General features: G+C 51.9%; 51 protein-coding genes (2 of these 51 only partly in view). 41 read left to right on the forward strand and 10 right to left on the reverse strand.

Going from position 1 to position 57,671, the window contains the following annotated elements; genetic code table 11:
• Positions 1-38, reverse strand: partial view of a Na+/H+ antiporter NhaC gene (nhaC, locus tag JNE38_RS07200; protein ID WP_203355918.1) — the 5' portion only. The gene continues 1,315 nt to the left of window position 1, outside the view; 38 of the gene's 1,353 nt are visible here — the first part of the coding sequence; the start codon lies at positions 36-38; the stop codon falls past the left edge of the window.
• Between the two features lie 343 nt (positions 39-381).
• Here nhaC and JNE38_RS07205 point away from each other — a divergent pair, with 343 nt between their 5' ends.
• From JNE38_RS07205 to JNE38_RS07270, 14 genes are all read left to right on the forward strand, one after another.
• Positions 382-1,305, forward strand: a complete 924-nt coding sequence (locus JNE38_RS07205; RefSeq protein ID WP_203355919.1) for an NAD(P)/FAD-dependent oxidoreductase — start codon at positions 382-384, stop codon at positions 1,303-1,305.
• Positions 1,306-1,336: 31 nt separating this feature from the next.
• A complete protein-coding gene (locus JNE38_RS07210; RefSeq protein ID WP_203355920.1) occupies positions 1,337-1,585 on the forward strand; it encodes a glutaredoxin family protein in 249 nt (82 codons plus the stop codon).
• 55 nt (positions 1,586-1,640) lie between these two features.
• Positions 1,641-2,138 carry a peroxiredoxin gene (locus JNE38_RS07215; protein WP_203355921.1) on the forward strand — a complete coding sequence of 166 codons (498 nt, stop codon included), beginning with the start codon at positions 1,641-1,643 and terminating at the stop codon, positions 2,136-2,138.
• Between the two features lie 489 nt (positions 2,139-2,627).
• On the forward strand, positions 2,628-4,802 hold the full coding sequence (locus JNE38_RS07220; RefSeq protein ID WP_203357447.1) for a hypothetical protein: 2,175 nt from the start codon (positions 2,628-2,630) through the stop codon (positions 4,800-4,802).
• A 30-nt stretch (positions 4,803-4,832) separates the two neighbouring features.
• The gene (locus JNE38_RS07225; protein ID WP_203355922.1) at positions 4,833-5,999 is read left to right on the forward strand and encodes a HEAT repeat domain-containing protein; all 1,167 of its coding nucleotides are present in this window, start codon (positions 4,833-4,835) and stop codon (positions 5,997-5,999) included.
• 27 nt (positions 6,000-6,026) lie between these two features.
• Positions 6,027-7,469, forward strand: coding sequence for a glycosyltransferase family 2 protein (locus JNE38_RS07230; RefSeq protein ID WP_203355923.1), 1,443 nt, complete (start codon positions 6,027-6,029; stop codon positions 7,467-7,469).
• Positions 7,466-8,272, forward strand: a complete 807-nt coding sequence (locus JNE38_RS07235) for a response regulator transcription factor (protein ID WP_203355924.1) — start codon at positions 7,466-7,468, stop codon at positions 8,270-8,272. Before JNE38_RS07230 ends, JNE38_RS07235 begins: the two co-directional genes overlap by 4 nt.
• 22 nt (positions 8,273-8,294) lie before the next feature.
• Positions 8,295-9,656: a nucleotide sugar dehydrogenase gene (locus tag JNE38_RS07240; RefSeq protein ID WP_203355925.1), complete on the forward strand. Its 1,362-nt coding sequence runs from the start codon at positions 8,295-8,297 to the stop codon at positions 9,654-9,656.
• Positions 9,657-9,691: 35 nt separating this feature from the next.
• The gene (gene glmS / locus JNE38_RS07245) at positions 9,692-11,524 is read left to right on the forward strand and encodes a glutamine--fructose-6-phosphate transaminase (isomerizing) (RefSeq protein ID WP_203355926.1); all 1,833 of its coding nucleotides are present in this window, start codon (positions 9,692-9,694) and stop codon (positions 11,522-11,524) included.
• A gap of 52 nt (positions 11,525-11,576) precedes the next feature.
• A complete protein-coding gene (locus JNE38_RS07250) occupies positions 11,577-11,783 on the forward strand; it encodes a hypothetical protein (protein ID WP_203355927.1) in 207 nt (68 codons plus the stop codon).
• On the forward strand, positions 11,780-12,871 hold the full coding sequence (gene glmU, locus JNE38_RS07255) for a bifunctional UDP-N-acetylglucosamine diphosphorylase/glucosamine-1-phosphate N-acetyltransferase GlmU (RefSeq protein ID WP_203355928.1): 1,092 nt from the start codon (positions 11,780-11,782) through the stop codon (positions 12,869-12,871). The genes JNE38_RS07250 and glmU overlap by 4 nt, the downstream gene beginning before the upstream one ends.
• Positions 12,865-13,791: a hypothetical protein gene (locus tag JNE38_RS07260; RefSeq protein ID WP_203355929.1), complete on the forward strand. Its 927-nt coding sequence runs from the start codon at positions 12,865-12,867 to the stop codon at positions 13,789-13,791. Before glmU ends, JNE38_RS07260 begins: the two co-directional genes overlap by 7 nt.
• A gap of 6 nt (positions 13,792-13,797) precedes the next feature.
• Positions 13,798-15,480, forward strand: a complete 1,683-nt coding sequence (locus JNE38_RS07265) for a hypothetical protein (protein WP_203355930.1) — start codon at positions 13,798-13,800, stop codon at positions 15,478-15,480.
• 77 nt (positions 15,481-15,557) lie between these two features.
• Entirely contained in the window at positions 15,558-16,085 is a 528-nt protein-coding gene (locus JNE38_RS07270; RefSeq protein ID WP_203355931.1) for a hypothetical protein, read from the forward strand.
• Positions 16,086-16,130: 45 nt separating this feature from the next.
• Here the strand turns inward: JNE38_RS07270 and JNE38_RS07275 are convergent, their stop codons facing one another.
• From JNE38_RS07275 to JNE38_RS07300, 6 genes are all read right to left on the reverse strand, one after another.
• Positions 16,131-17,090 (reverse strand): hypothetical protein, encoded by a 960-nt coding sequence (locus JNE38_RS07275; RefSeq protein WP_203355932.1) that lies wholly within the window; start codon positions 17,088-17,090, stop codon positions 16,131-16,133.
• Between the two features lie 115 nt (positions 17,091-17,205).
• A complete protein-coding gene (locus JNE38_RS07280) occupies positions 17,206-17,682 on the reverse strand; it encodes a GNAT family N-acetyltransferase (RefSeq protein WP_203355933.1) in 477 nt (158 codons plus the stop codon).
• Between the two features lie 5 nt (positions 17,683-17,687).
• A complete protein-coding gene (locus JNE38_RS07285; RefSeq protein ID WP_203355934.1) occupies positions 17,688-18,995 on the reverse strand; it encodes a YheC/YheD family endospore coat-associated protein in 1,308 nt (435 codons plus the stop codon).
• 41 nt (positions 18,996-19,036) lie between these two features.
• On the reverse strand, positions 19,037-20,410 hold the full coding sequence (locus tag JNE38_RS07290; protein WP_203355935.1) for a YheC/YheD family endospore coat-associated protein: 1,374 nt from the start codon (positions 20,408-20,410) through the stop codon (positions 19,037-19,039).
• A 2-nt stretch (positions 20,411-20,412) separates the two neighbouring features.
• Positions 20,413-21,504, reverse strand: coding sequence for a YheC/YheD family endospore coat-associated protein (locus tag JNE38_RS07295; RefSeq protein WP_203355936.1), 1,092 nt, complete (start codon positions 21,502-21,504; stop codon positions 20,413-20,415).
• Positions 21,505-21,509: 5 nt separating this feature from the next.
• Positions 21,510-22,922 carry a YheC/YheD family endospore coat-associated protein gene (locus JNE38_RS07300; RefSeq protein WP_203355937.1) on the reverse strand — a complete coding sequence of 471 codons (1,413 nt, stop codon included), beginning with the start codon at positions 22,920-22,922 and terminating at the stop codon, positions 21,510-21,512.
• A 93-nt stretch (positions 22,923-23,015) separates the two neighbouring features.
• On the opposite strand from JNE38_RS07300, the gene JNE38_RS07305 reads away from it, so the two are divergent.
• Positions 23,016-24,173 carry a DUF445 domain-containing protein gene (locus JNE38_RS07305; protein ID WP_203355938.1) on the forward strand — a complete coding sequence of 386 codons (1,158 nt, stop codon included), beginning with the start codon at positions 23,016-23,018 and terminating at the stop codon, positions 24,171-24,173.
• Positions 24,174-24,382: 209 nt separating this feature from the next.
• On the forward strand, positions 24,383-25,693 hold the full coding sequence (locus JNE38_RS07310) for a DRTGG domain-containing protein (RefSeq protein ID WP_203355939.1): 1,311 nt from the start codon (positions 24,383-24,385) through the stop codon (positions 25,691-25,693).
• Between the two features lie 263 nt (positions 25,694-25,956).
• On the opposite strand, the gene JNE38_RS07315 is transcribed toward JNE38_RS07310, so the two are convergent.
• Complete coding sequence (locus JNE38_RS07315) at positions 25,957-27,192, reverse strand: aminopeptidase (RefSeq protein WP_203355940.1); 1,236 nt, start codon at positions 27,190-27,192, stop codon at positions 25,957-25,959.
• A 169-nt stretch (positions 27,193-27,361) separates the two neighbouring features.
• Here JNE38_RS07315 and JNE38_RS07320 point away from each other — a divergent pair, with 169 nt between their 5' ends.
• The gene (locus JNE38_RS07320) at positions 27,362-27,979 is read left to right on the forward strand and encodes a DUF2087 domain-containing protein (RefSeq protein ID WP_203355941.1); all 618 of its coding nucleotides are present in this window, start codon (positions 27,362-27,364) and stop codon (positions 27,977-27,979) included.
• Between the two features lie 173 nt (positions 27,980-28,152).
• Here JNE38_RS07320 and JNE38_RS07325 read toward each other — a convergent pair whose 3' ends face one another.
• Complete coding sequence (locus JNE38_RS07325; RefSeq protein WP_203355942.1) at positions 28,153-28,464, reverse strand: YtpI family protein; 312 nt, start codon at positions 28,462-28,464, stop codon at positions 28,153-28,155.
• 170 nt (positions 28,465-28,634) lie between these two features.
• Between JNE38_RS07325 and JNE38_RS07330 the strand changes: the two genes are divergently transcribed.
• From JNE38_RS07330 to JNE38_RS07385, 12 genes are all read left to right on the forward strand, one after another.
• The gene (locus JNE38_RS07330; RefSeq protein WP_203355943.1) at positions 28,635-32,063 is read left to right on the forward strand and encodes a DNA polymerase III subunit alpha; all 3,429 of its coding nucleotides are present in this window, start codon (positions 28,635-28,637) and stop codon (positions 32,061-32,063) included.
• Positions 32,064-32,232: 169 nt separating this feature from the next.
• Positions 32,233-33,477 (forward strand): NADP-dependent malic enzyme, encoded by a 1,245-nt coding sequence (locus tag JNE38_RS07335; RefSeq protein WP_203357448.1) that lies wholly within the window; start codon positions 32,233-32,235, stop codon positions 33,475-33,477.
• Between the two features lie 98 nt (positions 33,478-33,575).
• On the forward strand, positions 33,576-34,247 hold the full coding sequence (locus JNE38_RS07340) for a FadR/GntR family transcriptional regulator (RefSeq protein WP_203357449.1): 672 nt from the start codon (positions 33,576-33,578) through the stop codon (positions 34,245-34,247).
• An 80-nt stretch (positions 34,248-34,327) separates the two neighbouring features.
• Entirely contained in the window at positions 34,328-34,510 is a 183-nt protein-coding gene (locus JNE38_RS07345) for a glutamate decarboxylase (RefSeq protein WP_092266119.1), read from the forward strand.
• A gap of 21 nt (positions 34,511-34,531) precedes the next feature.
• A complete protein-coding gene (gene accD, locus JNE38_RS07350) occupies positions 34,532-35,476 on the forward strand; it encodes an acetyl-CoA carboxylase, carboxyltransferase subunit beta (RefSeq protein WP_203355944.1) in 945 nt (314 codons plus the stop codon).
• Positions 35,443-36,399: an acetyl-CoA carboxylase carboxyl transferase subunit alpha gene (gene accA / locus JNE38_RS07355; protein WP_203355945.1), complete on the forward strand. Its 957-nt coding sequence runs from the start codon at positions 35,443-35,445 to the stop codon at positions 36,397-36,399. The genes accD and accA overlap by 34 nt, the downstream gene beginning before the upstream one ends.
• Positions 36,400-36,620: 221 nt before the next feature.
• Positions 36,621-37,580: a 6-phosphofructokinase gene (gene pfkA, locus JNE38_RS07360; RefSeq protein WP_203355946.1), complete on the forward strand. Its 960-nt coding sequence runs from the start codon at positions 36,621-36,623 to the stop codon at positions 37,578-37,580.
• Positions 37,581-37,619: 39 nt separating this feature from the next.
• A complete protein-coding gene (pyk, locus tag JNE38_RS07365) occupies positions 37,620-39,374 on the forward strand; it encodes a pyruvate kinase (RefSeq protein ID WP_203355947.1) in 1,755 nt (584 codons plus the stop codon).
• Between the two features lie 477 nt (positions 39,375-39,851).
• On the forward strand, positions 39,852-42,113 hold the full coding sequence (gene nrdJ, locus JNE38_RS07370) for a ribonucleoside-triphosphate reductase, adenosylcobalamin-dependent (protein WP_203355948.1): 2,262 nt from the start codon (positions 39,852-39,854) through the stop codon (positions 42,111-42,113).
• Between the two features lie 198 nt (positions 42,114-42,311).
• Entirely contained in the window at positions 42,312-43,436 is a 1,125-nt protein-coding gene (locus JNE38_RS07375) for a hypothetical protein (RefSeq protein WP_203355949.1), read from the forward strand.
• A gap of 110 nt (positions 43,437-43,546) precedes the next feature.
• On the forward strand, positions 43,547-43,978 hold the full coding sequence (locus JNE38_RS07380; RefSeq protein WP_203355950.1) for an acyl-CoA thioesterase: 432 nt from the start codon (positions 43,547-43,549) through the stop codon (positions 43,976-43,978).
• 2 nt (positions 43,979-43,980) lie between these two features.
• Positions 43,981-44,379 carry an FxsA family protein gene (locus JNE38_RS07385; protein ID WP_203355951.1) on the forward strand — a complete coding sequence of 133 codons (399 nt, stop codon included), beginning with the start codon at positions 43,981-43,983 and terminating at the stop codon, positions 44,377-44,379.
• 63 nt (positions 44,380-44,442) lie between these two features.
• Here JNE38_RS07385 and ytvI read toward each other — a convergent pair whose 3' ends face one another.
• Positions 44,443-45,573 carry a sporulation integral membrane protein YtvI gene (ytvI, locus tag JNE38_RS07390; protein ID WP_203355952.1) on the reverse strand — a complete coding sequence of 377 codons (1,131 nt, stop codon included), beginning with the start codon at positions 45,571-45,573 and terminating at the stop codon, positions 44,443-44,445.
• A 394-nt stretch (positions 45,574-45,967) separates the two neighbouring features.
• Here ytvI and citZ point away from each other — a divergent pair, with 394 nt between their 5' ends.
• The 12 genes from citZ to JNE38_RS07450 all read left to right on the forward strand — a co-directional run.
• Positions 45,968-47,080, forward strand: coding sequence for a citrate synthase (gene citZ, locus JNE38_RS07395; RefSeq protein WP_203355953.1), 1,113 nt, complete (start codon positions 45,968-45,970; stop codon positions 47,078-47,080).
• A gap of 210 nt (positions 47,081-47,290) precedes the next feature.
• Entirely contained in the window at positions 47,291-48,574 is a 1,284-nt protein-coding gene (gene icd, locus JNE38_RS07400) for an NADP-dependent isocitrate dehydrogenase (protein ID WP_203355954.1), read from the forward strand.
• A gap of 54 nt (positions 48,575-48,628) precedes the next feature.
• Positions 48,629-49,567 (forward strand): malate dehydrogenase, encoded by a 939-nt coding sequence (gene mdh / locus JNE38_RS07405; RefSeq protein WP_203355955.1) that lies wholly within the window; start codon positions 48,629-48,631, stop codon positions 49,565-49,567.
• A gap of 114 nt (positions 49,568-49,681) precedes the next feature.
• The gene (locus JNE38_RS07410; RefSeq protein ID WP_203355956.1) at positions 49,682-50,458 is read left to right on the forward strand and encodes an enoyl-CoA hydratase/isomerase family protein; all 777 of its coding nucleotides are present in this window, start codon (positions 49,682-49,684) and stop codon (positions 50,456-50,458) included.
• Positions 50,459-50,608: 150 nt separating this feature from the next.
• Positions 50,609-51,304, forward strand: a complete 696-nt coding sequence (locus JNE38_RS07415) for a response regulator transcription factor (protein ID WP_203355957.1) — start codon at positions 50,609-50,611, stop codon at positions 51,302-51,304.
• A 15-nt stretch (positions 51,305-51,319) separates the two neighbouring features.
• A complete protein-coding gene (pnpS, locus tag JNE38_RS07420; RefSeq protein ID WP_203355958.1) occupies positions 51,320-53,089 on the forward strand; it encodes a two-component system histidine kinase PnpS in 1,770 nt (589 codons plus the stop codon).
• A 121-nt stretch (positions 53,090-53,210) separates the two neighbouring features.
• Positions 53,211-53,867, forward strand: coding sequence for a phosphate signaling complex protein PhoU (gene phoU / locus JNE38_RS07425; RefSeq protein WP_203355959.1), 657 nt, complete (start codon positions 53,211-53,213; stop codon positions 53,865-53,867).
• A gap of 176 nt (positions 53,868-54,043) precedes the next feature.
• Positions 54,044-55,129, forward strand: coding sequence for a hypothetical protein (locus JNE38_RS07430; protein ID WP_203355960.1), 1,086 nt, complete (start codon positions 54,044-54,046; stop codon positions 55,127-55,129).
• Between the two features lie 81 nt (positions 55,130-55,210).
• Entirely contained in the window at positions 55,211-56,164 is a 954-nt protein-coding gene (locus JNE38_RS07435) for a VanW family protein (protein WP_203355961.1), read from the forward strand.
• A gap of 239 nt (positions 56,165-56,403) precedes the next feature.
• On the forward strand, positions 56,404-56,832 hold the full coding sequence (locus tag JNE38_RS07440) for a MarR family winged helix-turn-helix transcriptional regulator (RefSeq protein WP_203355962.1): 429 nt from the start codon (positions 56,404-56,406) through the stop codon (positions 56,830-56,832).
• Between the two features lie 9 nt (positions 56,833-56,841).
• A complete protein-coding gene (locus tag JNE38_RS07445) occupies positions 56,842-57,501 on the forward strand; it encodes an HlyD family efflux transporter periplasmic adaptor subunit (protein ID WP_203355963.1) in 660 nt (219 codons plus the stop codon).
• Positions 57,502-57,506: 5 nt separating this feature from the next.
• On the forward strand, positions 57,507-57,671 hold the 5' portion of the coding sequence (locus tag JNE38_RS07450) for an efflux RND transporter periplasmic adaptor subunit (protein ID WP_203355964.1). The gene runs 1,059 nt beyond the window's last position; 165 of the gene's 1,224 nt are visible here — the first part of the coding sequence; its start codon is at positions 57,507-57,509; its stop codon lies beyond the right edge, outside the window.

Here is a 57,671-nt window from a genome sequence, read left to right on the forward strand (position 1 = left end):
ACCCAGATGCTTTGAGAAAATGATAAAGGCTTGTTCATGTAGGCAACTCCTTGATGTTGGTGTACCACTCACGAGTCGACCGCATTTTCGTGCTTTTATGCTTTTGTGCGTTCAAGTGAGATAGGGGTACTTTATCTTGATTCATTTGATCCGTCAATGAATTCAGTAGAATTTTGAATCGCAAAATAATGGAGAGTAGTGAGTAAGTTCGCTCAACTTTATCTCACTCGAAAATAATGATTGATTTATCAATGAAAACAAGAGTTATTTAAAATGATTATAAAAAGATATTGACTTTCAACTGATATCTAGTAAAATGAGAAATGTTCCTAGTTGATAATAATTTTAATTTGATAATGAGAGAGAGAGGGGGAGCCTGTTATGTATGATGTGATCATTATCGGCGGAGGTCCCGCAGGCGCGTCCGCTGCCATCTATACAGCCCGTGGAAACTTGAAGACACTGGTAATCGACAAGGCACCAGGTACTGGAGCACTTGCCCTGACCCATAAAATTGCAAACTATCCCGGCGTGGAAGGCGAACTCTCGGGGAAAGAATTACTCGAGAAGATGCGCAGACAAGCGGAGGGCTTTGGTGCCCAGTTCATTCAGACTACCATTTCTGCGGTCGATGTGGAGGATGAGGTAAAAGCCATCTTCACTGCGAACGGTACTTTTGAAGCCAAGACGGTGATCGTCGCTACCGGTTCGAAAGGACGCAACCGCATGCTTCCGGGTGAAGAAGATCTGCTGGGCCGCGGAGTCAGCACATGTGCGACCTGCGACGGCGCTTTTTACGAAGGCAAGCACGTTGCTGTCATCGGCGACACGGAAGAGGCGGTAGAAGAAGCGCACGCTCTGACCAAATTTGCGGATCGAATCACCTTCCTGGTGCCTCGCGCGGATTTGCAAGGGGTAGATGGTGTCCCAGAGCTGCCAAATACGGAGATTTTGTTCCGTGCACGCCCGCTCGAGATCGTCGGAAAGAATTCGGTGGAAGGGCTGCGCATTCGCTCTGCGGAAGGAAATGAAGAAATGCTGAACGTGGATGGCGTCTTTGTATTCCTCTCAGGCAGCAAGCCAGGCACCGATTTCCTGGATGGACAGGTTCCCCTGGATGACGAAGGGTTCATGATTTTGGATGAGTTTATGCAATCTTCCGTTCCCGGCGTATTCGGTGCCGGAGAAGTGCGCAAGACTCCTGTCAAGCAAGCGGTTGTAGCTGCAGCCGACGGAGCTATTGCAGCGATGGCGGTAGACCGATATATTAATAAGCGTTCCAAAATCGTACCTCAATACAAATAATCCCTCTAACAGAAAAAGGAGAGAAACACTCATGGCACAAGCAATCGTATACTCCAGCACAAACTGCGCATTTTGCAAACAGCTGAAAACCTACCTGACTGAACAAAACATCTCTTTCGAAGAGCGCAATATCGATGAAAACGATGCATACGGTGAAGAATTGAGCCGTCTGGGCATTATGTCCGTTCCGCTTACCCTCATTGGGGACAAGCAGATCCTGGGCTTCAATCCAAACCGCATCAAAAAGGCACTCGCTGCTTTGGAAGAATCCGCTCAATAATGATCTGAATCGACACTCCTGAACCGATCAATCAGACACCGAGACCGATTTTTCCATGCTCACCACGAAAAACCTGGAGACGCTGGAAGAGCGCGCCACTCTCGCTGATTACAAAGGAAAATGGCTGATCCTGTTCTTCTGGCCATTTGATTTCACTTATGTATGCCCGACAGAGGTTACGTCCTTCAGCGACCATGCAGAGGAATTCCGCGATCTGGATTGCGAAGTTTTGGGTGTATCTACTGACAGCGTGCATACACACCGCGCATGGATCAATACGCCACGCGACCAAAATGGGATTGGTGCTGTAAACTTCCCGCTGGCGAGTGATTTCAATAAAGAAACGGCTCGTGCCTACGGCGTCCTCGACGAAGAGGCAGGGGCAGCTTACCGGGGCTTGTTCATCATCGATCCAGAAGGAATCCTGCGTTACCAGGTCGTGACCGACATGAACGTAGGACGCAGCGTAGACGAAACCTCACGGGTCCTCCAAGCGCTTCAGGCAGGCGGACTGTGCCCTGCGAACTGGAAGCCAGGGATGAAAACTCTGTAATATAGGCAAGAGGTACAAGTAAATCTCGCATACTAAAAAAATCCGTTGCCCTGGTTGGCAGCGGATTTTTTGTATTGGAATAAAAAAGTTCAAAGACATCGTACATATATGATCATCAATTCTTTACATAGCTTTTTCCAGTTGGTAGCAACCTACCATTTTCGTCTCATGAAAGGAATTAATAGCGACGTGAATATGTACCTACTTACAAACAAGATTGGTTCGGATGGCATGTAAGGTTGCAGGACTTACAGCCAAAAAACGTAGGACAATCCGATTTATTGTGCCGGATTATTACATTTCGGTTACAGCCGTCAAAAAAGCATAATAGTGATTTCAGTCTATGGGAAGGCTTTTGTCCCTATGTTTACAATGACTATGTCGGTAGGCCCGCTGAAATTGTTCAGAAGCTCTAGGCGATATATCGGAGGTTGACGGGAATTGAAACAGAAAAAGAGTCGCGTGAAATGGGTGAGCCTCACATTGCTGATGGTGGCAGGAATCAGCTCTTTCTGGTGGTTTTGGGATAGCAGCCGCGTAGAGAGCATGGAAACCACGAGCGGCTTCCAGATGAAATTCCGCACCGCCGGTGACCACATTGAAGTTTATCAAAATCAAAAATGGCAGCCGTTCTTTGTAAAAGGAGTGAACTTGGGAGCCTCGCTGCCCGGTCATTATCCCGGCGAGCTGCCGATCAAAAAAGAAGATTACCTGCGATGGTTTGCCATGATTGATGAAATGGGTGCAAACGTCATCCGGGTGTATACGATCCATCCCCCGGAATTTTACGAAGCGCTGGTTGCCTACAATCGGCAAAAAGAGGGGGACCCCCTTTATTTGATGCAAGGAATCTGGAGTCCCGAGGAAATGCTGATTGAAAAGAAGGACGCCTACTTGCCACAGATTCGGGAAGAGTTTCGTCATGAGATTCAGGATGCCGTAGGGGCTGTTTACGGGGACATCACCATTCCAGAGAGACAGGGAAAAGCTAGCGGAAAGTACCGGGCCAACGCCGGACCGTATCTGATCGGCTGGCATACGGGGACAGAATGGGACCCCGTGATGGTGCAGAATACCAATAAGCTGCATGCAAAATCCGCTTCCTATCAGGGAGAGCACTTTCAGACGACCGGCAAGTCGACAGCATTTGAAGCGTGGCTGGCCGAGATGGTAGACACCGTCGCGAAAGAGGAAAGCAAGCAGGGGTGGCAGCATCCGATGACGTTCACGAACTGGGTGACGACGGATCCGCTGTCCCATCCGGGTGAACCGATCTATCAGGAGGATTTGGTCAGCGTAGACCCTACCCATATTCAACCCGCTTCGTGGGATGCCGGCTATTTCGCCTCCTATCACGTCTATCCGTACTATCCGGACTTTTTCCGGTACGATCCTGCCCTGCAGCAAGTGAAGAATGGCGAGGGTGAGATCGACACGTACAAAGCGTACCTGCGCCAGCTGAAGGCCTATCATAAAGATTTGCCGATTCTGGTGACGGAATTTGGGGTGCCGGCTTCCTGGGGAACCGCGCATCTGGGCAATCTCGGACGGGACCAAGGCGGACACACGGAAAAAGAGCAAGGAGAAATCAACGCAGAGCTCATGCGCGAGATCGGCGAGGAGGGCTACGCTGGCGGGATTGTATTCGCTTGGCAGGATGAATGGTTCAAGAAGACCTGGAACACCATGCGATTTGAATTGCCGGAAGATCGACGCTCATTTTGGATCAACGTGCTGACGAACGAATCTCTGTTTGGCATCTTGGGAATGTATCCGAACAAAGATGGAGTCCTAAATATGGACGGCGATCGTTCGGACTGGGACAAGATGCAGCCGGAGGAGAAGAAAAAGCTGAATGTGACAGTACCCGGATATGAAGAAATCTGGATGGCGCACGATGAAGGGTATGTCTATCTCATGGCGCAGCTGGAACATTCTTTTGATCCGCAAAAAGAAGTGCTCTATCTCGGCTTCGACACGACGCCGGGAGGAAACCGACACGCGAAGCAGCTGGGCGGCGTCACACTCGATGAGGGACTGGAGACGCTTATTACGCTCGGCAAAGACGAGGAGAGCGACATTCGCATCGCGTCCAACTACGACTTCCATGCGAGACTGTATGGAAAAGCGTACGGGATGATCCCGACCAAAGATCAAGAGTTACGCGATGATTCTGGAGTTTTCAATCCGTGGAAGCTCGCGGTTGGGCTGGAAATGGAGCCTCCGGACAGCAAAAAATACTACCCGATGGAAGAAGTGGAGGTAGGCAAGCTGCTGCGGGGAACTACCAATCCGGCAGATGCGAATTACAACTCACTGGCTGCATGGCAAGTGAAGGACAAGGTTGTGGAGATACGGGTGCCGTGGATGCTGCTCGGCTTTACAGATCCAAGCTCGCTTACCGTCATGAGCTATCAGGGAGAAGGAAAGACGTTTAAAACGGCAACGACAAAAGGGATCCGGGTGCTGCCATGGATCGGGGATCGAGCGAAGCCAGATTCGACGAGTCTATCCAAAACGACTGCGCCCTTCCACGTGACTCAGCTTCCTGCCTATACATGGCCAACGTGGGAGCAGGTGCGCTACCACGAGAGAATGAAACAAAGCTACTCGATCTTGCAAAAGACCTATCGAGAAATCCAGCCGTCCATTTTGCAAAAGTGAAGAGGTAGCATCCAGAGGAGTGTGAGAGAAGTGCAAACACCATTGGCGACGGCATTCCTTTTTCTGTACGTGCTATGCGGTGTGACCATCCTTGGTCTTTTGATCCTGTTCGGATTGAAGCTGCGTAATATCGCGGTAGAAAAACGAACCAAAGACTGCTTGGAAAAATACCAGGATTACTTTGTCTACCTGCAGGCGCATGGGGAAGAGGAAGAACGTTTGAAAGTGCCTTATGGGAACGTCACGATTGGGGAAAAGCAAATCATTCAGAAAAAGCTGTTCGAGCTGATGGAGCGGTTCACAGGCGTGCATCGCCAAAAGCTGGGCTGGCTCTGCGAGGATCTGGGATTGGTAGATCTCGACTTGCAACGGCTGAACAGTGCTTGGAAGTGGACGAGGGTAGATGCGGCCTACAATCTGGGAGTGATGCGCTCCCGGAGGGCGGTACCAGGTTTGCTGCAGCTGCTGGAAAAGCTCGACTACGACCCGAGTCTGTTTATCGTAGCCCGTGCGGTCGCCAAGTGCGCGCGCAACGGAAACGATCTCGGTGAGATGGTGCGGCAGCTCGTCCGGCATCGCAAAAACTGCCATCCCTTGATCGTGGACATCATCAGTGAGACAGAGGTGGAAACGGAGCCGCTGTACGTCGCACTCTTGCAGGAAGCCGACCGGGATCTGGTCGAGATCGGATTGATCGGACTTTCCGTCCATCATCAATCCAATCTGGAGCCGTATCTGCACAAGCTGGTCAACGCAAAGGAAAAAGAGGTGCGAATCAAGGCTGTCAAGCTGCTGTGCAAGGATTCCCGTCTGCTCACGGACAAGCGCGTGCGAGAGTTTATTATCCATAACGATTGGGAGATTCGAGCAGCGGTAGCCAAAGCGATCGGTTCACTTGGTCTTGCGGTGTACATCCCGATTTTGAAAAAAGCGGTCAGCGATCCGAACTGGTGGGTCTGCCACCACAGCGCCCGCAGTTTGGCACAGCTGGGTATCGAGGGCTTCCAGGCACTCTGCGAAATTTTGCAGGAAAATCGATACGGAAGCAATGTGCAGCTGGCCCATCAAGTGGTGCAAGAGGAGCTTGAGAAAGGGAAAAAGCAGCAGGACGACCAGGAAATGCAGCTTCACTACAATCAAAAGCTGTATCTCTATCAAAGCTCGCGAAGAAAAGCGATCTCAACTGTGCAAGCTTAAAAATAACAAGCAGGAGGGGAGGAAGCTATGCGTGATTTTTTGCTCTACTACGGAATGTTCGCCGTCTACTATGTGATTGCGATTAATTCGTTGTATTTCGTCATCATGATGTTCTCCTTCAAGAACATCATCGGGATCTTGAAAAGCTCCATCTACTCCAGATTTCAGGCGTTGTCCGGATCGGAGCAGGTCCCACCGATTTCGATTCTGGTTCCTGCCTACAATGAGGAGCTGACGATTATCGAGAATGTGCGGTCACTCCTTTCGCTCAACTATCCGCGCTATGAGGTGATCGTGGTCAATGACGGCTCCAAGGACGATACCCTGCAGGTCCTCACTCGCGAGTTCAAGCTGGAGGAATCGGGGCACATGCCTATTCAGCCGCTCTTGCAGACGTCGGATATCCGCGGAATCTACCATAACCCGGCTTACCCGAATCTGTATTTGATCGATAAAGAGAATGGCGGAAAGGCCGACTCGCTGAACGCGGGGATCAACCTCGCGCACTACCCGCTGATCGCTTCGATCGACGCCGACTCGCTGTTGGAAAAAGATGCGTTGATCCGGATCGCAAAAGTCTACATGGAAAATCCGGAAGAGACAGTCGCAATCGGCGGGGATATTCGCATCGCAAACGGCTGCAAGATCGAGGATGGCGTCGTCAGTGACATCCGCCTGCCAGACAAGTTCTTGCCGATGATGCAGTCAGTGGAATACCTGAAGGCATTTCTCGGAGGGCGGATCGGTTGGAGCGCGATCAACGGTTTGATTATCGTGTCAGGCGCGTTCGGTGTCTTCCGCAAAGATTATGTGATCAAAGTCGGCGGCTATCGCGAAGGCTATCCAGGCGAAGATATGAACATCATCATCAAGCTGCACAAGTACATGCTGGAAAACAAACTTCCTTATCGTGTCGCTTTCTGCCCGGATGCGGTCTGCTGGACACAAGCCCCGGACTCCTTCCGAATCCTGGGCAGCCAACGTCGCAGATGGGGGCGCGGCAATCTGAAAAACATGATCGAGTACGGACAGCATATGGTCCTTCGCCCGAAATACAAAATATTCGGGATGCTTACTCTGCCTTTCAACATCCTGTTCGAGACGCTCAATCCGTACTTCCGTATCACTGGGCTGCTGGCTCTGATTGGCTACACGCTCATGAACATGACGAATGCGAACGTTCTGCTCTTGTATGGACTGCTCAACATCATTTACGGCGTACTGCTGGGAGTCGGTGCGCTGCTGCTGGAGGAAATCGCGTTTCGCCGTTATCCTCGTATCCGGGATATCGTCAAAATGCTTTTCTATACAATCTTGATGTTCTTTGGCTATCGCCAAATCGGTGTCATCTGGAGATTCCTCGGACACATCGAATACCTGCGCAACAACAACTCGTGGGGAACCATGACACGCAAGAGCTGGCAAGCTGACGGCAACAAAAACATTTCGAGTTTGGAGGCAAGAGGATGAGTAATCTCGTACCGGCATTTCAGCAGCTACTCGGTGAAATGGAAGCGAGCCAAACTTCGTGTGGGGTTATTTTGGTGGCTTGCAAAGATCTCGCGAATGATGGAGTGGAAGCGATCAGAAATGCATTTGAAAAGGATACGCCTGACGTGACCGCCCACTATGCGTACGACAAGACCAAACGTGTGCTGGGTGTGCTCGTGGTAGGGCAAAAGCTGGGCGAAACTCACTTTCACGCCCTGCGAGTGAAGGAATATTTATTGGAGAGACAACTTTTGTCAGGCAGCATGCTCATCACCAGCCTTTCCGGAGGCCCTCGCTCATCTGGACAGATGCAAATGTCTCGCCAGACGCTCATGAAAATGATGCAGGATATCAGAGGAATGGAAGGATTGGGAGAGATTCACATCTACGATCCTGTGGCGGAAGACAGCGTTGAGGACCAGGCGAGCATCCTGCTCATCAATTCAGACCAGACAGTGAATGAATTTTTGACCATCTATCTGCAGCGGAAAGGCTACCAGGTCAACGTAGCGAGCGATGGTGTGGAGGGAATGCAGAAATTCCAGGAAGTGCTGCCTGATCTGGTCATCACCGATCTGAATCTGCCGGTGATTAACGGCTATCAATTGATAGAGCGCATCAAGCGGGCAGAGGTGGATTGCACAAGCAAAATTGTCATCCTGACAGACAAGAGGCTCGAGGAGGATGTCCAAAAATCGTTTGCCCTCGGCGCCTCTGACTATATCACCAAGCCATTCTCCCCTGTGGAGCTGGAAGCAAGAGTAAAACGGCTGATTTCATAAAGAGAGAAGGAGTGGAACAAAAATGGGAAGATACGAGGAACTGAAACAAAAGCTTCAAATGAAAACAGCACATGTAGGGATCATCGGGCTGGGCTATGTAGGATTGCCTCTCGCGATTGAGACGCTCAAAAGCGGCTACACCGTGACAGGGATCGATTTGCATGCAGGCAAGGTGGAGAATCTTAAGGCTGGTATTTCGCACGTGCAGGATATTTCCAATGAAACCCTGCAGGAATGCATGGCACAGGGACGATTCTTCCCAACCACTGACTACAGCGTACTGTCTGAGCTGGACGCCGTCAGCATATGTGTACCCACTCCGCTCAGCCCAAATCAGGACCCGGACACTTCTTACATCATCCATGTAGTGGATCAGATCAAGACGTACATGAGAAAGGGCATGCTGATTACGCTGGAGAGCACGACCTATCCAGGAACGACGGAAGAGCTGATCCAGCAAGAATTTGAAAAGCTTGGTTACGAGGCAGGCGTAGACTTTTTCCTCTGCTACTCGCCTGAGCGTGTCGATCCAGGGAATCGCTTGTTTACCACCCACAATACGCCCAAAATCATCGGCGGAACGACAGAGAGATGCATCGAGCTGGGGACCTTGCTGTACGGCAATCTCGTAAAAACCGTCGTACCAGTCTCTTCCCCGAAGGTGGCGGAGATGTCCAAGCTGCTGGAGAACACGTTCCGCAGCGTCAACATCGCTTTTATGAACGAAATGGCGATGATGTGCGACAAGATGGGGATTAACGTGTGGGAGGTAATCAAAGCGGCATCGACCAAGCCTTTTGGATTCATGCCGTTCTATCCGGGACCAGGGATTGGCGGACACTGCATTCCGCTCGATCCGATGTACCTGTCCTGGAAGGCCAAGGGCTTCCGCTTCCACAGCCAATTTATCGAAATTGCGCAGTCGATCAACGACAATATGCCTGACTACGTGCTGAACAAGACCAGCCAGGTTCTCAATCTGTATGCCAAGGCAATCAAGAACTCCAAAATTTTGATCCTCGGCATGGCGTACAAACCGGATGTCGACGATCTGCGTGAATCACCAGGACTGGAAATCTACGAACTGTTCGCCAAAAACGGGGCCAAGATAGACTATTTCGATCCGTACGCGCAAAGCTTTGTCAATAAGGAAGGGCAAGTCGTACGTTCGATCGACAACGATCCGGAGCTCTTCCAATCGTATGATTGCATGGTCTTGATCACCAATCATCGCTGCTTTGATTATCAGGCACTGGCAGACCTGGGTGTCGCCATCATCGATACGAGAAACGCCTTTGACGGCATTGCCAATGCGAATATTTACAAGCTGGGGAACTCCGTTGCGATTCGTCAGGAAAAAGAAATGATCAGCATGCTTGCCTAAGGTGAGAACGATCATGAAAGGGAGGATTGCGTAACATGTGTGGAATTATGGGATATATCGGCAACAGAGAGGCACAATCCATCTTGATTAATGGACTGAAAAAACTGGAGTACCGCGGTTATGACTCAGCCGGAATCGCCGTGTGCGACGGGGAGTCCATCGCGATCTGCAAAGCGAAAGGGCGCATCGATGTACTGGAGGAGCAGGCGGAGAAATCCAGCCTGCAGGGGGCGATCGGAATCGGTCATACTCGCTGGGCGACACATGGACGCCCAGCCGATGAGAACTCACACCCGCACGAGGATCAGTCCGGAAAATTCGCGATCGTGCACAACGGGATCATCGAGAACTACCTCGATCTCAAGCATGAGCTGGAAGAGCGCGGAGTCGTATTCACCTCGCAGACGGATACGGAGGTCATTGTTCATTTGCTGGCGGAAGCGTACAACGGAGATATCGTATCCACCGTCCAGCAAGTGGCTGGCAAAATCCGCGGAGCGTATGCACTGGGTGTCATGACAGAGCATGAGCCGGACAAGCTTATAGCCGTCCGGCTCGCCAGCCCGCTGATCATCGGGGTAGGTGAGGGAGAGAACTTCATCGGCTCCGATATTCCCGCCGTACTGGAGCATACGCGCGATGTCTACGTCCTCGAGGATGGCGACCTGGCCGTATTGACCAAAGATTCGGTCACGGTCATGAATATGGATACCAATCAGCTGATAGAACGCGACCTCATTCGAATCGAGTGGGACAAAGAGCAGGCGGAAAAGGATGGATACGACCATTACATGCTCAAAGAAATTCACGAGCAGCCGCGCGCTCTGCGAAACACGATGACGGGGAGGATAGACGAAGCGGGGCAGCGTGTTGTATTCCCGGGTCTGAACTTGGCGCCCGAGGACGTCATCGGAATCGAAAAGATATACATAGTCGCGTGCGGAACGGCTTACCATGCAGGAATGATCGGCAAATATGTCATTGAAAATCTGGCGCAAATTCCAGTGGAAATCGATGTGGCGTCCGAGTTTCGCTACAGACGCCCTCTATTCAAAGGGAAGACGCTCACGATCGTCGTCAGTCAATCCGGTGAGACGGCGGATACACTCGCCGCCTTGCGTGAAGCAAAACGTCACGGCTCTGCCATCGTAGCGATCACGAATGTCGTGGGCAGCTCCATCGCACGGGAAGCCGATCATCTGATTACGACGAATGCAGGCCCGGAAATTGCGGTGGCTTCTACCAAAGCTTATACCTCTCAGTTGATCGCTTTCTACTTGTTCGGACTGTATCTGGCACAGTGCAAGGAGTCGCTATCTGCCGAAGAGAGAATCTCCTTGATCGCGGCCTTGCAAAAGCTGCCCGATCAGGTGGAAACGGTCCTTTCACACGCAGAGGGAATTCACTCGTTTGCTCAATCTATCAAGGACGAGGGTCATCTGTTCTTCATCGGTCGAGGACTCGATTACGCGGTTTCTCTGGAAGGCTCCCTGAAGCTGAAGGAAATCTCCTACATTCACTCCGAGGCCTATGCGGCTGGAGAACTCAAGCACGGTACACTGGCTCTCATTCAGGAAGGAACGCGGGTCATCGCATTGTCCACACAAGCGGAGCTGCACGAGAAAATGGTCAGCAACATTACAGAAGTAAAAGCAAGAGGAGCAAACGTCCTCGGGATCGCTCTGGAAGACAACGTGGAGCTGCATCGCTCCGTCGATGATGTCTGCCTGATTCCGTCTACGCCAGCCCTGTTGACTCCGGTTTTGAGCGTGATTCCTCTTCAGTTGATCTCGTATTACACTTCCGTTGCTTTGGGAAATGACGTGGATCGTCCGCGAAATCTAGCAAAAAGTGTAACAGTCGAATAGCAACGCACGTCCTAACTCCAAGTAGAAGGAAGATAAAAGGGGGATTGAGTGAATGAGCACCTCGAATCGGACGTTGAATCAGGAGGTTTTGCTGGAGATTATGCAAAAGGCCTATCAGCTGGGCGTGCAGAGGAAAGACATCAACCTGGGAATGATGATTGACACGTTGACTTGTGAATTAAAGCCATACTTCGAGCATGACATCCAGCTTCGCTCCTATAGAGAGCGAAAGCTGGACGGGACGGAGGGAATCGGATGAACATACATGCAGTTATTTTGGCAGCAGGAAAAGGAACGCGGATGAAGTCCAGATTGTACAAGGTCATGCATCCGGTTTGCGGCAAGCCGATGATCGAGCACGTCGTAGAAGCGGTAGAAGATCTCGCCTTGCACAAATTGGTCGTGGTGATCGGGCACGGGGCGGAAGCGGTCATGCACCAGCTTGGCGACCGCGTCACCTACGCCCATCAGCAAGAACAGCTGGGGACGGCCCACGCCGTGTGGATGTGCCGCGAAGCATTGGAGAATCAGGAAGGCGTCACTCTCGTTCTAAATGGAGATACGCCTCTGGTGCGAAAAGAAACGCTGCACGAACTCCTCTCCTATCATCGGGAGAGGGGTGCAGCGGCGACCGTCCTGACAGCGGTTGTGGACAATCCGACTGGTTACGGCAGAATCATCCGTGACGAGAGCGGCGACGTCAGACGGATCGTGGAAGAAAAGGACGCTACTCTGGGACAGAAAAAGGTGTGCGAAATCAGCACCGGCATTTTTTGCTTTGATAATCGCAAACTGTTCGAGACCCTGCCGCTCGTCTCCAATGAGAACGCCCAAGGAGAGTACTACTTGCCAGACGTCCTGTCGATTCTTCAAGACCAAGGCTGCCTGATCAGTGCCTTTGTCGCGGATGATCCGGATGAAGGGGCGGGTGTCAACGACCGTATCCAACTGGCGCAAATGGAACAAAAGCTGCGCAAGCGAATCAATGAGCGCCACATGAGTCATGGCGTGACGATTATTGATCCGGTCTCGACTTATATTGATTCGGATGTGCAGATCGCCTCGGATACGGTCATCTATCCAGGCTCCTATTTGAGCGGACGCACTCGTATAGCAGAGGGATGCGCCATTGGACCAAACGCTCATGTGATGGACAGTGTGATCGAAAGCCATGTGCAGGTGAGCTCGTCTACCGTCGTAGGCAGCAAGATTCCACAGGACTCCATCATTGGGCCGTACGCGTTTGTGAGCGGGGAGACAGGAGTGCAGGAAGACAGAGGGCATGAGCGTCGCTTGCCTCGGGAGAACATGCTGGCAACTGCCCAAGCTGCCGGGGGACGATGCTGATACCGCGATGTGCACGTACAGGCATACGCCAAAGCTGGGTATGGCTGTTGGCTGCCATCTTCGTATCGATCGTTGTGCTGATCATGCTGCAGCTCCGCCCATCCCCCGCTCATGTGAAGGCGACGTGGATCTGGGATGCACGCATCATTTCTGAGCAATCAGAGGAGATCATCGCCTTTGCCAAACAAAACGAAATCAATTTGATTTACTTGCACATAGAACCGACGACGATTCGACCGCAGGATTACCGCACCTTTATCCAAGCGGCGAGCCGAGCGTCCATCCGTGTCGAGGCGCTGGGAGGCGATCCGAACTGGGCTTACGTCGCAAATCGTGGAAGCATCAGTGAACTGATCTCCTGGGTGAAGGCCTATAATCGATCGGCCAAGGCCGAAGAACAATTCCGGGGGATCCACGTAGATATCGAGCCGTACCTTCTGCCTGAATGGAAGAAGGATCAGGACGCAGTCGTCAAGCAATGGATGAAAAACGTCGTCTACCTGGTTGCGGAAACGAAAAAAGACTCCGATTTGCGGGTCGGTGCAGACCTTCCCTTTTGGATCGATTCGGTACATGTCCCGGGAGAATCGGAAAAAGTGAGCAACTGGATGGTAGAGCGTCTAGACAGCATCACCTTGATGGCTTATCGAAATCACGCCAAAGGACCGAACGGCATCGTTGACATCGTGCACAAGATTGTCGCTGATGCCAATGCGCTCAAAAGCGATTCGGTAGTGGTCGGAGTCAACATTTTGAAATCCGATGAAGGGGATAATGTGAGCTTTCACCAGGCTGGAACAGCCGAGATGGAGAGCCAGCTCGCCATTCTAGAGGATGAGCTCGCGAATAATCCCGCCTTTGCAGGCAGTGCGATACACGATTACGAGAGTTGGCTCCATGCGAGCAGACGAGAGGAGTAATGACGAATGAAAGCCGCGCGCATCTACCTGAGTGTTCTATGCCTAACGCTCGGCTTTCTATTCGGCTTTTCCCCTGCGGAAAAAAAGAGTAAAGCCACATGGATCTGGCAGTCGGAGACGATTGGCAAGAACAAGCAAGAGATTTTGACCTTTTGTGAAGAGAATGAAATCACGCTGATCTACTTGCGCATCGATATGAATCAAACGTACGACTACTATCGTTCTTTCATTCGGGATGCGAATGCAAAGGGGATCGAAGTGCATGCGGTCGCGGGTCATCCTGCGTGGGCGCTGGCCAGCAATCAAAAGAGAATGCTGAAGATTGTGAATTGGGTCAAGAAATACAACGATTCCGTGTCCGTGGCAGAACAGGTGAGAGGGATCCAACTAGATATCGAGCCGTATCTGCTTCCGCAATGGGAGACAGAGCAGGATCGGGTCATTCGGGAATGGCAAGCGAACATCGAGGTGTTCACGGAGGAACTGGCGCAGGCCGGCAATCTGGAGGCGAGTGCCGCGATCCCGTTCTGGATGGATGACATCCCTACTCCGAACAATCCGGACTTGTCCCTGTCTACTTGGCTGATATCCCGTTTTGATACGGTCTGCATCATGGCGTATCGGGACAAGCTGGATGGTCCCAATGGGCTGCTGGATCTGGTCGACGATGAAATGACTCAGGCTGACAAGCTTGAACGCAGAGTGCTGATCGCAGTGAACATGAAAGAAATCGACGATGATCATGCATCTTTCGCCGAAGAGGGAGTCGACGAGATGAACCAGCTCCTCGATGAGCTGCCTGCAAAGCTGGCGGACCATCCATCTTACGGCGGGAATGCGATTCACGATTATCGGCACTGGAAGGAGGCTGCCATCGTGACGCCTTTGCCTGATAAACCAAGGGGCTACCGTGGCACCTATATCTGGCGTGCAGAGACTTTGAAGTCGGAATCCGAAGAAATCCTCGACTTTTCCGAGAAAAATGGTGTAAACCTGCTCTATGTCCGAATCGATATGCAGCAGCCGCCCTCCATGTACCAGGATTTTGTCAAGAAAGCAAAGGCGGCGGGGATCGAAGTGCACGCCATGGGAGGTCATCCGATCTGGGCACTGGAGGAAAACCGGCACAAGCTCTTGACCCTGGTCAAATGGGTGAAAGCGTACAATCAAACGTCTTCGGAGGATGAGCGAATCCTCGGCGTGCATGTGGATATCGAGCCGTATGTGATGCCCCGCTGGAGAGAAGACAAAGAGGCAGTCCTGCGCCAATGGATGGGAAATATCGAAGCATTCGTAGCCGAGTCCAAGGACGGAGGTCTGGAAGCGAGCGTGGATCTCGCCGCTTGGCTGGATAACACCCCGACTCCCGGCCAACCTGACGTGCCCTTTTCGCACTGGATGATCGACCGGCTGGATCATACGACTTTAATGGCATTCCGTGACCGGGCGGAGAGCATCGTAGGGCTGGTCGAAAGTCAGATGAAGTACGCCTCCGACCAAGGGAAAAAGCTGGTGGTAGCCGTGGAGACCAAAGAGTCTCACGAAAGTTCCTTCGTCAGCTTCTATGAAGATGGAATGGGCGAAATGAATCGTCAGCTTGATCGCGTTGCACAGCTTCTGGGCGGATATCCTGCCTATATGGGGCAAGCGATCCATGCCTACGAGTACTGGAAAAATGGAAAGGACTAATGGCTTGTGCAGCGCAACGACGAAGCATTTTCGTGTACAATGGAGAAAACGAGCAGCCGAAAAGAGGCGAAATTTCCATGCGGGATGTACAGAGCCGACACAAAGGGCTCCCGCCGCGCACGCCAGATATGCTGTACAACATTGTGCGCAAATTTTATCGGGGCGCTGTCAGCCATTACGATTTGATCCAGGAGAAAAAGCAAGACGTGCGAGCGGCTTGGCAGAGAAGGCAAGCGACAGGAGAGGATGCCGAGCTGCGTCAGGCTCTGCACACGTTGTTTCTGGAATTTCATTTTTACGTGACTTGCTGGCTGCAAATCGAGATGGCCATGTTCCGGCTGGCCAGACAGGAGGAGTCACAAGCTCGAGTACTGGAAAGCTTCCGCCCGGAATTGGAAAGGCATCTGAGCGTTAGGGAGCAGCTGGATCAGACGGAGGCAAGTGTAGAGGCGCAGCTTTTGCACGGTGGGCCGGAGTGGAGTTGCGTGCAGAGGGATGCCTATTGGTTTGACGGAATTGCTTTCACTGTTGATGAACACAGTCTGCAAACCTTGCAAGCTCTGTATGAGGCAATCCAGCAGGCACGAATCAAGCAATCGGAATAGAAAAAAGCGTGGCTGCCTAGAGAACACAGCCACGCTTTTTCTCTTTTAGAAGCTGCCAGGGAAAATGGAGCCGGTGTAGGCAGTCATTTGTCCGCCAAGGTTGTTTTGGGCGCGTACTTCCTGAGTGTTGGTGCCAGCAAAGCCAGGCGAGAACATCGATTGGGCATTTGCACCCATCGTGCTGCCGTAGTTTTGGTACGACTGTTGTTGTGGCTGCAGACCATATCCGCTGCTCATGATGCCTGCCATTGCAGTTCCGCCCTGATTTTGCTGACGCACTTCTTGCACATTCGTGCCGGCAAAGCCAGGAGAGAAAATGCCTCCGCCCATTTGGGCATTCAGCCCGGTGTTGCCTGTGTAGCCCGCATAGCCTGTGTTGTTGCGTTGTTGGACTTCTTGCACATTGGTTCCGGCGAAGCCAGGAGAGAAGATGCTTCCGCCGAGGGACGCGTTGGTTAAGCCAGCTTGTCCAGCGTAACCACCGAATCCGGTGTTGTTGCGTTGCTGCACTTCTTGTACATTGGTTCCGGCAAAGCCAGGAGAGAAGATGCTTCCGCCGAAGGACGCGTTAGTGAAGCCGGCTTGTCCGGTGTAACCGCCGAAGCCGGAGTTGTTGCGTTGTTGGACTTCCTGCACGTTGGTTCCTGCGAAGCCTGGGGAGAAGATAGATTGGGTGGACGCGCCAAATGCAGGCTGGTAGGCAGCTTGCGTTTGCTGGAAGCCTTGCTGCGAAGGTGCCGCATAGCCAGCGTTCAGCTGTCTTACTTCTTGCGCGTTGGTATTGGCAAAGCCAGGTTGGAACATGGCTTGCGTACCTCCAATGCCACCACCGAAGGACATGCCGTATGTAGGTGCTGCTGAAGCGTAACCGCCTTGGTTCAATTGCTGCACCTCTTGTACAGTGGTGTTGGCAAAGCCAGGTTGGAACATGGCGCCAGCTTGGCCCATGGCTCCAGAGATATTTTGTTGATGTTGTGATTGCATGAAATTGTTCATGTAGGTCATGAGAAGACCACCTCCTGCACCATATGATTTCCAAGGTTGGCCAGCTAATGCATGTACTGACAAAACAAGAGAATTCATTATTTTAAAGAAAATAGAACAAAAACATGCCGGATTATCAGCCGGCATGCTCCTGCAAATCATTTGGATTCCAATGCCCGAAGGCTAGCCACAGCGTTGGTTTTCCTGTGGGACCGATGCTTGCTTTTACGGGTTCAAATCCGATCCCGCGAAACAGGGCAAGACTCGCCTCGTTATCCAGGGCAACCCGCACATACAGTTTGGGCAGCTGCTTACAGACATGAGCAGTCAGGGCCTTGCCGATGCCGCGATTGCGGTATCGCTTGTCGACGACCAAAAAGGAGTGTCCGAGTCCGCAGCGCGAGACTGCAAACAGCCCGACTACCCGTTTGCCATTCATCGCCAGAGCCACTGCCGTTCCTTGCTCCGACATCTTTTTGGGCGTGAGGCGTGTCAGCCAGTCGATGGCATGCTTGGTGATGCGTCGATCCCCTTCCTGGCGTGCAAATCGAACCAACGTCGTTTGTGATTCGGCCAACGCTTGTGGCGGCATGATTACATATTTCAGCTTCATATTCGTTACCCCGCTACGGCATCTCGCCCGCTTGGCAGGCGGGAAACATACTGTGCATAATGGATGAGATTGGACAGGGACAGGCGACGGATCGTGGGTTCGTCGAATTTCTCGGGTTTGGCATTGGCTTCGAAAAACCAGAGCTTGCCATCTTCGGTCAACCCCAAATCCATGGACATTTCAGCCAAATCTTTGATTTCCTCATTTAAAGTTCGAGCGATCGTCAAGGAGGTCTGGTGAATCGCCGCCTCCATTTTTTCGGGATCAGCGAACAAGGAATGCAGTACGCTGGACAGAGAATGAATGGAGCCCCCGCGTGGCACATGGGTGGTGATGCTTTGCGAGCCTGCTCTGCGAATGCCGACTCCAGTCACACTCCATTCCCCGTTCCCATCCTTTTGTACGAGCACGCGCACATCAAACGGCTTTCCCTGATAGCGCGCCCGTTTAATCCCTTGCTGAATGATGTACTTCTTCTGGCCGATCTGGCTTTTGACATGCCTCCATAGGTCCTCCAGATTGGCAAAACGGCGGGTGACGGCCCTTTGGTTCTTCAGGCGCTCCAGGCGCCACATATCATTTTTGTATTCCACTCGCATGATTCCTTCGCCCGCTTTGCCTCGAACCGGCTTCAAATAGACGAAGCGGTGGTCGGTACAAAAGCTGCGAAAGCGTGCAAACGTGTCGAGTTTTTTCGTCACGGGTAAAAAAGCTTGCACGGTTGGATAATCATCGAGCATTTGAAACAGCTCTTGCTTGTCAAAGAAGCAGCGGTTAAACAGGGTGACATTGGGAAGATCATTGATGCTGGAGAGTGTTTTGCGCACTTCCGGACGCTGCTCCGCCTTGCGAGTGGGGATGCGGTTGTACACGACGTGGGGGAATGGGAGAATGGCTTCTTGCCAGCAGTCCTGCTGATGGTTGTACAGGTACCCGCGGACCTTCTTGTTCTCCCAATTGATGCCCTGCGGCGTAAATACATACACGAGTGCTCCCCATTTTTTTCCGGAGAGGGAGATATCCTTGAAATTATCCCGATTTCCCACGAATGCTGCACCCTCGCCGACAGTCAGGATACCGATTAATGGCCCGAGACGCAGGGAGTTGTTGACCATCTTCCAGTTGATCCGGGTGCGAATACGGCCTGATTGCTGATTGGGCAGACCAGTATGCAACCGTTTATGGTGAGAAAAAGGCCCAAGGCTGGCGATTAACGGTTTACGAGGGCGATTGGCCAAAGCTTGCTTTGGCAGCTGCAAATACCATTTGCCGCTTGGGAGGATGGTCAGCCACCCGGAGCGCTGCCTTTGCATGGGTGTTCCTCCTTCCTGAAAAACGGTCTTGTTCGCATGGATCAAAAATTCGCGAGATAGCAGCTGTAGTCGACGAGCAGCTTGCGAGATTCGTAGTCAGCATCCTTGAGGCGGGCGTGCTTGAAAATGGAACGACCTGGTTTGGAGTTCGCTTCGAACATCCAGACATGGCCATGTGTATCGATTCCCATATCGAGACCGAGTTCACCCAGATCGATGCCTTTTGCCAGCTCAATCGCTGTGGCAAGGCGGATGGAAGCATCGGAAATACGCTCTACCATCAGGGCTTTCTGTTTTCCGAATAGCTGCTGCAGCAGTTCATTGCCCGGAATGACGGTGCCTCCCGTTCGCACGTGGGTCGTCACACTGCCTGATCCTGCCACCTTGGCAGCGGTGCAGGACACGACCCATTCATTCTGTTGGTTTTTATGGAGATGAACGCGGAAATCAAAAGGGCGTCCGTGGAACGTCATCAGAGAAATTCCTTGCTGGGCGAGGTAGGAGCTGACACGGCGGCTGCGAAACACATGCTGGTACAGGGAGGAAAGCTTGGTGAAATGGCGCTTTACGTTCCCGCTGCCGTTGTGATAAGACACATCGTATCCGGAACCTGTGCGTACGACCTTCACGATGCCGTAACCCAGGCTGCCGTTTTTCGGTTTGAGATAGACGATCGGATATTTTTTGATCAGGTTGCGTACCGTTTGCAGGGACGGTGAGGTGTACGTCTCCGGGATATGCTCGTTCACCTCCGGATTGGGATAGAGGAGCTGATGGACGCCCCATTTGTTGAAGAAGCCCTGGTTAAACATCGGCGTGTTCTCGTAGTTTGCCAGCTTGTATTTGAAGTCCCGGACAGCTTCGTGATTTTCGGCAGAACGGGAGGGAATGCGGTCATAGATCACATCAGGCATCGCCGTCGTTACCCTTCGCCAGGTGTACCCTCCATTTTTTCCTTTGCGCAAGAACCAGGCGCTCACTTCTTTTTTGTCCCAATCCACATCATGGGGGGAAAAAATGTAGTAGAACACGCCCTTTCCTTCCTGTGCCTGGAGCAGCTTTTGGAAAAAGGAGGTTCGGGATCCGATGGGATTTTTCGAATCTCTGCGCACCCCTGTCGTGACGATGCCGATTGCAGGACCGATTCGCAGGACGTCCCCCTCACGCTTGAGGTTGATCAATCCGCCATGGGGGATGCCTAGCTGGTTTTGCAGTGAGCTTGTGACTTTCACGGTGTTTCCTTCAGGATTTCGTTTATCTAGCAGAATAGTGGCGACTGCTTCCTTCTTTCCCAGCGAGATAATCACTTTTTGGCGGGGATTGAGCTGCAGCTTGGTAATGAGATTGATTGGCAGGATGATCCCGTAGACATGGGGATGGGAAAGGAAGCGAAGTCGCACTCGGGTTGTTTCCATGCTTAGTAACCTCCTACACGCTCTTTCATGAGATAGTGAGCATAACGAACAGGCTGGGCGATGGAATGAAGCCGGGCTTTTGGGTCGTTAATCATGGTGAATACCGTTCTTCCTGGCCGGCTGTTTACTTCGATGATCCAGACATTTCCGGCCGTATCGATGCCGACATCGATGCCGAGCTCGACGAGTCTTCCGTGGGATTTCTCCAGAAAACGAGGCAGTTCTGCGGTAAGGTGATCGATGCTTTGCTCAATCCGTGCTCGCATGGCTGGCTTGTAGTGCCTCGCAAGAAACGGCGTGAGTGGAACAGCTTTCCCACCGCCGTGCAAATTGGAGGTAACACTTCTTTTATCGCCAATCCGAACAGCTTTGCCCGTTGTTTCCCACTCTCCCTTCCCGTTTTTTTGCACCAGTACGCGGACATCGAAAGGCGAGCCGTCTGGTGTGTGCAGATCGAGATAAGGCTGGACCAGAAATTTGCGGCCAGCTGTGAATGTGGTGATAAACGACTTCAGGCCGCCGGGTTCTTTGAGGACTCGACGGAAAGGTTGATTTTCCTTATTGCGGCCCGAAATGTCATAGCCGCCCCGGCGCTCTGTGATTCGTGCGACACCGATTCCGTGCGTTCCTGCCATGGGTTTGATGATGGCGGATCCGTACTGATCCAAGGTGGCTTGCAAGGTGGAATAGGTCAAAAGCTCGGTAGGCGGCAGTGCGGGGGCCAGGATCGGAGAATGGATGAGCATCTGGTGCACCTGCCATTTTCCGGACAGGCCGTGCCCCAAAAATGTAATGTTGCGATCGTTTTGCAACTTATCCACGAATGGTTTATAGTTGCGGTAAGCTGGGCCAACAAAGCAACGATCGTAAACGAAGGCTGGCAATGGGAAGGTATCCGATTGCCAGGCCCCGTTTCTGTATTCGTAGCCGGCCACGGTTCGGGATGTGAAGTTTACCCGACGCGGAGAAAACACAAATACGCGGATGCCTTGCTTGCGTCCAAAGAGCGTCAGCTTTTTGTAATACCCTTTGTCGATAAAATGGGAGCCTTGGCAACGAGTCATGATGCCCAAGGTTCTACGGTTTACTGTCATGAGGGTCACCTTCGCCTATTTTTCTTGGCTGTCGGTTTTGCTTTGGCTGCCCGGGGAAAACCACTTACATAGGCTGCATACTCAAGCATGCGCACTACCGAGGGACGGGCGCGGCGGGGAGGCTGCTCCACGCCATCTGGCAGGGGGACGGTGTTCGCGGACTTGGATGGCTTGCTGTTTACTTCGAGCAACCATACATGGCCACGCACATCGACACCGAGATCGACCCCGAACTCCGCATAATGACCTGGCAATGCTTCTTCGAGCAGCACGGACAGCTTTAACGCAACTGCTCCCAGCGTCTGAGGAGTGGGGCGGGTAGTGCCAGCCCACGGACCGCAAAGACGCAGAGCTTGAAGTGGAGGCAGCATGGAGCCGCCCCTTGAAATATTGGAAACGATGCGATTTTGCCCCAAGCGTGCCACCATGGAAGTGACCGCCCATTCTCCTTTTCGGTTTTTTTGTACCAAAATGCGAAAATCGGTTGGCCGATTTTGGATGCCAATCAGTAATAAGCCTTGCTGCAACAGGTAGGGTTTGTTTTTTGTCTGTCTGGAGAGGTACTGATGCAGCCCGGCAATGCTGGAGAATGTCTTGCTCAGCCCTCCTGGCCGAGCGAACTGATAGCCTTGTTCGGTTCTGCGCAGCCGGATGATCCCTTTTCCCATACTGCCGTTCGCAGGCTTCGCATAAACCATGCGGTGGCTTTCAAGCATAGTCTGTAACTCTTCCTGACTCTGATAGCAAACCATTTTGGGGAGATAGGGCTCAGCTGCTTCTTGATTTTCGAGAGCCGAGTGAACGTGCCACTTATTCAAGAACTGCTCGTTAAAAAACGGGATGTTTGCATCCTTGCAGCGCCCGACCCAATTGGACATCTGTTCGCTTCGCTCCCGCTGCCTTGACACGAGGCGGTTGTATATACATTGGGGGAGTGGCAAAACCTTTTGTCTCCAAACGCCGCCCCTTCTGACGAGACCGCGGACGATTCCTGCATCCCAGTTCACATCCTGAAGCCGGAAAGCACAGATGATTCCGCCGCGCTTCCGGCAAATATCGGCCGATTCATTAAAGAACGATGTCAGAGGTCCAAAGGGGGATTGTGGAAACTGCGCGTTGTAGGTAGAGACGAGAATCCCCACATAGGGTCCAAATACTAGAGACTGATGGTTCGCCTGATAACTGGCCAGCAGAGGGATTCCCATAGGCAGATGCAGCGCTTGAGCGACCGATGGCCGGATCAAAGTGCTTCCCTTGCGATCACTGCTGCTTACTCGGGCTTGAACCTTTTTGCTTCCAAATTGGACGGTGAGGGTAGTCGTAGAGAGATTCCATTTGCGCATGTGCGCCTGGGGCAGGTAAAGGTCTACTTCCGACTTTGGCTCGTATGGTTGAATGATGGTTGGAACGTAAGACATGGTTATCCCCTTCCCATCAGGCATGAAGTTAGTCTATGGTATGAGTAGGGAAATGGTTTGGTTCCATGTAGGGAAGAGAGGTTGTTAGTAAAAATGAACATTTGGACAGTAATGATAAATATCGGAGTAGGCTCCGTCATTGGCGGAGTGACCAACGAGCTGGCGATACGGATGCTCTTCCGGCCGTTGAAGCCTTGGTACATAGGGGGTTGGCGCGTTCCTTTCACACCTGGTTTAATCCCTAGTAGGCGCGATGATATCGCCATACAAATGGGCAGATTGGTGGAAGAGCATCTGCTCACGATGGAGGGAGTCAAGAGGGCGTTAACCCAAAGCGGGCTGGAAAATGCGATAGCTGGCTGGCTGAATCGGATAGCGATGGACAAGATGACAGATGACCAGAGTCTGCGGCAAGTGCTGCAACGCTTTGTTCCGCAACTCTTTCAGGAAGACGGGACTTGGAGCGAATCCATTCGCCAGCCGCTGCAGCTGCACTGGCAAACTTTCGTGGATCGCACCCTATATCAATATGAAGGGAAAACGCTGCGTGAGCTGATTCCGGCTGCTGGACGGGAGCGCCTGGATACAGCCCTGGATACGGCAGTTGCGCTGCTGCTGCAAAGGTTCCGCGAATATTTGCACTCGCCTGAGGGGGCGCAGTCCATCCAGGCTATGATCCGCGGTCTTTTGGGCGGTGGAGGGGGGATGTTCGGCGGGCTTGTCGGCATGTTCCTCGGTGATGACAAGATCATCGGCAAGCTGCTGCCGCACCTCGATGAACTCTTGCAGCATCCTGACCTTTCCCAGAAATTGCGGCACATGCTAGGAGCGGAAGCGGACAAGCTGCTCGATAAAAACGTGGGCGAACTCGTGGCGTGGATCGGCCGAGAGCAAATAGATGAGTGGTCTCTGGCGCTGTTTGCGAGACTGGAAGAACAGAGTCAAAGATTCGTGGACGAGCCTATGTCCCGTTTGACTGCACCGTTTCAGAAGGCAGTCAGCACGGAGCTCATCCCTCGTTTTGCGCGCTGGATGGTAGAAACGCTGGAAAAGAATGTCGAGCGTATCTTTCAAAAGCTCAGCATACGTGAAATTGTGACACGCCAGGTAGAAGGATTCCCGATTGAGAGGATCGAAGAAATGGTGGTAGGTATCTCAGGCAGGGAGTTCCGCATGATTACAGTGCTCGGCTTCGTACTGGGAGGAATGATCGGGCTCGTACAGGGCTTGCTGGCAGGATGGCTAGGATAGCCAAACTGAAAAGAAACTGTAAACCATCTGTAATATTCCTGTAATATAAGAGGGGTAAGATAAAACTACGATGAAAACCCCCTTAATGATATACTTTCTGTTCGGTAGCTTGAAAAAGCTACCCTTTTTTTTTGCCTCGCCTTCGGGTATATTGTTCCAAGGAGCCAGTAAGTTGAACGGGTGGAAGATTAGGAAGGGGGAAGAGCGACTTGGCAACGAAACACGAACAAATCTTGCAATATATCGATCGCCTTCCGATCGGCTCAAAGATATCGGTTCGGCAGATCGCCAAGGATCTGGACGTGAGCGAGGGTACCGCCTATCGGGCTATCAAGGAAGCGGAAACACAAGGCTACGTCAGTACCATAGAACGTGTCGGTACGGTGCGGATTGAGAAAAAGCAGAAGGAAAACATAGAGCGGCTTACTTTTGCCGAGGTCGTCAACATCGTCGATGGGCATGTGCTCGGAGGACGAGAAGGCTTGCACAAGACTTTGAACAAATTCGTCATCGGTGCGATGCAGCTGGAAGCCATGATGCGCTACATAGATGCAGGCAGCCTGCTAATCGTGGGGAACCGTTATCAGGCCCATAAAATCGCCCTGCAGCAAGGTGCAGCGGTATTGATCACCGGGGGCTTCGATACGAGCGAAGAAATCAAGCAACTGGCGGATCGCCTTGCGCTGCCGATCATTTCATCCAGCTACGATACATTCACCGTAGCGTCGATGATCAACCGTGCGATTTACGACCGCCTCATCAAAAAAGAAATCGTCATGGTGGAAGACGTACTCAAGCCGCTGGCGGAGACGCCTGTCTTGCTCCCATCGGATCCCGTGGCCAAATGGCATCAGTACACAGAGATGTATCAGGATACCCGTTTCCCTGTCGTGGATGAGCAGATGCGTTTGATTGGGATCGTCACTTCCAAGGATATTATCGGCCATGATGAGACGGCCACCATCGATAAAGTGATGACCAAGAATCCGATCACGACCTCGCCGCGGGTGTCGGTAGCTTCATCGGCGCACATGATGGTGTGGGAAGGAATTGAGCTGCTGCCTGTGGTGGACAATTACCGCAAGCTGGTAGGGGTTCTGAGCCGCAACGATGTGTTAAAAGCGCTGCAATATACGGCGAAGCAGCCGCAGATGAGCGAGACGTTCCCGAATCTGATCATGTCGCACTTCAGGGAAGAGCGAAAAGCGGATGAACTCTTCTACCAAGGCGACGTGACGCCGCAAATGACCAACCATCTCGGTACCATCGCAAGCGGAATCATGACCACGGTAATGGTGGAAGCCGCCTGTAATCTGCTGCGCCAGCATCGGAGAGGGGATATGGTACCGGAAAACGTCACGGTCTATTTCCTGAAGCCAGTGCAGATGGAAAGTCAGATCGAGGTGCAGCCGCGCTTGCTGGATATCAGCCGGCGCCATGGGAAAGTGGAAGTGTCCGTGTACCACGGCGAACAGCTGGTCGGGCAGGCAATGGTAGCGGCACAGATTATTGAGCGGTAACAACGCAAAGAATACACGGCATCGTAACCAACTGCTTCCCCTCCTCACTGGGGCAAGCAGTTTTTTTACGGCATCACGTTTTCCTTCGAGCGGCTGCTGTTCGCTTGTATACGGGTGTGGGCTTCCAAGCCGTTCCTATTGTCCGATCAATCTGCCATTGAGGGATTTGGAGATCTTGGCCCCTCTGATATTTTCAACGAACAACTGACTCATCACGCAAGAACGGCCTGTCCGGGTCATCCGCGACAGGCCGTTTGCATGGCTTATTTCCAGGCCCAATTCCCTTTCCGAAACAGCGGCTCGATGGTGCCGTCTGCCAGCTCGCCGTCAATATCGAGCTGATCCGATCCGATCATGAAGTCCTCATGCACCACGCTGTCATTAGCGCCGAGCTCCTGCAGCTCCTCTTTGGAGAGCTGCGTTCCCCCTTTGAGAGTAAACGGGTAGGAACTGCCGAGAGCAAAATGGCAGGAGGCATTTTCGTCAATTCCTGTGTTGTAGAAAATCCGTTTCATGTTGGAGATAGGGGAATCGTGGGACACCAGTGCGACCTCTCCGAGATAGCGGGCGCCGTCATCCGTTTCCAGAAATGATTTCAGCGCTTCATAGCCCACTTCAGCGGTGAAGTCTATGACCTCTCCGTCCCGAAAGGTCAGGGAGAAGCGATCGACTACCGTCCCGCCCAAAACAAATGGCATCGTGCCAAAGACAACTCCGTTCGTTCCTTGTCTCCTAGGCATCGTAAAGACTTCCTCAGTTGGAACATTTGCAATGAATTCGACACCTGCCTGGCTGTGACTGCTGCCGCCCGTCCACACATGATTGTCGACCAGCTCGATTGTCAGGTCTGTGCCGGGCCCTTTGTAGTGCAGCTTTTTGTATTGCTTGGCGTTTAATTTCCCGCACAAGGACCGCAAATGCTGGATGTGGGCATGCCAAGCCGCGATTGGATCCTCCTGATCGACGCGAGTCATGAGAAAGACCGCTTCCCATAAAGCCGGTATTCGCTCCGTCTGCGGCAGTTCTGGAAATGCCTTGTCCGCCCAGGCTTCGGTCGGGGCGTTGATCAGGCACCAGCTCAATCGATTGGTCCGTACGTAACCCAAGTATTTTTGTCTGGCTGTGGCAGCTGCGCGCCTCGCTGCACTGACCTTGGCGTTGTCGATTCCCGCATACAGATCGGGATTGGGAACGTCGATCGCAAGCAATGCGCCGCCGGACTCTGCGAGCTGTTCCATGGAGGATGCGATCCACTGCGGGTAGTAATGGAACGAATCGTCACGGGCGTACTCGAACCGCGCGCGAGTCACCGAGTCGTCCTCCCAGGCGACCTGCACGTAGACGGCCCCGGCCTCATAGGCTTTGCGGACGATGATGCGGACAAATTCTGCGCATTCCAGCGGCGCACCCAGATACAGGACTTGTCCGGGCTGCAGGTTCACTCCTACTTTGATGACCAGCTCGGCGTACTTGTGCAGATGCTGCTCGAACAGATTCATAGGCAGACCTCTCTTTCGTAAAAAACGGATGTTGTCAGTATATACCAAATATTGCTGGCATGGTGTTCACACTTTGATGCCGTTGACAAGGAAACGGAGAATGAGTAGTATCTAATTAAATGATCGTCTAATTAGTGTGGATAGAGAAGGAACGGGCAGGTGATGAGGATTGCAATTAGACACGTTGGTTACCTTTCATAAAGCTCTGGCAGACCCGACGCGTATTCGGATCCTTGCGATTTTGGCAAGCGGGCCGCTGCACGGGCAGGCGCTGGCTGGCAAGCTGGGTGTGACTCCTCCGACGATCACCCACCATATGGCGAAACTGCGGGATGCGGGAGCCGTGTACGAGAGAAGGGACAAGAACACCATTTATTTTTATTTGCATGAAGCCAATATGAAACGGCATTCCCATGCCATTTTGGATGTGCTGGAAAAAGCGAAGGACCAGGTGGAAGAGGATGTGCCGCAGGGTGCTTCGGAAATAGAGCAGGGGAGGACAGACATGGCAGCCGAGCAATTACAGGTTATCCGCAATTTCATGACGTCGGATGGCAAGCTGAAACAGATTCCGGTGCAGCGAAAGAAGAAGCTGATCGTTCTCGAGCATATGGTGCGGGGGCTGGAGAGAGGGAGAAAGTATCAGGAGCGGGAAATCAATGCGTACATCAAGACGTTTCACGAGGATTTTGCCACGATTCGGCGTGAGTTTGTGATGAATCATTATATGTATCGCGAGAACGGGATCTACGAGCTGAATCCCGAGGCGCTGTGGGCCAAAGAGTAGCCGGCAAAAGGAAATCGATATAAAAAAGGACAACCGTCGGCACTGCACTCGGGTTGTCTGAAGCAATAGAATGTCACACAGGGACATTATAGCGTACGTAAAAAAGATTGTGCCACACGAAACGGCTGGAAACAGAGGAAAGAAGTTTCCAGCCGTTCTTTTTATTCTCCGCGCTACACGCCTTTCTTACATTCAGCGAGCCAAAGCGTTTTATAACGAAAATAATTGCGTGTTCCCAAATACAAATTGATGATTCCGACGAGAAGCATCACCAGAGCGACCACGATGCGGATCGTATCCAGCTCCTCAAATGTAAATTGATTGACCCCGAATAGGCTAACCAGCACCCCCAGGGAGATATTCATTTTTCCCAGAATCATGCGGGAAGCCAGCGGGTGGGTGCCCTGTCTGCGGGCGTGGATGCTGAAGTACACACTGGCGACCAGCGAAGCGAGCACGCCGGTCAAGTAAAAGGCAGACCACATATACCGATTCATCCTCTCTACCAATCTGGTATTATCCTACCAAAAGAGCGTAAGTGAGGTCAAATTCCCAAAGAACATTTGTTCTGATTCACCACTCGCTCCTATCTTTTCGGTATAATAGAAAGCGAGGAAACAAAGACAACGAACGGAACCAGAGAGGAAGAAGCAGCATGACCTCCTTTGTCCATTTGCATGTTCATACGGAATACAGCTTGCTTGACGGGGCAGCGCGGATTGAACCGCTGGTAGCTCGTGCCAAAGAATTGGGCATGCACGCGCTCGCGATCACGGACCACGCCAACCTGTACGGAGCGATTCCGTTCTATAAAGCGTGCCGGGAAGCTGGCATCAAGCCGATTATCGGCATGGAAGTGTATGTGATAGATGGAAACCTGCAAGACCGTGTGCGGAATGCCCCTGCTCCGAGCCATCTGGTTTTGCTTGCGGAAAACGAGCAGGGCTACCGTAATCTGTTGAAGCTGGCGACGATCGCACAGACAGAAGGGAATTACATTCTCCCTCGCTTGAACAAGGAAGCGCTCGTGCGGCACAGCGCCGGACTGATCGCCCTCAGCGCCTGTCGGGAAGGAGAGGTAGCGCGACTGCTGCTGACCGGGGATATGGCGGGGGCAAAAGAAGCGGCGCTCTGGTATCGCCGAACGTACGGAGAGAACAACTACTACCTGGAGCTTCAGGACCACGGTCTGGAAATCGAGCGCAGGCTGAATGCGCGACTTGTCCGTCTCAGTGAAGAGACCGGCATTCCGTTGGTCGTGACAAACAACGTCCATTACATCCACCAAAGCGAGCATGCCACACACGATATTTTGCTGGCCATCGGAGAAGGCAAGACCGTAGGAGAGGATAACCGCTTCCGCTACGAGTCGGACCAATATTACCTGAAGAGCGGCGAAGAGCTTGCTCCATCCTTCGCGTTTGCTCCCCAGGCACTGGCCAATACGGCAGCGATCGCGGAACGCTGCCAGGTGACATTGTCGTTTGGAGAGCATATTTTGCCACAATTTCCTTTGCCGCCGGGACAGGATTCGACTGCGTTTTTACGGGAGCTGTGCGTTCAAGGCTGCATCGAGCGCTACAGAGAGCTGACACCGCAGATCCGTGAACGTCTGGACCATGAGCTGGGCATTATCACGCGGACTGGCTTCACCGATTACTTCCTGATCGTCTGGGACTTCATGCGCTACGCCCATCAGCACGGCATCCCGACGGGGCCGGGGAGGGGATCGGCAGCAGGGAGTCTGGTTGCCTATGCGCTCAAAATTACGAATGTGGATCCGTTGCGCTTTCAACTGCTGTTTGAGCGGTTTCTCAATCCGGAGCGGGTGACGATGCCGGATATTGATATCGATTTCTCGGTGGAGCGCAGAGATGAAGTCATTCACTATGTAGCAAAAAAATACGGGCATGACCGCGTGGCGCAGATCATTACGTTCGGGACGATGGCCGCCCGGGCTGCCGTTCGGGATGTGGGGCGGGCTCTCGGCTTGTCGCTCGGGCTGATCGATCGCGTGGCAAAAATGATTCCGCAATCACCTGGAATGACGATTGACCGTGCCATGCAGATCAACCCGGACATCGGCAAGCTGTGTGCGGAAAACAAGCAGGCAGCGCAGCTGATTGAGACGGCAAAAGGAGTCGAGGGCTTGCCGCGGCACGCTTCCACCCATGCGGCAGGCGTCGTGATTTCGCGAGAGCCGCTGACGGAGTACGTGCCTCTGCAGACAGGGAACGAAGGGCTCGCGCTCACCCAATATCCCATGGAGATCTTGGAAGAAGTGGGCCTCTTGAAAATGGATTTTCTCGGCTTGCGCAATCTGACGATTATCCAGGAAACGCTGCGCAATCTGGAGGGTCAAGGCACCCCGATTGACCTGGGAGCGATTCCGACGGATGATCCCAAGACCTTCCGAATGCTCACGCGGGGGGAGACGACCGGTGTCTTTCAGCTGGAGTCCTCCGGCATGCGCAACGTACTGCGGGATCTGAAGCCGTCCAGTCTGGATGATGTCATCGCCGTCCTGGCTCTGTATCGTCCAGGTCCGATGGAGATCATTCCGCAATACATCGCTGCCAAGCACGGACAGACGCAGGTGCACTACGCCCATCCGGTTCTCGAGCCGATTTTGCGGGAGACGCACGGCTTCATGATCTATCAGGAGCAGATCATGCAGATTTCGTCCACTCTGGCTGGCTTTAGTCTGGGGGAAGCGGACATCCTGCGGCGGGCCGTGGGGAAAAAGAAACGCGAGCTTTTGGCTGAGCAGCGGGAGAAGTTCGTGGCAGGCTGCATCAAGCAAGGCTACGGCGAGGAGCTTGGCAACGAAATCTACGACCTCATCGTGCGCTTTGCCGATTACGGCTTCAACAAGGCTCACTCCGTCGCCTATGCCGTCATCGCCTACCAAATGGCGTATTTGAAAGCCAATCATCCGCTTGCGTTTATGGCGGCTCTGCTATCGCTGTCCATCGGAAGCCAGACGCGCATCGCCGAATATACGGAGGAAGCACGCCGCCTGCAGCTGAAAGTGCTGTCGCCCGATGTGAACCGCAGCGAAGCGCATTTTACCGTGGAACAGGATGCCATTCGCTTTGGCCTCGCCGCAGTTAAAAATGTGGGCTACGGTGCGATCGAGTCGATCGTGAGGGAACGCAGCAGCAGGCCGTATCGGGATGTGTTTGATTTTTGCGCGCGGGTGGATGGCAGGCTGGTAAACCGGAGAGTGGTGGAGTCGCTGACATTGTGCGGAGCTTTGGATTCGCTGCCCGGCCATCGCAGTCAGCTGCTCATGCTCCTCGATGAAGCCGTGGGCAAAGCGAACGGCAAACGGATCGAGCGCGATGCGGATCAGATGAATTTGTTCGCCGGAGAAGATGCAGGTGCACCGGTGCGTGAGCCAAAGGACTACCCGGAGGTACCGCCTTTTTCCCACGCACAGCAATTGAAGGAAGAAAGAGACCTCTTGGGTGTCTATATTTCCGGTCATCCGCTGGATCAGTACGCCCATTTGGCCAATCGGGCGGAAGTTTCCGCGATTGCCACACTCGGGGAGCTTCCTCGCGACAAGACGGTGAAGGTATTCGGCATGATTACGGAGGAGCGGCGCATCCAGACGAAAAAAGGGGATGCCATGGCGTTCATCACCATGGAAGACAAAACGGCGCAGGTAGAGCTGGTCGTTTTCCCACAGGTATTCGCCAAGCACGCAGAGCTTTTGACGCGAGAGGGCATGGTCGTGGCGGAAGCGCGGATCGATCATCAGGACGATCTCGTCAAACTGCTCGCTTCCCGTTTCTGGGCAGCGGACGCCTTGCCCAAGCCTACGGTAGAAACCGTTCTATTTGTCAAAATCTCGGAGGCGCAGGAGCAGGATTCGACGCTGCAGCAGCTTTCGCACTTGTTTGTCGAAAAAAAAGGAACAATTCCTGTGATACTGTTCTACGAGGGAAAAAGACAGACAATTCGCTTGCCGGATACGATTCGGGTCAGCTTGGATGAGTCGTTTTTGGAGCAAGCGCGAGCAATTGTGGGGTTTGACAGCGTAATTTCGAAAGAATTGCCCATAATGTGGGGAGGATGAGGAATGTCCTCCCTTTTTCGCCGTTTTCGGCAGGTTTACAGGATAATAGGTTTTGCTATATATTGAGGACATAACTTAAAAAGTGGTCAGACCACTGGGTGTATGTTATAGCAGCAAACATGGTTTATAAGCTGTCATAGAAAAGATAAACGCGAATGGAGTGGTTATGATGTCTAATCTGAGAGAGGAAGCACTGGAACTTCACAGAAAACATCAAGGGAAATTGGAGGCTGTCACAAAAGTGCCGGTCCGCAATGCGCGCGACCTTAGCCTCGCTTATTCTCCAGGGGTTGCAGAGCCATGCAAAGATATTTTTGACGACAAGTCCAAAGTGTACGAATATACCATGAAGGGCAACCTCGTTGCAGTAGTCAGCGACGGTACTGCCGTTCTCGGTCTCGGAAACATCGGACCTGAAGCAGCGATGCCGGTTATGGAGGGAAAAGCCGTCCTGTTTAAATCCTTTGCTGGGGTGGATGCGTTCCCGATCTGCTTGAACACCACGGACGTAGACAAAATCGTAGAAACCGTAAAACTGCTGGAACCGACGTTCGGCGGGGTAAACCTGGAAGATATCGCTGCTCCAGCTTGCTTTGAAGTGGAAGAACGTCTGAAGCGCGAAACCAACATCCCTGTATTCCACGACGACCAGCACGGTACCGCGATCGTTACTGCCGCTGGCCTGATCAATGCGCTGCGCGTGGTTGACAAGAAGCTGGAAGACATCCGCGTGGTAGCAAACGGCGCAGGTGCAGCCGGTATCGCCATCATCAAGCTGTTGGTTTCCATGGGTGTCAAAGATGTCATCATGTGCGACACCAAAGGGATCGTTTATGAAGGTCGTCCGTTCGGGATGAACCCGGTGAAAGAAGAAATGGCGAAAATCACCAACCGCGATAAAATTCAAGGTGATCTGGCAGAAGCGATGAAAGGTGCAGACGTCTTCATCGGTGTATCCGTTGCAGGTGCCGTGACTTCTGAGATGGTTCGCTCCATGAACCGCGATGCGATCATCTTCGCAATGGCGAACCCGACACCGGAAATCATGCCGGAAGAGGCCAAAGCGGCAGGCGCGAAAGTAGTGGGTACCGGACGCTCCGACTTCCCGAACCAAGTAAACAACGTACTGGCTTTCCCAGGAATCTTCCGCGGTGCTCTGGACACTCGTGCTACCAACATCAACGAAGAAATGAAGCTGGCGGCTGTATACGCAATCGCAGATTTGATCACGCCAGAAGAGCTGTCTGCTGATAAAGTGATCCCGGCTCCATTTGATGCTCGCGTAGCGCCAAACGTAGCTGCAGCAGTAGCAAAAGCGGCAATGGAAAGTGGCGTTGCCCGCATCACGGTTGATCCAGAAGATGTGAAACAAAAAACCATGAACCTGGCTGCGATTTCCTACCAGCAAGTATAGGATACCCGTACAGTCTTCACCCTCCGAGACACCGTGTTTCCCGGCGCCGCCGGAGGGTGCTTCACTTCACAGTAGGTGCTACGTAAGGAGGATGAATGGTGCTCGACTCATCCCAAGATCGAAAGGTATACGAAGGGATTCTCCTGCAGCTTCACGAGATCGTTCAAGAGAGAAACCTGCGTCCGGGCGACAAGCTTCCTTCTGAACGGGAACTGTCTGAACAGCTGGGCGCAGGCCGCTCCTCCGTCCGCGAAGCACTCAGGGCATTGGAGCTTCTCGGGCTGATCGAGACTCGCAGAGGGGAAGGCACATTCTTAAAGAGTTACCGGCATAATCGGCTGATCGATATTCTCGGATTTTTCATCCTGCGGGATGCCAAGACCAAGAAAGATCTGATCGAGATGCGCCGAATTCTGGAGCTGGATGCGGTCCGCCTCGCCTGCAGACGAGCGACCGACAAGCATTTTGAAGAGATGGAGCGCATTTTGGCGAGTGCCGAGGAACGGGTAGAGCGTGGAGAAGTGCCCATGGAAGAAGACTACCAGTTTCATCGGGTCATCTGCCGTTCCAGCCGCAATTCGATCCTGCATCGGATCTGGGCACCTCTGGTCGAATACAGCAACAGTGTTCGTATTGAATCCTTGTCACGCGAGGGCAGGGCAAGGCTGGCAGTAGCCGAGCATCGCGAAATCATGGAAGCGATTCGCGCAGGGGATGCGACAGCAGCCGTTGAGAAAATGAGGCATCATTTGGAGAACAGCAAGCTATGATTTGCCCCCATTTGCGACAGGCGCAAAGGCTGTGATATGATGATGCAGACCTGTATTGGACGATGAAGGAGGAAGCCAGCGTGTGGACTGTCATCTACATCGCTCCTAGCGCTAGAATCGCAGAACGGATTCAGCAACGTTTGACAGATGAAGGATTCCTGGTAAAGGTTCGCGAGGCAAAAGTCTCGAAGCAATACGAGATTTTGGTGCCGGAGGGCGAGCTGCAAGAAGTCCAGGAAGTACTCGCCACGATCCTTCACTGAAGAGAAAGGTGGGGTGTACAAATGCTAAAAGATCTTTTTGGAAAGAAGCGCAAGTTTGCTACAGTCCCTTCGGAGACCCTCGCTCGTGTTCCGGCTTCCGCAGACCCTTCCAAAGAAGTGGGAACGAGAGAAAAGGAAGTACCCGAAGGTTTGATGAATAAATGTCCTCACTGCGGGACGATTCACTACTCCAAAGACTTGGAGAAAAATTTGCGCGTTTGCAAAGGCTGTCAGTATCATTACTCCATGTCAGCTCCGGAACGCTTGGCATCCTTACTGGATGAAGGGGTGCTGACAGAGGAATTTGACGTCAATTTGACTACAGCCAATCCGCTCGGCTTCCCGGGTTATCTGGAAAAGCTGGAGCAGGACAAGGCCAATACCAATCTGAATGAAGCGATCATGACCGGGGAAGGCGTACTTGGCGGCCATCGGATTGTGATCGGCGTGATGGATTCCCGTTTCCGTATGGCCAGCATGGGCTCGGTCGTAGGAGAGAAAATCACGCGTGCGATCGAACAAGCAATCGCTCGTCGCTTGCCATTCATCTTGTTCTCGGCATCCGGTGGAGCGCGCATGCAGGAAGGTGTGCTCAGTCTCATGCAGATGGCCAAGACGAGTGCAGCGTTGTCCAAGCTTGACCGTGAGCGTCTGTTGTTCGTATCCGTGATGACGAACCCTACGTATGGCGGCGTATCTGCGAGCTTCTCTTCATTGGGAGATTACAATATCGCAGAACCTGGAGCGATGATTGGTTTTGCCGGACGTCGTGTCATCGAGCAAACCATTCGCCAGGAGCTGCCAAAAGACTTCCAAACAGCGGAATTCTTGTTGAAGAACGGGCAGCTCGACATGGTTGTGCACCGCAAGGATATGCGCAGTACTCTCGCCAAGCTGGTAGAGATGCACACGTCGCGGGAAGGAGTGGAAGCATGGCAGGAGAACTCCCTTTTGAAAAGCCACTAGTTGAATTGCAAGACAAAATCAAGGAACTGCGTCGCTTCACGGAAGAGAAAGGCATTGATTTCTCGGATGAGATCAAGCGGCTGGAACAAAAGTCGAAAGACCTCGCACAGCAAATTTACGGGAATCTGACGCCGTGGCAGCGCGTACAACTGGCGCGCCATCCCGAACGTCCGACGACCTTGGACTACATACAGTTACTTTTTACTGATTTTCTGGAAGTGCATGGTGACCGTTTATTTGGTGACGACCATTCCATTGTGGGCGGTATTGCCAAGCTGGATGGACGTCCGGTTACGATCGTCGGTCATCAAAAAGGGAAAGATACCAAAGATAATATCAAGCGGAATTTCGGCATGGCGCATCCTGAAGGCTACCGCAAGGCATTGCGGATCATGCAGCAGGCGGATAAATTCGGGCGCCCGATCATCTGCTTTATCAATACGTCCGGGGCTTACCCCGGCAAGGCTGCGGAAGAGCGCGGCCAAAGTGAAGCAATCGCGCGCAACCTGCGTGAAATGGCTACATTCCGCGTGCCGATCATTTGCATCGTCATCGGTGAAGGCGGCAGCGGCGGCGCACTCGCAATCAGCGTGGGCAATCGAATCTTTATGCTGGAGAATTCGTATTACTCCGTGATCGCTCCGGAAAGTGCGGCAGCCATTTTGTGGAGAGACTCCAGTCTGGGCATGCGCGCAGCAGAGACGATGAAGATCACGGCACCTGACTTGCTCGAGCTGGGTGTCATTGACGGCATCATCGGCGAACCTTTTGGAGGAGCCCATCGCGACTTGATCCAGCAGGCGAGCCTGGTCAAACAGACGATCGTCGAACAACTGGAACAGTTGGCCAAAATGTCTCCGGATGAACTGATACAGGATCGATATGAAAAGTTCAAACAGATTGGCGAATACGCTTCCCTGTAATGACAGGGGGCGTTTTTTCGCTTTTTTCTGCGCGGAAAATCTGCTACAATCTTAGTCGAATGCAGAAGTTATCAAAACTTCCAAAAAGTATGGCACAAATCATTTTTGTGTATAACAGAAATGCAGATCGGACTGATACAGGGTGTTCCATAGCTGATATGGTACATACTGTTGCCGTTTCTTGACATGCTAAAGACGACACGATTGGAGAGGTGGATTCCATGCAAAAGCTTGCGGTTCTGACCAGCGGTGGCGATGCGCCAGGAATGAACGCTGCGGTAAGGGCGGCTGTTCGGCGGGCTGCTCACCACGGGGTTCAAATGTACGGGGTGTACCACGGGTATGAAGGACTGATGAGTGGAGATATCCAGGAGATGTCGCTGGGATCAGTAGGAGATATTATCCAACGGGGCGGTACCATTCTGTATTCTGCACGGAGCGAAGAATTCAAGACAGAGGCTGGACAGCAGAGGGCCGTTGAACAGCTCCGCAAGTTCGGGATCGAAGGATTGATCGTCATCGGGGGAGATGGATCGTTCCGCGGCGCGCAAAAGCTGACGGAAAAGGGATTCCCAACGATCGGCGTGCCGGGTACAATCGACAATGACATTCCGTGCACCGACTTTACAATCGGTTTTGATACGGCATTGAACACCATTGTAGATGCGATCGATAAAATTCGGGATACCGCTACCTCCCACGAGCGCACGTACATTATTGAAGTAATGGGACGCGATGCCGGCGATCTGGCCTTGTGGGCAGGGCTTGCAGCAGGGGCAGAGTCGATCATCATTCCAGAAGAAGAACAAGAAATGGAAGATATCCTGGAACGTCTTCATGCCGGTCAGCGACGGGGGAAAAAGCACTCCATTATCATCGTTGCCGAAGGGGTGGGCAGTGCAGCTTCTTATGCAGATGCCATTACCAAAGCAACAGGCTGGGAGACTCGCGTGACCGTACTCGGCCACATTCAGCGCGGAGGCTCTCCGACCGCGATGGACCGCATGCTGGCGAGCCGCATGGGAGCAGCTGCCGTTGATTTTCTGCTGGAAGGCAAGCGGGATCGCATGGTCGGCATCCAGAACAACCAAATCGTCGATGTGGACTTTAAAGAAGCATTGGCGCAAAAACATAAGCTGGACTTATCTGTATATCAACTGGCACGTACACTGTCCATCTAGCGTGGGCAGTCTTCAGGAGTTTAGAGGAGGCATATTCCTATGTTGAGAAAAGCAAAAATCGTATGTACCATCGGACCGGCGAGCGAATCGGTCGAAACACTGAAAAAGCTGATTCATGCAGGGATGAATGTGGCCCGGCTCAATTTCTCCCATGGATCCCATGAGGAGCACGCAGCACGTATCGTAAACATCCGCAAGGCGTCAGAAGAAACAGGCAAGCCTGTAGCGATCCTGTTGGATACAAAAGGACCGGAAATCCGCACGGGGACTCTCGCAGTCGATGCAGTCGAGCTGATGGAGGGAAATACGATCGTACTTACGACCGAAGAGGTGGCCGGTACCGCCGAACGTGTCTCCATCACCTATGCGGAGCTGCCAGAGGACGTGAATCCGGGCGATACCATTTTGATCGATGACGGTCTGATCGGTCTGACCGTGCAAGAGGTAAAAGGAAACGACATCGTCTGCCTGATCAAAAACGGAGGGACCCTCAAGAGCAAAAAGGGTGTCAACGTTCCAGGAGTCAAAATCAACCTGCCAGGAATTACGGAAAAGGATGCGCAGGATATTGAATTTGGCATCGAGCAGAAGGTAGACTTCATCGCGGCTTCCTTCGTGCGCAAGGCATCCGATATTTTGGAGATTCGTTCGATCCTGGAGCGTTATGATGCAAGCATCGATATCATCGCCAAAATCGAGAACCAGGAAGGCGTCGATAACGTAGACGAAATTCTGGTTGTGACAGACGGCATCATGGTGGCACGCGGCGATTTGGGCGTCGAAATTCCGGCGGAGGAAGTTCCGCTTGTACAGAAAAAGCTGATCAAGAAATGTAATGAGCTGGCAAAGCCGGTGATTACCGCTACGCAAATGCTCGACTCCATGCAGCGCAATCCGCGTCCGACCCGTGCGGAAGCAAGCGACGTAGCCAACGCGATCTTTGACGGGACAGATGCGATCATGCTGTCCGGCGAGACGGCTGCCGGTAAGTATCCGGTAGAATCGGTGGAAACGATGGACCGAATCGCAGTGCGTGCTGAGCAGGAGCTCAACTATCGGGAGATCTTGTATACCCAAGCGCAGCTCAAGCAGATCACCATCACAGACGCGATCAGCCAGGCAGTGTCAAACGCAGCGCTCGATCTGGATGCAGCAGCCATCATTACGGCTACCGAGAGCGGCCATACAGCTCGGATGGTATCCAAATTCCGTCCCAAGGCACCTATCGTAGCCGTGACGCCGCATTCCCACGTCATCCGCCGCTTGTCGCTCATTAACGGCGTCTATCCGGTACTGGGTGAGATGGCAAACACGACGGATGAAATGCTGGACATGTCTGTTCAGGAAGCACTCGAAGCAGGCTTCGTGCGCCACGGAGACCTCGTGGTGATCACGGCCGGTGTACCTGTTCGCGAGGTGGGAACGACCAATCTGATGAAAATCCATGTGATCGGCGATGTCGTCGCAAAGGGGCAAGGTATTGGACGCAAGGTCGTAACGGGCAAAGTGGTGATCGCTCGCTCGGCCGAGGAGGCACTGGCGAAAACGGAAGAGGGCTCCATCCTGGTGACGATCGGCACCGATTCGGACATGATTGAGGCCTTCAAAAAGGCTGCTGCCGTGATCACGGAAGAGGGGGGACTGACCTCCCACGCTGCGATTGTCGGGCTGAATGTAGGCGTCCCTGTCATCGTAGGCGTTCCTTTGGCAACGGAAGTGCTGAAGGACGGACAAGTCGTGACAGTGGATTCCGAGCGCGGGCATATCTACTCAGGTCACGCTCGAGTTCTCTAGGTCAAAAGTTTCATTTCTGCGCATAAGCGAGTTTGCGAGGGTGACTTGATGTCACCCTCTTTGGCGTTGGAATAAAAGGCTGCAAAACCTGTCTCGTTTCAAATAATACCAATAAACGGTGGTTTTTAGGTAATGCAATACAGGGGGGAATCTGTTAAAATCGTCTGGTTGCTTGCAGCGGACCCGACGCGTTTGGGTAGTCAAACATGCTGTTGCAGCCAAAATTGTTCGACATGGGTTTTTCAATTTTTAGGGTAAAAGAATCATGTAGCCCGCCGAGTCAAATGCCGATACATAGAGGGTTATGGAAGAGTTCCTCTCGTAAAATGTTCGGGAATTCATGTCAAGTATTTTTTTGAGAAACATACTATATATTGTGCTGTCGAAAATTATTGCACACTAGATGTAGGTTAAACTATTGAGTTTTTCAGATAAAGATAGTTAACTAGAGAGGAACCATTTGAAGGAGGAACCGATATGTTAGCCACTGAGTTGATTACCAGAACCCGTTTTCTGACGGATGATTTCTTGCAACAATATCCAGATTTCCCACCACATATGAGTCCGCTGGGACAGTTTGTGTACTACCGTACTTATTCTCGCTTTATTCCGGAAAAAGGAAGACGGGAAACCTGGAAGGAAACCTGCCGTCGCTCGGTGGATTACAATATTAAACTGGCTTACCAGCATCTGCACAAGATTGGGCTGCATCCGGACCTGCGCGCGATGGAGGCAGAAGCAGAAGGACTGTTTGACAACATGTTCAATCTGCGCCAATTCCTGTCCGGACGCACGCTGTGGGTAGGCGGAGCAGAGAACGGCGTAGCGGATCTGTATCCATTGGCGAACTTCAACTGCTCGTTCCTGAATATCAAATCCTGGGATGACCTGGGAGATTTGTTCTACCTGCTGCTCGTCGGAACAGGGGTAGGCTTCAAATGCACGAAGGAAATGGCTGCAGGACTCACTCCGATCCGCACGAATGTATCGCTGCTCTCGTCTGAGTACAAGCCTCTGCCGAAGCATCAACGCCTGGAGCGCTCCGAGCTGAACGTTCTGGAAAACGGCTTTGCCAAAATTTACGTAGGAGACAGCAAAGAAGGCTGGGTGGAGTCGCTTCGCCTGTACTTGCAGATCCTGACTGACAAGACATACGAGCACATCCACACGGTGAAAATCTCCTACAACAGCGTCCGTCCAAAAGGAGAGCGACTGCAGCGCTTTGGCGGAACGGCGAGCGGGCATGAGCCGCTTCGCGAAATGTTCGAAGGAATCGATAAAGTACTGAAAAACCAGATCGATCAGCATCTGGCCCCTATCGAAAGCGATGAGAAAGGCTACGGCAAGATTCGCCCGATCCACATTCTGGACATCGGCAATCTGATCGGAGCAAACGTAGTGGTCGGAGGCGTGCGACGCACAGCGGAAATCTTCCTGTTTGACCACGATGATTACGAGTGCATGATGGCCAAGTACGGCATCAATGGGTTCTGGACCGATGAGCAGCTGGAGCACCATCGCCAGGTAGGCGAGCTTTTGGGCGAGCACAAGCCTGTATGGTTTGACAGCATTCAAAAGGTGGGAGACAGTCGCTCCGGGCTGGATCATCGTCGGATGTCCAACAACTCCATTGCCTTTACCAAACAGCCATCCCGTGAATTCTTGCACCTCGTCTTCACTCTGATGCAGCTGGAAGGGGAGCCTGGCTTTGTCAATCTCGAAGAAGCAAACCGCCGTCGTCCTAATGCGGAAGGCCTGAACCCTTGTGCGGAAATCCTGCTCGATTCGTATGGAGTCTGCAATTTGACAACTGTGAATCTGGCTGAGTTCGTCAAAGACAGCGCGGATGGCTCCAAGTATCTGGATCTGGATGGCCTTCTGGAAGCACAGCGCAAATCTGCGCGTGCAGGACTGCGCATGACGCTGGTTACACTGGAGCTGCCACACTGGGATACCGTTCAGCAGCGCGACCGCTTGCTGGGTACTTCCCTGACAGGGGTAAAAGATGCACTCGCCTCTTTGGGCTACACGGAAGAGCAAGAGCTGGAGCTGCTCCGTCTTCTGGGGAATGCAGCGCGTGATGAAGCCAACCGCTATGCGTACGAGCTGCGCGTCAACTCTCCGTTGCTCGTGACTACCGTGAAGCCAGAGGGTACTCTGTCGCAAGTAGCAGGTGGGGTTTCCAGCGGTCTACACTGGTCCCATTCGCCATACTACATCCGCCGCATCCGCATCAACGCGGAGGATCCATTGGCGAAAGCGGTACAGGCACTGGGCTGGAAGGTAAACCCAGAGGTAGGTACTCCAGGCGATACGTACGAAGAGCGCATGGCGAATGCCCGCACACTGGTTATCGATTTCCCGGTTGCTTCCGGTGCGAAAGAAACGAAAAACGAAGTGAGTGCCAAACGACAATTCGATACGTATTTCCGTTTCCAAAAGGAGTATACCGAGCATAACTCTTCCAATACGATAACCGTTCGCAAGGAAGAATGGGGCGAAGTGGAAGAGATCGTATACGGCAATTGGGATAATTTCGTAGGGGTTTCCTTCCTGCAATTGGATGGAGGGAACTATCAATTGGCGCCGTACGAAGAATGCACACAAGCTGAATACGAAGCGTTGAAGCAGTCGATGAAGGCGTTTGATCCATCCATTTTGCAGCAGTTTGAAACAGGCGGAGATGCCGACCTGTCGACCGCTGAATCCTGCGAAGGCGGCGCTTGCCCGATTCGTTAAGGCTAGCTGCTATAGAAAATTGAAAGCAGGGAAGGACTATGATTCAGTCCTTTCCTGCTTTTTTCGCATGCTCCCGGGAATGAGGAGACCAAGTGGATAGTGTCGGGGCGGTGTGACATGAATGCAGAGGAAGGATGACGCGCATGTCAGATATGGGTTATAGTTCCTAATGGAATGTTTTGAAAAGGAGAGAGAGAATTGCGCAAAAAACATGCAGCTATTATTCTGATGATCCTCATGCTACTGACAGCTTGCAGCAACTCCGGACAAAACCCCGTTTCGGAAGAGGAAGCCCGAAGCATTGATGTCTCCAAATATTTCCCTGCAAAGCCAGGGACCACGCTTGTCTATGAGACGTACGGACCTGCAGGAGAGGTCGTGAGCACGAGTTATCAAGTCGTCAAACAGTACGGCTCATCCATGCTCCGCAACGAGCAGGCTGACTTGACGCTCGCAGTTGTGGACAAGACGAAAATGGAAACCGACAAGACGCTCACGTTGGAAAGCGTGACCGTGTACCAGGTTTCTTCCCAGGAAATCAGGCAAATCCATACCCAGAACAATGCACTGAATCTCAATCCCGACCGTCAGATCGTCTCTCTCATGAACACTCCTTCTTGGCAGGCAGACGAAGAGACGAAAGCAACCATCACGGGTTTCGGCAAGACGGTAAGTACTTCGATCGGAAAATTTACAGACTGCATCGAACTGCACGAAGTAACGGAGTCACAAAAGGGGACGAGAGTGGAGAAAAAAGTCTATCGCGCACCAGACGTAGGGATCGTGCGAACCGAAGTCAAATTGCCGGATGGAAAAGACTTCACAGCGTTTACAGAGCTGGTGGAATATCGAGTGCCAAACGGCGAAAGGCAAAACGCCGAGAAAACAGACGAAAACGGACATAGCCAAACGGAAAACGGAGCTGCCCAAGGAACAGAGACAGAATATGTTAATCAGGAGTTTGGTTTTCACCTCCAGCTACCCGAAGATTGGGCCAACCGGTATCGCGTAAAGGAAGATCATTGGGCACAGGATATGGTGAAAACGATCGACTTTTCGTACGATCCTGGAAATGGTGAGTATTATGGCGTTTTCAGCGTCCTCGTGAAGAAGGGTGAAATGTCACAAGAAGAATGGAATGCACAAGGCTATAGTGAAGGGGGATGGAGGTACATTATGGCCAAGGATGGCTACACCTTTTCCTACGTACCGTCGATGGAACCGCCAGCTGAGCTCTTGGATGGTACCCATCAAGCGGAATTGGACGAGCTGTCCCGAGTTATCAACGAAACGGTTTCGTCCATCTTCGAAACGTTTCAATAATCACTTGCTTCAGTTGGACCCGGCTTGTCTTCTCGCAAAGTCACCACTTCATCATTTATAGCGAGAGACATGGTACAATATAGAGACAAAGAGAAAGGGGCGATAGCTGCGTGAATCCTGTCGTTCATTCGCACCGTTTGCGTGTCCGTTACAGTGAGACCGATCAAATGGGCGTCGTCTACCATACCAATTACTTAAATTGGTTTGAAGTTGGCCGCACCGAATTTATTCGCCACGCGGATCTGACTTATCGAGAGCTGGAAGAAAAGGGTGTATTGCTTCCTCTGACTGATGCAAGTATTTCCTATAAAAAACCGGCGAAGTACGACGACGAGGTCGAGATTCGGACCCATGTGGACGAAATCACGTCAGTGCGATTGACCTTTGCCTACGAAATCGTCCGGGTCAGCGATGCCGAGCTTTTGGTCACAGGCAAGACGATGCATGTATTTACGAATGCCGCATTTAAACCCATTCGTCTATCCCGCACAGAACCAGACGTGTACGAATGGCTAGAGAATCAACACAAAGGGGGAGAATAACCATGCTGCTGCGCATCCTCATCGTCTTGTTTATTGTCGTACCCGCCATCGAACTTTGGGGTCTTATTTCAATAGGCAAAGTGATTGGGGGATGGAGCACGGTTGCTTTGGTCATCTTAACGGGAATTGTCGGCGCATGGCTGGCCAAGCAGCAAGGCATCCAGGTCGTCCGCAACGTTCAGTTTCAGCTCTCGCGTGGCCAGATGCCGACAGAATCCCTGATTGATGGTGCTCTTGTTCTCTCTGGTGGGATTATGCTGTTGTTCCCGGGTTTCTTCTCAGATGTGATGGGGATCCTCCTGTTGATCCCGTATACGCGCCTCATCGTGCGGCATTTGATCAAAAAATGGCTGTGGTCGATGATCTCATCGGGCAAGATCCAGCTCTTGTTTCGCAGGTAAACGAAGAAAAAGAACCGTTCCTGTCTGTCAGCCCGACAGCAGTGGAAACGGTTCTTTTTGCATTTATGTACGCTTTCCTCTGATATAACCCCATATATCAAAAAAGACATCAGCTTTGACAAGGGCATTGATCATGACCAGAGAGACGGGACCAATGATCAGTCCCAAAAAACCAAAGAGCTGCAAGCCGACAAACAAGGCTACCAATGCCAATAGCGGGTCCAGTCCCACGTTTTCAGCGACCACTTTTGGTTCGATAATCTGGCGGAAGATCAGCACGACCGCATACAGGATGGAAAGTCCGATGACGAGCGTGTAATTTCCTTTAAAAAACAGATAGATGATCCAAGGGATGAAGACGGTCCCCGTACCCAGATAAGGCAGCAAATCGACGAGACCCGTAATCAAACCGATTGTGATTGCGTATTCTACACGCATGATCAGGAGCCCGATGATGACGATCGCCGCCGTGAGGGAGATCAGCGTCAGCTGCGCTTTCAGAAAGCCGACGAGGGCACCGCGCAGATCGTGGAAGATTTGATCGAGTCGACTGTTGACCCCTTTGGGTAGTATTCTGCGGAAGCGCGCTTCCCATTGGTGGAAGTCCTTCGAAATAAAGAAGGCGCCCATCAAGGAAATCACCGAAACGGTGGCCATATTCGGCAAGGAAACGAGGAAATTTTTGAGACCATCCAAAAAGCGGACGATCAGATCCTGCCCCGTGTGAGTGATCGTCGAAATGCCACTCCCAATCGTAGAGTCAACTTTTTGCTGGAAATCGGGATCTAGCTGTGTGTAAAGCCACTGGATTTGATTGTAGATCCCCATGAGAAATTCCTGAGAGATCGTGCGCTGCAAATACTGAGACAGCTCTGCAGCAAAACCGGGCAGGCGCTTGGCCAGATCGCCAATTTCTACGACGGTCTCCGTTACGATCAGCGTGACTGCACCGACTGCCAGCAGCATGAGCAAAAGCAAGCAGATCGTCACGGACAGCCAGCGCGGGAATCGAAACTTTCTCGACATGAAAGTAACAGGCCGGTTGATCAGCAGGGCGATGACTAAAGCAATTAGAAATGGGTAAAGTAAGGGTGTTGCAAACTGAATGACCCATATTACGAGATAGACAAGCAGGCAAACCCATAAAAACCGAATGATTTGAAACAGTCTCTCCACCCAGTTTTCCTGATTCAAAATGGTCTCCTTTCTGACCCTGCACCAAAGGGCAAATGGTGTTGTAACTATTATGCAGTATGCTGGATAGGTCGAGCAAGTTGGCGAAAAAAACAAAACCGGGTTTCACCCTTTGAAACATTTTTTCGGTTACCTTATTCACAAAACTGCAATAATCTTTTATAATTGGGTCGTCTTAAGTGGATTCTTTTCTCTTCTCTCGCCATGCAGAGGCACTGACTCCCTTGCTGTTTTGCAAGGATCGCGTGGATGACTTTCTAGACAAGAGTGGTGGATGAAAGAAACCGCTGCCTACAAATTTCATATAGCTTTACGTTCGTGCGTGTACCAGTCGACCGGACAAGCGAAAGACTGGATAGGCACTATTACTTAGTGGAAAAGGAGAGGGAGATCTATGACAGCAACCCGTGGACTGGAAGGCATTGTTGCAGCAGAATCATCAATCTGTTCGATCGTAGATGGCGTTCTCTGCTACGGCGGGATCAACATCGACGAGCTTGCAGAACATGCGACCTTTGAAGAGGTTGTATATTTACTCTGGCATGGAGCGTTACCGAAGCGTGATCAGCTGGAAACCTTGAAAAAGCAATTGGGCGAATCCGCCGCTGTACCTGCGGAAGTGATCGAAAGCATCCGTAAGTATCCAGAAGGCATCCACCCAATGGCTGCGTTGCGCACAGCTGTCTCTTCGCTAGCGCTCTACGATACAGAAGCGCAAGACATGTCTACAGAAGCGAACTACAGAAAAGCGATCCGCTTGATGGCTCAAACTCCTACTTTGATCGCAGCTTACGAACGCCTGCGCAAAGGTCTGGAACCAGTAGCTCCTCGCGCGGACTACACCATCGCTCAAAACTTCCTGTACATGCTCAAAGGGGAAGTGCCTACTGAAACAGCTGTAAAAGCTCTGGATGTAGCCCTGATCCTGCATGCAGACCACGAACTGAACGCATCTACCTTTGCTGCTCGTGTAACCGTTGCCACTCTGACTGATATCTACTCCGGTATCGTGTCTGCAATCGGCACGCTGAAAGGCCCTCTGCATGGAGGAGCAAATGAAGCGGTAGCGAAAATGCTGACTGAAATCGGCAGCATGGACAAAGTGGAAGGCTATGTTCGCAGCAAGCTGGACAACAAAGAAAAAATCATGGGCTTCGGACACCGTGTATACAAAGACGGCGACCCGCGTGCAAAATGGCTCAAACAAATGTCCAAAGCACTGACTGCACAAATCGGACGTCCAGAACTGTATGAGATGTCTGTAAAAATCGACGACATGGTAACGGGCGAAAAAGGCCTGAAACCAAACGTAGACTTCTACTCCGCATCCGTTTACATTTCTCTGGGTCTGGAAATCGACCTGTTCACACCGATCTTTGCAATCAGCCGTATGTCCGGCTGGACTGCACACATCATGGAACAGTATGAAAATAACCGCTTGATCCGTCCTCGTGCGGATTACACAGGTCCGGTCAATCAGCATTACGTGCCAATCGACCGTCGCTAAGAAGCAAGTAGCGTAGCCTGAAAACTCATTGCTATTCCGAGCGTGGAGGAACAGGGGCTGTATCCTGTTTCAGGAACAGGGGCTTTAACCTGTTTCAGGAACAGTGGCTGTATCCTGTTCCAAACCCTAGAACTACCACCCCTCGTGGTAGTTCTCCCTACGTCTGGAAATATTCCTATTACCAACCATTTCAACATTGGAGGGGTTCTCGTGTTTAAAAACCTGACGCAACCAACTGCTGGCGAAAAAATTACTGTCGATAACGGCAAACTGGTAGTACCTAACAATCCGATCATTCCTTTCATCGAGGGTGACGGTACCGGTCCTGACATCTGGAAAGCTTCTGTACGCGTTCTGGATGCAGCAGTAGAAAAAGCATACAAAGGCGAAAAGAAAATCGCTTGGTTCGAAGTTTTCGCTGGTGAAAAATCCTTCAACCAATACAACGAATGGTTGCCTGAAGATACCCTCACTGCTGTTCGTGAATACCTGATCGCAATCAAAGGTCCTCTGACCACTCCAGTTGGCGGCGGTATCCGCTCCATCAACGTGGCTCTGCGTCAAGAGCTGGACCTGTATGCTTGCGTACGTCCAGTTCAATACTTCGATGGCGTTCCATCCCCAGTAAAACACCCAGAGCTGACTGACATGGTGATCTTCCGTGAGAACACTGAAGACATCTACGCAGGTGTTGAGTGGGCTGAAGGTACTCCAGAAGTGAAAAAAGTAATCGACTTCCTGCAAAACGAAATGGGCGTGAAGAAAATCCGCTTCCCAGAGACTTCTGGTATCGGTATCAAGCCTGTTTCCAAAGATGGTACTGAGCGTCTGGTTCGCGCAGCGATCAACTACGCGATCGACAACAACCGCAAATCCGTTACCCTGGTACACAAAGGTAACATCATGAAGTTCACCGAAGGCGCGTTCAAAAGCTGGGGTTATGCAGTGGCTGAAGCAGAATTCGGCGACAAAGTGTTCACTTGGGCACAATACGATCGCATCAAAGCTGAAGGCGGCGACGCTGACAAGGCACAAAAAGAAGCAGAAGCAGCTGGCAAAATCATCGTAAAAGACGTGATTGCCGACGCGTTCCTGCAACAAATCCTGACTCGTCCAGCTGAGTACGATGTAGTAGCTACCCTCAACCTGAACGGTGACTATGTATCTGATGCTCTGGCTGCTCAAGTAGGCGGTATCGGTATCGCTCCAGGAGCAAACATCAACTACCTGACAGGACATGCGATCTTCGAAGCAACTCACGGTACTGCTCCGAAATACGCTGGATTGGACAAAGTAAACCCATCCTCCGTAATCCTGTCCGGAGAAATGATGCTCCGTCACCTGGGCTGGAACGAAGCAGCTGACCTGCTGATCAACTCCATGGAAAAAACCATCTCCGCGAAAACAGTCACTTACGACTTTGCTCGCCTGATGGAAGGTGCAACTGAGCTGAAATGCTCCGAGTTTGCTGACGCTTTGATCAAAAACATGTAAGATAGAGGTTGTACTTGATTGGATAAGAAACCACACATTTGGAGGGGATTATTCATGGCTTTCCAACGCAAAAAAATTGCGGTGATTGGTAGCGGCTTTACAGGTGCAACTACAGCATTCATCCTGGCTCAAAAAGAACTGGGTGACGTCGTTCTGGTTGACATTCCTCAACTGGAAAACCCGACAAAGGGTAAAGCACTGGACATGATGGAATCTGCTCCGGTACTCGGCTTTGATGCAACCATTACAGGTACGGCTGACTATGCAGATATCAAGGATGCTGACCTGGTTATCATCACAGCAGGGATCGCACGCAAGCCTGGTATGTCCCGCGATGATCTCGTAAACACAAACGCTGGCATCATGAAATCCGTAGCGGAGCAAGTAAAAACACATGCTCCGAACTCCACTGTTATTGTTCTATCCAATCCGGTAGACGCAATGACCTATACGTTCTACACCACTTCCGGCTTCCCGAAAGAACGCGTCATCGGTCAATCCGGCGTTCTGGATACAGCTCGTTTCCGTACCTTCGTGGCTATGGAGCTGAATGTATCGGTAGAAGACGTAACTGGCTTCGTGCTAGGTGGTCATGGCGACGACATGGTTCCATTGGTTCGCTACTCCTACGCTGGGGGTATCCCACTGGAAACATTGATTCCTAAGGATCGTCTGGATGCAATCGTACAGCGCACCCGCACCGGCGGCGGCGAAATCGTAAACCTGCTGGGTAACGGTTCTGCATACTACGCTCCAGCGGCTTCCCTCGTCCAAATGGCAGAAGCCATCCTGAAAGACAAAAAACGTATTCTGCCTTCCATCGCTCTGCTGCAAGGCGAATACGGCTACAACAACCTGTACTTGGGCGTGCCTACTCTGCTGGGTGCAAATGGCATCGAGAAAATCTTCGAGCTGGAACTGACAGCAGAAGAAAAAGCAGCGCTCGACAAGTCTGCTGATTCCGTACGCAACGTCATGGCAGTTCTGAAATAAGAATAGCGTTCCCATGCAAAAGGCGCCTTTCATCTGGAAGGCGTCTTTTTGCATATTCGGAGGAATAATACCTAACAATGACCTGAAAATCTGAGCGGGAAGGGGATGTCGTTCATGAGAGTCCACATCAGGCGAGTACCTGATGGAAAGATCACCCTGCAGGAGACGTCAAAGGTCGCCATCATCACCATTAACCGCCCAGCAGCTCGCAATGCGCTGACGGCCAACATGTGGAAGGAATTGGCGCGCATTGGGCAATTGGCTGGCAATTCGACAAAAGCGAAGGTTATTTTGCTCAGGGGGACTCCCGGGCAATTTACGGCTGGAGCGGATATCAAAGAGTTTTGCGGGATGACGGTGGAGGAAGCCGAGCAAGCCTTTGTGCAGATGGAAGAAGCCATATCTGTATTTGAAAAGGTCCCGATGCCTGTGATCGCGGCGGTAGACGGTCCGGCAATGGGAGCCGGGTTTATCCTGTCACTGGCCTGTGATATGCGAATAGGGACGCTGAAAGCACGGATGGGCATCCCTGTAGGCAAGCTGGGAATCACCGTGGGTCCTTCCTTTATGCGCAGGATCATCCGGTTGATCGGACCGAGTCGGGCAACCGAGCTGGTCTATACAGGAAAACTGATTGACGCAGAAGAAGCAGCGGGCATGGGACTGCTCAACCGACTGATCACCTCAGAGGACCTGGACAAAGCGGCTTTGAAGCTCGCGGGAGTGGTCATGGAACAATCGGGAGCATCACTTCGGGCAGTGAAGCGGGCGGCACAGCATTGCGAATGGAAGCAGGAGGAGACATGGAGCTTTGTGGACCCTGCTGACTTTCCGGAGGGCTGCCTGGCCTTTGCCGAAAAGCGAAAGCCGAAGTTTTCGACAGGGGAATAATTGGATTGTAAAGGTGTCTTTACAAAAAAATTACTTGTCTTACGCAAGCCCGATTTGGCAGACTGAGAGTGTAGGGAGAATAAACAGACAAGAAACAGCAAGTGAATGATGGGATTCAGCAGGATGGTAACGCTAGGGGGAAAAGAGAACATGATCAAAGTATTGGTAGTGGATGACGAACCTTCCATTGTGAAGCTGCTGCAATTTAACTTGGAGAAATCAGGTTTTCAGGTGGTGACCGCCTTTGACGGGAAACAGGCATTGGATATGGTCAAAAGCGAGCAGCCTGATTTTATTATTCTCGATTTGATGCTGCCGAAGATGGATGGAATGGATGTATGCAAGACATTGCGCCAGGAGCGCGTAAACACACCCATTCTCATGCTGACGGCAAAGGACGATGAGCTCGACAAGATCCTGGGTCTGGAGCTCGGCGCGGATGATTATTTGACGAAGCCGTTCAGTCCGCGTGAAGTGATTGCCCGGGTCAAAGCGATCCTGCGGCGCATGCAGGCGGCTCCCGAAGTTTCGGTTACTCAGGAAGATGTTGTTCTGCAATTCGGGGACATTCGCATCTATCCGGAAAAATATGAAGTGTTCCGCAATGATACCAAAGTGGAGCTGACTCCAAAGGAGTTTGAGCTGCTGCATTATCTGGCCAGTCATCACGGACGTGTCCTGACGCGTGATCAGTTGCTCAACGCCGTTTGGAACTACGACTTTATCGGGGACTCCCGGATCGTAGACGTCCATGTCAGCCACTTGAGAGAAAAGCTGGAGGATGACACGAAGAACCCCCGCTACATCAAAACGGTCCGTGGCTTGGGGTACAAACTGGAAGGATAACGGGAGGCACTACCTTTGACTCGCTTTCGTATCAAACTCACCTTGACTATACTTGGATTGATCTCGCTGGTCCTGCTGCTGATGGGGATGTACTTTGCCAAGGTGCTCGAGAATTCCTACCTGCAGTCCTTGCATGAGCTGCTGTCGCGGGAATCCAAGCTCATTGCACAGGCAGTGCGCTTTCCGGATGTTTTCTCAAACAGGACAATACTTGAAGAGCGAGTGCTGCAGGTAGCTCCTAGCGACGAAGTGAGACTGACGGTCATCGACAAGGATGGCCTCGTTTTATATGACAACAGCACGCAGGCAAATGAAATGGAAAACCATCATGACAGGCCGGAATTCCTCGCAGCGCTGAACGGGGATACAGGAATCTCGCGCCGCTACAGTGTAACGTTGGGACACGATATGATGTATGTGGCGGTTCCCGTCATGCAAGGCACCGAGATCGTGGGAGCAGTCCGTTCCGCCATGTCCATGAAAGACATTACGGATACGATCCACAACATGTGGTACAGCTTGCTGACTGGCCTCCTGGTTACGCTGGTGGTTGGTTCGATCGTCGTTTCCCGCATTTCTTTTTCCATTATACGACCGATCGAAGAGATTACTCGCGTCGCCAGAAATATCACACAACGCCAGTACGAGAGCCGAGTGCGGATCAAGGCAAAGGATGAAATCGGCCAGCTGGCTGGGGCCATCAACTTTATGGCATCCAGTCTGGAGCAGCAAATGTACGAAATCTCGGAGAATCAGCAGCGCCTGTCCGGTGTGCTGACCAATATGACCAGCGGCGTGATCTTCATCTCCGAGCAGCGGCGGATCATGCTGGTCAATCCTGCGGTGGAAAAACTGCTGGGCACGCCAGGACATGAGATCGTAGGGAAGCTGCACATTGAAGCGGGCAAAAGCTTTGGCCTGAGCCAGTACATCGACCGCTGTCTGGATAAGAGTGAAAAGTTCCGCGAAGAAGTTCACATTTACTATCCAGAGGAGCGTGTGCTAGATGTGAATTTTGCCCCGTATATCAACTTTAAAGGGGAATCGCGAGGCGTAGTGGTAGTGCTTCACGACATCACGGACATACGTCGGCTGGAAAAGATGCGCAGTGATTTCGTGGCCAATGTGTCCCATGAGCTGAGGACGCCGATCACCTCGATCAAGGGCTTTACCGAAACACTGCTGGAAGGCGCTATGCAGGATGAGGAGACATGCCGCAATTTCCTGCAGATCATCTCGGATGAAAGCGAGAGGCTCTACCGGATGATTCGGGACATTTTGGACCTCTCCAAGATCGAGCAGAAACGCATTCCGCTGCACATAAGCCAAGTGCATCTGCAGGAGCTGATTGCATCGACTGTGGCCATCATCAATGATCAAGCACAGCGCAAGCAATTGACCATCCAGCTGCCGGGCCAAGAATCCGATATCTCTCTCATGACGGATAAAGATTGCCTGCAGCAGATCGTACTCAACCTGTTGTCCAATGCGGTAGCGTACACCCCGGAGGGCGGCAGCATCACGATCCTGGCAAGGCATGATGAGGCTGAGCAGCAGCTAAAAATTCAGGTGATCGATACCGGAATCGGCATACCTGAAAAGGACATCCCTCGCATTTTTGAGCGGTTCTATCGCGTGGACAAAGCGCGCAGCCGCGATTCCGGCGGGACCGGGTTGGGTCTGGCGATCGTCAAGCACCTGGTGGAAAATTTGCATGGACAAATCAGGGTGGAAAGCAAAGAAGGGAGAGGAACGACGTTTACAGTGACTCTTCCGTTGGTGTGAAACTTTACACAAAGATCATATTCCCTTTACCCAGTCTCTACAATCCCCTTGTACTATTTGTCGTGACATAGATAAATATGATGTCAGTTTGTACTCGTAACTATGAAGGGGGATGAAGGATATGTCGAGGCAAGCTTTTGAAGAACAGCAGGACGTCTTGCATCGCAAGCTGATGACGATGGGGACGCTGGTAGAAGAAGCGATCCACAAATCCATCAAGAGTCTGGTCGAGCGGGATGTGCGGCTAGCGGAACAAGTCATCGGCAACGATCATGTGATCAACGAGCTGGAGCACGAAATTCAGAGCGAGTGCTTTCGTCTGATTGCGCTGCAGCAGCCGGTGGGAAGCGATTTGCGTCGCTTGGGCACGATGCTCAAGCTGGTGACGGATCTGGAGCGAATGGGAGATCATGCGGTGTCCATTGCCAAGACGACCCGACGGCTGATGACGGAGCCGTACGTCAAGCCGTTGATTGATATCCCATTGATGGCCGATCACGTGAAAGCAATGGTACGCGATTGCTTGAATGCTTACATTGCCCGTAATAAAGAAGCCGCGGAAGAAATTGCGGCACGCGATGATATTGTCGACAAGCTGTTTTCGACTATTTTCCGCGATTTGATTGAAGTGATGACCAAAAATAGCACGGCGATTTCACAAGGTACCCATCTTCTCCTGGTAGCCCAATACTTGGAGAGAATTGCAGACCATGTGACGAACATTTGTGAATGGATTATTTACATGTCGACAGGAAAATTGACGGATCTGAACAAATAATCGCCCTTATACCTCATAAAGAAAGTCGTTGCGAGCTTGCTTGCAGCGGCTTTTTTTGTACAGGTAAGAACGACCGGAGCTTATTTGAGGGCATTCCGGGACAGTGGCCCATTTGTTTTCCCGTGCATACAATACAGGGATTCAACCTGCAACAGGAAGCACGGGAGGGTATAGCGATGACCAAAAGAGAACGACATATTTATGCCGCTGGTAACACCGCGAGAGGATACAAGACGTTCTTCGAATCTGTTCTGGAAGGGATGGAACGGATTTACTGTTTGACAGGCGTCGTGGAAGGAATAACGTCCCCGCTGATTGAAACGATCGGGCAGGAAATGGGCAGAAAAACGGATCGGGTCGAATGGATTCATTCCCCGTACGATAAGGGGCAATTTGATGGCGTGATTTTCCCCGAATGGAAAGTGGCGATCATGGATGGCAGCTATCCACGGAAGACGAGGCCGTTCGCCCCGGGAGTGACGGAGATCCAGGTGAATTTGCAGACCTCGCTGCATGTTGACCGGCTGACCCCTTATGCGGCGCAGATCGCAGGCTGGTTTGAAGGCATCGAACGCAAAAGCCAGGAGGCCTATGAGGCGTTTGGAGAGGCGCTGCGCATCCATGATGAATGGGAAGCGCCATATATTGCAAATCTGGATCGCGAAAAGGCAAATCTCGTGACGGAGGAACTCATCAGCCTGCTCTTTACAGATGAACCGCTGTCAAAGCCGGCGAATGTCAGGCGGATGTACTTGGGAGCAGCCACGCCCCAAGGTCCAAACGATCACATCATGAAGCTGACCGATCATCTGGAAAAACGATATTTCATCAAGGGAAGGCCTGGCTCAGGAAAGTCGACCATGCTCAAAAAACTGGTGAATGAAGCGGTCAAGCAGGGAGTTGACGTGGAAGTATACCACTGTGGGTTGGACCCGCACAGTCTGGACATGGTCATCCTCCCTGAAAAGAGTGTCGCCCTTTTTGACAGCACGGCCCCTCACGAATACTTTCCGAGCAAACCCACGGACGAAGTGGTCGACATGTACGAGCGGGCGATTGCTTCGGGGACCGACGAACAGTATGAGGCAGAGCTCACCGACATCAAAGCGCGGTATACTCAAAAAATAAAGGAAGCGACGGCATGCCTCGGGGTAGCCAAAGAGCTGCGTGATCAACTGAATCACGTGTACGTGGAAGCGACCGACCATCAGCGATTGAAGGCTGTCGTGCAGGCCATCATGAGCCGACTGGCACGCATGTAGCGCCTGAGAGTTACGGAATTCCAAAGAATCGCATGAAACCTGTCCGGCTGCTCATACTACAAGAAGGAGGTGAGCACCCGGATGGGTTATGCCTGGACTCTGGCTCTTATGCTGCTGGCCAATCCCCTTGATCCCATTCATTTTTTACAGGTGGAAATGGAGGGGAAGACGGTCGCGATGCTGGATCGATCTGATTATTCCGTCCCGCTCGAAGGGGTGCCCCTCGTGGACGAGCATCATTTGAGAATGACGATGGAGCGTTTGGGGCAAAAGGTGTACATCGAACCGAAAAACGCGACTATCAATGATAACGAAGCCATCGTTCCGGAAGTAAAGGGACGAAAACTAAATGAGGCGGACTTTCTTCAGCAATTCTATGAGTACTATTACGGCAGCGGTTCAGGACTGCTAAAAGCGAACTTCCAGGAGATCTATCCAAAGGTAGACGCGGCCTTGATGTCGCAAGTACGAAAGAAAGTCATCGGTCAATACGCGACCTATTTCAATTCGGGGAACAAAAATCGCTCTCATAACATCGCGCTCGCGTCTGCGGCGATAAACAATACGGTAGTGCTGCCCGGTGAATTCTTTTCCTTCAACAAAGTGGTAGGCAAGAGGACAAAGGCGAAGGGCTATTTGCAGGCCCCTGTCATCGTCCGTGGAGAGCTCTCAGAGGGAATCGGCGGAGGGATCTGCCAGGTTTCCTCTACGTTGTTCAACGCGGTGGATAAGGCGGGTCTGCAAATAGTCCAGCGCTATTCCCACAGTCGAAACGTCGCATACGTGCGTCCCGGACGCGATGCGACTGTCAGCTGGTACGGGCCTGACTTTGTCTTTCAAAACAAGTACGCCTATCCAATCCTGATCCGGGCGAAATCCTACGGTGGAACCATGTACGTATCCGTCCACTCCTTTCCGGAGATTGAGTACGAGCCGCGAAATGTTCCGAGTGTGAGCCGAAGAACACCTGAGGAAGGTCCAGCCGTACCTCCAGGAAACCCACCCATACTAAACGACCCGACAGCACCGGAGTAAGGTGCTGTTTTCATTTCAGTCAAGCGAGAAGTGCGGCAATTTGAGGTTTTGTCCGAGTTCATTTGAAAACGCTTTACGGTAGCGCTGACGCTTATTTTGGGAGTAGATGCCCAGGTCTTCATGATTACCTAGATAAAATTTAATGTAAAGAAATAGTTGCCATGGAATCAAAAAAGTCGTATAGTGTTTCGTGTGATAAAATTTCGCGTACGAAATATTATGTAGGAAAGGAGTGCATCATGAACAAACCATTGCATATCCGGGACTTGCTGAAACGTTTAAATAAAACTTTCGGCACAATGGCTACAAAAGAGCTGTGCAAATACGGGCTAACTGTACCGCAACTGGTTGTCATTCGGCAAATTAGCATGGAGCCTAAGACAATCGGGCAGCTCAGCAAGGCTGTTGACCTTTCGTATAGCACTGTTTCTGGCATAATTGATCGCCTGGAGAGAGAGCAATTGGTGGAACGAATCCGGGATGAAAACGATCGCCGGGTTGTCTGGATTCGGAAAACAGAGAAGATATCGGAACTGTTCGAAAAGGTTGATCTTTTATCCGGGGAATTTTACAAGCAGCATTTTAACAGCTTTTCAGAAGAAGAACTCAATAACATTATTAACTCTTTGGAAGTGTTGGTTACCAAACTAGAAGAGATAGAAAGCTGAGGAGAAACCATGAAGCGAAAACTGGTATTGTATGTCATTTTGCTCCTGCTCGTGGTGGGTGGCGGAGGCATTGGTTACTACTACTGGTATCAAGGTGCGCACTATGTGACGACACAAGATGCACGGATCACGGGCGATATTTATCGGGTCATGCCCAAAATGACAGGCAAATTGACCGGACTCGCTGTAAAAGATGGCGATGCGGTAGTTGCGGATCAAATCGTAGGACAGCAAGATACGACAAACGTCGCAGGAAACATGCTCGAAAACAGCGTACTGCGCGCTCCGATTACAGGAACTGTTATCAAGACCCAAGCTAAAGAGGGAGAGGTCGTTTCCACAGGGACTTCCGTCGCTCTCGTGATTGATGAAAGCAAGCTCTACATCTCCGCTAACCTGGAAGAGACCGAGATCGAACGTTTGAAATTGGGCCAAAAAGTAGACTTTACTGTCGATGCTTACCCTGGAAAGCAGCTGAGTGGTCATGTGATGGAGATCGGGAAAGCGACAAACTCGACTTTCTCTCTGCTGCCTGCTACGAATACAACGGGTAACTTTACCAAAGTAACCCAACGGATCCCAATCAAAATCGCTATTGATGATGCCGCTGGTCTGCACCTGGCCGCCGGTCTGAACGTTGAGATCAAAGTGCACGTGAAGGAGATGTAATAAAGATGAGAAACAAGCATTGGAAAACAATCGGCGCCGTGTTGACTGCCGTTTCCTTGATTACGGCGGGCTGCAGTGACTCGTCTTCCGCTACGACGGACGAAAGCATTCCGGTGGTGAAAACATGGAAGGTGACTTCTTCCCAAACAGGTGTGATTGCCAGCGGTAAA

It is taken from the genome of Brevibacillus choshinensis (genome assembly GCF_016811915.1).
Classification (GTDB): domain Bacteria; phylum Bacillota; class Bacilli; order Brevibacillales; family Brevibacillaceae; genus Brevibacillus; species Brevibacillus choshinensis_A.

Excerpts from the sequence above, each read along its gene's own strand:
- nrdJ (WP_203355948.1), top strand. The coding sequence starts at position 39,852 with ATGTTAGCCACTGAGTTGATTACCAGAACCCGTTTTCTGACGGATGAT.
- JNE38_RS07325 (WP_203355942.1), bottom strand. The coding sequence starts at position 28,464 with ATGTGGTCTGCCTTTTACTTGACCGGCGTGCTCGCTTCGCTGGTCGCC.
- JNE38_RS07240 (WP_203355925.1), top strand. The coding sequence starts at position 8,295 with ATGGGAAGATACGAGGAACTGAAACAAAAGCTTCAAATGAAAACAGCA.
- accA (WP_203355945.1), top strand. The coding sequence starts at position 35,443 with ATGGCAGGAGAACTCCCTTTTGAAAAGCCACTAGTTGAATTGCAAGAC.
- JNE38_RS07410 (WP_203355956.1), top strand. The coding sequence starts at position 49,682 with ATGAGAGTCCACATCAGGCGAGTACCTGATGGAAAGATCACCCTGCAG.
- JNE38_RS07230 (WP_203355923.1), top strand. The coding sequence starts at position 6,027 with ATGCGTGATTTTTTGCTCTACTACGGAATGTTCGCCGTCTACTATGTG.
- phoU (WP_203355959.1), top strand. The coding sequence starts at position 53,211 with ATGTCGAGGCAAGCTTTTGAAGAACAGCAGGACGTCTTGCATCGCAAG.
- glmS (WP_203355926.1), top strand. The coding sequence starts at position 9,692 with ATGTGTGGAATTATGGGATATATCGGCAACAGAGAGGCACAATCCATC.
- JNE38_RS07385 (WP_203355951.1), top strand. The coding sequence starts at position 43,981 with ATGCTGCTGCGCATCCTCATCGTCTTGTTTATTGTCGTACCCGCCATC.
- citZ (WP_203355953.1), top strand. The coding sequence starts at position 45,968 with ATGACAGCAACCCGTGGACTGGAAGGCATTGTTGCAGCAGAATCATCA.
- JNE38_RS07275 (WP_203355932.1), bottom strand. The coding sequence starts at position 17,090 with ATGACCTACATGAACAATTTCATGCAATCACAACATCAACAAAATATC.
- JNE38_RS07270 (WP_203355931.1), top strand. The coding sequence starts at position 15,558 with ATGCGGGATGTACAGAGCCGACACAAAGGGCTCCCGCCGCGCACGCCA.
- JNE38_RS07220 (WP_203357447.1), top strand. The coding sequence starts at position 2,628 with ATGGTGGCAGGAATCAGCTCTTTCTGGTGGTTTTGGGATAGCAGCCGC.
- JNE38_RS07280 (WP_203355933.1), bottom strand. The coding sequence starts at position 17,682 with ATGAAGCTGAAATATGTAATCATGCCGCCACAAGCGTTGGCCGAATCA.
- JNE38_RS07315 (WP_203355940.1), bottom strand. The coding sequence starts at position 27,192 with ATGAATCTGTTCGAGCAGCATCTGCACAAGTACGCCGAGCTGGTCATC.
- JNE38_RS07300 (WP_203355937.1), bottom strand. The coding sequence starts at position 22,922 with ATGTCTTACGTTCCAACCATCATTCAACCATACGAGCCAAAGTCGGAA.
- glmU (WP_203355928.1), top strand. The coding sequence starts at position 11,780 with ATGAACATACATGCAGTTATTTTGGCAGCAGGAAAAGGAACGCGGATG.
- JNE38_RS07445 (WP_203355963.1), top strand. The coding sequence starts at position 56,842 with ATGAAGCGAAAACTGGTATTGTATGTCATTTTGCTCCTGCTCGTGGTG.
- JNE38_RS07435 (WP_203355961.1), top strand. The coding sequence starts at position 55,211 with ATGGGTTATGCCTGGACTCTGGCTCTTATGCTGCTGGCCAATCCCCTT.
- JNE38_RS07250 (WP_203355927.1), top strand. The coding sequence starts at position 11,577 with ATGAGCACCTCGAATCGGACGTTGAATCAGGAGGTTTTGCTGGAGATT.
- JNE38_RS07430 (WP_203355960.1), top strand. The coding sequence starts at position 54,044 with ATGACCAAAAGAGAACGACATATTTATGCCGCTGGTAACACCGCGAGA.
- JNE38_RS07415 (WP_203355957.1), top strand. The coding sequence starts at position 50,609 with ATGATCAAAGTATTGGTAGTGGATGACGAACCTTCCATTGTGAAGCTG.
- JNE38_RS07305 (WP_203355938.1), top strand. The coding sequence starts at position 23,016 with ATGAACATTTGGACAGTAATGATAAATATCGGAGTAGGCTCCGTCATT.
- JNE38_RS07235 (WP_203355924.1), top strand. The coding sequence starts at position 7,466 with ATGAGTAATCTCGTACCGGCATTTCAGCAGCTACTCGGTGAAATGGAA.
- JNE38_RS07295 (WP_203355936.1), bottom strand. The coding sequence starts at position 21,504 with ATGACAGTAAACCGTAGAACCTTGGGCATCATGACTCGTTGCCAAGGC.
- JNE38_RS07290 (WP_203355935.1), bottom strand. The coding sequence starts at position 20,410 with ATGGAAACAACCCGAGTGCGACTTCGCTTCCTTTCCCATCCCCATGTC.
- accD (WP_203355944.1), top strand. The coding sequence starts at position 34,532 with ATGCTAAAAGATCTTTTTGGAAAGAAGCGCAAGTTTGCTACAGTCCCT.
- JNE38_RS07330 (WP_203355943.1), top strand. The coding sequence starts at position 28,635 with ATGACCTCCTTTGTCCATTTGCATGTTCATACGGAATACAGCTTGCTT.
- JNE38_RS07285 (WP_203355934.1), bottom strand. The coding sequence starts at position 18,995 with ATGCAAAGGCAGCGCTCCGGGTGGCTGACCATCCTCCCAAGCGGCAAA.
- JNE38_RS07205 (WP_203355919.1), top strand. The coding sequence starts at position 382 with ATGTATGATGTGATCATTATCGGCGGAGGTCCCGCAGGCGCGTCCGCT.
- JNE38_RS07260 (WP_203355929.1), top strand. The coding sequence starts at position 12,865 with ATGCTGATACCGCGATGTGCACGTACAGGCATACGCCAAAGCTGGGTA.
- pfkA (WP_203355946.1), top strand. The coding sequence starts at position 36,621 with ATGCAAAAGCTTGCGGTTCTGACCAGCGGTGGCGATGCGCCAGGAATG.
- JNE38_RS07210 (WP_203355920.1), top strand. The coding sequence starts at position 1,337 with ATGGCACAAGCAATCGTATACTCCAGCACAAACTGCGCATTTTGCAAA.
- mdh (WP_203355955.1), top strand. The coding sequence starts at position 48,629 with ATGGCTTTCCAACGCAAAAAAATTGCGGTGATTGGTAGCGGCTTTACA.
- JNE38_RS07335 (WP_203357448.1), top strand. The coding sequence starts at position 32,233 with ATGTCTAATCTGAGAGAGGAAGCACTGGAACTTCACAGAAAACATCAA.
- JNE38_RS07440 (WP_203355962.1), top strand. The coding sequence starts at position 56,404 with ATGAACAAACCATTGCATATCCGGGACTTGCTGAAACGTTTAAATAAA.
- JNE38_RS07215 (WP_203355921.1), top strand. The coding sequence starts at position 1,641 with ATGCTCACCACGAAAAACCTGGAGACGCTGGAAGAGCGCGCCACTCTC.
- JNE38_RS07265 (WP_203355930.1), top strand. The coding sequence starts at position 13,798 with ATGAAAGCCGCGCGCATCTACCTGAGTGTTCTATGCCTAACGCTCGGC.
- pyk (WP_203355947.1), top strand. The coding sequence starts at position 37,620 with ATGTTGAGAAAAGCAAAAATCGTATGTACCATCGGACCGGCGAGCGAA.